General features: G+C 59.4%; 44 protein-coding genes, 2 tRNA genes and 1 pseudogene (2 of these 47 running past the window's edge). 28 read left to right on the forward strand and 19 right to left on the reverse strand.

The window, feature by feature from the left end; all coding sequences use genetic code 11:
* From hflK to F8N96_RS05980, 5 genes are all read left to right on the forward strand, one after another.
* Nucleotides 1-693 carry the 3' portion of an FtsH protease activity modulator HflK gene (hflK, locus tag F8N96_RS05960; RefSeq protein ID WP_150797034.1) on the forward strand. The gene continues 480 nt to the left of window position 1, outside the view, so only the last 693 of its 1,173 coding nucleotides appear in the window; the start codon falls outside the window, past its left edge; it ends in the stop codon at nt 691-693.
* The gene (gene hflC, locus F8N96_RS05965) at nt 693-1,562 is read left to right on the forward strand and encodes a protease modulator HflC (protein ID WP_150763516.1); all 870 of its coding nucleotides are present in this window, start codon (nt 693-695) and stop codon (nt 1,560-1,562) included. Before hflK ends, hflC begins: the two co-directional genes overlap by 1 nt.
* A gap of 315 nt (nt 1,563-1,877) precedes the next feature.
* On the forward strand, nt 1,878-3,065 hold the full coding sequence (locus F8N96_RS05970; protein WP_150797035.1) for an ATP phosphoribosyltransferase regulatory subunit: 1,188 nt from the start codon (nt 1,878-1,880) through the stop codon (nt 3,063-3,065).
* A gap of 54 nt (nt 3,066-3,119) precedes the next feature.
* Nucleotides 3,120-4,409: an adenylosuccinate synthase gene (locus tag F8N96_RS05975; RefSeq protein WP_150763518.1), complete on the forward strand. Its 1,290-nt coding sequence runs from the start codon at nt 3,120-3,122 to the stop codon at nt 4,407-4,409.
* A gap of 149 nt (nt 4,410-4,558) precedes the next feature.
* A complete protein-coding gene (locus F8N96_RS05980; RefSeq protein ID WP_150797036.1) occupies nt 4,559-6,493 on the forward strand; it encodes a methyl-accepting chemotaxis protein in 1,935 nt (644 codons plus the stop codon).
* A 95-nt stretch (nt 6,494-6,588) separates the two neighbouring features.
* Here the strand turns inward: F8N96_RS05980 and F8N96_RS05985 are convergent, their stop codons facing one another.
* The 4 genes from F8N96_RS05985 to F8N96_RS06000 all read right to left on the reverse strand — a co-directional run bounded on the left by F8N96_RS05985 (nt 6,589) and on the right by F8N96_RS06000 (nt 9,789).
* Nucleotides 6,589-8,154, reverse strand: a complete 1,566-nt coding sequence (locus F8N96_RS05985; RefSeq protein ID WP_150797037.1) for an ABC transporter permease — start codon at nt 8,152-8,154, stop codon at nt 6,589-6,591.
* Complete coding sequence (locus tag F8N96_RS05990) at nt 8,154-9,164, reverse strand: extracellular solute-binding protein (protein WP_150797038.1); 1,011 nt, start codon at nt 9,162-9,164, stop codon at nt 8,154-8,156. The genes F8N96_RS05985 and F8N96_RS05990 overlap by 1 nt, the downstream gene beginning before the upstream one ends.
* A gap of 285 nt (nt 9,165-9,449) precedes the next feature.
* Nucleotides 9,450-9,536 (reverse strand) — tRNA-Leu (locus F8N96_RS05995).
* A 166-nt stretch (nt 9,537-9,702) separates the two neighbouring features.
* Nucleotides 9,703-9,789: transfer RNA gene (locus tag F8N96_RS06000), tRNA-Leu, on the reverse strand.
* A gap of 226 nt (nt 9,790-10,015) precedes the next feature.
* Between F8N96_RS06000 and rnr the strand changes: the two genes are divergently transcribed.
* From rnr to dnaB, 7 genes are all read left to right on the forward strand, one after another.
* Nucleotides 10,016-12,649, forward strand: coding sequence for a ribonuclease R (rnr, locus tag F8N96_RS06005; protein ID WP_150797039.1), 2,634 nt, complete (start codon nt 10,016-10,018; stop codon nt 12,647-12,649).
* A complete protein-coding gene (gene rlmB, locus F8N96_RS06010) occupies nt 12,646-13,413 on the forward strand; it encodes a 23S rRNA (guanosine(2251)-2'-O)-methyltransferase RlmB (protein ID WP_150797040.1) in 768 nt (255 codons plus the stop codon). The genes rnr and rlmB overlap by 4 nt, the downstream gene beginning before the upstream one ends.
* 270 nt (nt 13,414-13,683) lie before the next feature.
* Entirely contained in the window at nt 13,684-14,106 is a 423-nt protein-coding gene (rpsF, locus tag F8N96_RS06015) for a 30S ribosomal protein S6 (RefSeq protein WP_054595362.1), read from the forward strand.
* A 28-nt stretch (nt 14,107-14,134) separates the two neighbouring features.
* Nucleotides 14,135-14,365, forward strand: a complete 231-nt coding sequence (rpsR, locus tag F8N96_RS06020) for a 30S ribosomal protein S18 (RefSeq protein ID WP_002551829.1) — start codon at nt 14,135-14,137, stop codon at nt 14,363-14,365.
* Nucleotides 14,366-14,401: 36 nt separating this feature from the next.
* Nucleotides 14,402-15,295 (forward strand): hypothetical protein, encoded by an 894-nt coding sequence (locus tag F8N96_RS06025; protein ID WP_150797041.1) that lies wholly within the window; start codon nt 14,402-14,404, stop codon nt 15,293-15,295.
* A 19-nt stretch (nt 15,296-15,314) separates the two neighbouring features.
* On the forward strand, nt 15,315-15,761 hold the full coding sequence (gene rplI, locus F8N96_RS06030) for a 50S ribosomal protein L9 (protein ID WP_008157007.1): 447 nt from the start codon (nt 15,315-15,317) through the stop codon (nt 15,759-15,761).
* A 133-nt stretch (nt 15,762-15,894) separates the two neighbouring features.
* Nucleotides 15,895-17,289: a replicative DNA helicase gene (gene dnaB / locus F8N96_RS06035; protein WP_064675625.1), complete on the forward strand. Its 1,395-nt coding sequence runs from the start codon at nt 15,895-15,897 to the stop codon at nt 17,287-17,289.
* A gap of 51 nt (nt 17,290-17,340) precedes the next feature.
* Here the strand turns inward: dnaB and F8N96_RS06040 are convergent, their stop codons facing one another.
* Nucleotides 17,341-19,929 (reverse strand): NEL-type E3 ubiquitin ligase domain-containing protein, encoded by a 2,589-nt coding sequence (locus tag F8N96_RS06040; protein ID WP_224794081.1) that lies wholly within the window; start codon nt 19,927-19,929, stop codon nt 17,341-17,343.
* A gap of 483 nt (nt 19,930-20,412) precedes the next feature.
* Complete coding sequence (locus tag F8N96_RS06045; RefSeq protein WP_150797042.1) at nt 20,413-23,037, reverse strand: hypothetical protein; 2,625 nt, start codon at nt 23,035-23,037, stop codon at nt 20,413-20,415.
* A 203-nt stretch (nt 23,038-23,240) separates the two neighbouring features.
* On the opposite strand from F8N96_RS06045, the gene F8N96_RS06050 reads away from it, so the two are divergent.
* From F8N96_RS06050 to F8N96_RS06065, 4 genes are all read left to right on the forward strand, one after another.
* Nucleotides 23,241-25,544, forward strand: coding sequence for a YgiQ family radical SAM protein (locus F8N96_RS06050; RefSeq protein ID WP_150797043.1), 2,304 nt, complete (start codon nt 23,241-23,243; stop codon nt 25,542-25,544).
* 325 nt (nt 25,545-25,869) lie between these two features.
* A complete protein-coding gene (locus F8N96_RS06055) occupies nt 25,870-29,145 on the forward strand; it encodes a DUF2126 domain-containing protein (protein WP_150797044.1) in 3,276 nt (1,091 codons plus the stop codon).
* An 88-nt stretch (nt 29,146-29,233) separates the two neighbouring features.
* Nucleotides 29,234-31,720 (forward strand): circularly permuted type 2 ATP-grasp protein, encoded by a 2,487-nt coding sequence (locus F8N96_RS06060; protein ID WP_150797045.1) that lies wholly within the window; start codon nt 29,234-29,236, stop codon nt 31,718-31,720.
* Nucleotides 31,720-32,607, forward strand: a complete 888-nt coding sequence (locus tag F8N96_RS06065; protein WP_150797046.1) for a transglutaminase family protein — start codon at nt 31,720-31,722, stop codon at nt 32,605-32,607. The genes F8N96_RS06060 and F8N96_RS06065 overlap by 1 nt, the downstream gene beginning before the upstream one ends.
* A 169-nt stretch (nt 32,608-32,776) precedes the next feature.
* Here the strand turns inward: F8N96_RS06065 and F8N96_RS06070 are convergent, their stop codons facing one another.
* Both F8N96_RS06070 and F8N96_RS06075 read right to left on the reverse strand, forming a co-directional pair.
* On the reverse strand, nt 32,777-32,971 hold the full coding sequence (locus F8N96_RS06070; protein WP_150797047.1) for a hypothetical protein: 195 nt from the start codon (nt 32,969-32,971) through the stop codon (nt 32,777-32,779).
* 68 nt (nt 32,972-33,039) lie between these two features.
* On the reverse strand, nt 33,040-33,627 hold the full coding sequence (locus F8N96_RS06075; protein WP_150797048.1) for a TIGR00730 family Rossman fold protein: 588 nt from the start codon (nt 33,625-33,627) through the stop codon (nt 33,040-33,042).
* 343 nt (nt 33,628-33,970) lie between these two features.
* On the opposite strand from F8N96_RS06075, the gene azu reads away from it, so the two are divergent.
* A complete protein-coding gene (azu, locus tag F8N96_RS06080) occupies nt 33,971-34,417 on the forward strand; it encodes an azurin (RefSeq protein WP_150797049.1) in 447 nt (148 codons plus the stop codon).
* A gap of 108 nt (nt 34,418-34,525) precedes the next feature.
* On the opposite strand, the gene nadE is transcribed toward azu, so the two are convergent.
* From nadE to F8N96_RS06100, 3 genes and pseudogenes are all read right to left on the reverse strand, one after another.
* Nucleotides 34,526-35,353: an ammonia-dependent NAD(+) synthetase gene (gene nadE / locus F8N96_RS06085; RefSeq protein WP_150797050.1), complete on the reverse strand. Its 828-nt coding sequence runs from the start codon at nt 35,351-35,353 to the stop codon at nt 34,526-34,528.
* Between the two features lie 4 nt (nt 35,354-35,357).
* Complete coding sequence (gene pncB / locus F8N96_RS06090) at nt 35,358-36,593, reverse strand: nicotinate phosphoribosyltransferase (RefSeq protein ID WP_150797051.1); 1,236 nt, start codon at nt 36,591-36,593, stop codon at nt 35,358-35,360.
* A 225-nt stretch (nt 36,594-36,818) separates the two neighbouring features.
* Nucleotides 36,819-37,731: pseudogene (locus F8N96_RS06100) on the reverse strand (LysR family transcriptional regulator).
* Nucleotides 37,732-37,905: 174 nt separating this feature from the next.
* On the opposite strand from F8N96_RS06100, the gene F8N96_RS06105 reads away from it, so the two are divergent.
* The 8 genes from F8N96_RS06105 to F8N96_RS06145 all read left to right on the forward strand — a co-directional run bounded on the left by F8N96_RS06105 (nt 37,906) and on the right by F8N96_RS06145 (nt 47,852).
* A complete protein-coding gene (locus F8N96_RS06105; protein ID WP_150797052.1) occupies nt 37,906-39,396 on the forward strand; it encodes an aldehyde dehydrogenase family protein in 1,491 nt (496 codons plus the stop codon).
* Between the two features lie 153 nt (nt 39,397-39,549).
* Complete coding sequence (locus F8N96_RS06110; protein WP_150797053.1) at nt 39,550-40,833, forward strand: NAD(P)/FAD-dependent oxidoreductase; 1,284 nt, start codon at nt 39,550-39,552, stop codon at nt 40,831-40,833.
* 363 nt (nt 40,834-41,196) lie between these two features.
* Nucleotides 41,197-42,330, forward strand: coding sequence for a branched-chain amino acid ABC transporter substrate-binding protein (locus F8N96_RS06115; RefSeq protein WP_150743944.1), 1,134 nt, complete (start codon nt 41,197-41,199; stop codon nt 42,328-42,330).
* Nucleotides 42,331-42,500: 170 nt separating this feature from the next.
* Nucleotides 42,501-43,415: an ABC transporter permease subunit gene (locus F8N96_RS06120; protein WP_150763612.1), complete on the forward strand. Its 915-nt coding sequence runs from the start codon at nt 42,501-42,503 to the stop codon at nt 43,413-43,415.
* A gap of 3 nt (nt 43,416-43,418) precedes the next feature.
* Nucleotides 43,419-44,726, forward strand: coding sequence for a high-affinity branched-chain amino acid ABC transporter permease LivM (gene livM, locus F8N96_RS06125; RefSeq protein ID WP_150797054.1), 1,308 nt, complete (start codon nt 43,419-43,421; stop codon nt 44,724-44,726).
* Nucleotides 44,719-45,591: an ABC transporter ATP-binding protein gene (locus tag F8N96_RS06130; protein ID WP_150797055.1), complete on the forward strand. Its 873-nt coding sequence runs from the start codon at nt 44,719-44,721 to the stop codon at nt 45,589-45,591. Before livM ends, F8N96_RS06130 begins: the two co-directional genes overlap by 8 nt.
* Nucleotides 45,588-46,304, forward strand: a complete 717-nt coding sequence (locus tag F8N96_RS06135) for an ABC transporter ATP-binding protein (protein ID WP_064675644.1) — start codon at nt 45,588-45,590, stop codon at nt 46,302-46,304. Before F8N96_RS06130 ends, F8N96_RS06135 begins: the two co-directional genes overlap by 4 nt.
* A gap of 777 nt (nt 46,305-47,081) precedes the next feature.
* Nucleotides 47,082-47,852 (forward strand): SDR family oxidoreductase, encoded by a 771-nt coding sequence (locus F8N96_RS06145; RefSeq protein WP_150797056.1) that lies wholly within the window; start codon nt 47,082-47,084, stop codon nt 47,850-47,852.
* A gap of 102 nt (nt 47,853-47,954) precedes the next feature.
* On the opposite strand, the gene F8N96_RS06150 is transcribed toward F8N96_RS06145, so the two are convergent.
* From F8N96_RS06150 to F8N96_RS06185, 7 genes are all read right to left on the reverse strand, one after another.
* Nucleotides 47,955-49,082, reverse strand: coding sequence for an AGE family epimerase/isomerase (locus F8N96_RS06150; protein ID WP_150797057.1), 1,128 nt, complete (start codon nt 49,080-49,082; stop codon nt 47,955-47,957).
* Nucleotides 49,083-49,284: 202 nt separating this feature from the next.
* Nucleotides 49,285-49,857 carry a HupE/UreJ family protein gene (locus tag F8N96_RS06160; protein WP_150797059.1) on the reverse strand — a complete coding sequence of 191 codons (573 nt, stop codon included), beginning with the start codon at nt 49,855-49,857 and terminating at the stop codon, nt 49,285-49,287.
* A gap of 35 nt (nt 49,858-49,892) precedes the next feature.
* Complete coding sequence (ureG, locus tag F8N96_RS06165; RefSeq protein ID WP_150797060.1) at nt 49,893-50,507, reverse strand: urease accessory protein UreG; 615 nt, start codon at nt 50,505-50,507, stop codon at nt 49,893-49,895.
* Nucleotides 50,508-50,530: 23 nt separating this feature from the next.
* Complete coding sequence (locus F8N96_RS06170) at nt 50,531-51,205, reverse strand: urease accessory protein UreF (protein WP_150797061.1); 675 nt, start codon at nt 51,203-51,205, stop codon at nt 50,531-50,533.
* Entirely contained in the window at nt 51,202-51,702 is a 501-nt protein-coding gene (gene ureE, locus F8N96_RS06175) for an urease accessory protein UreE (protein WP_150797062.1), read from the reverse strand. The genes F8N96_RS06170 and ureE overlap by 4 nt, the downstream gene beginning before the upstream one ends.
* Nucleotides 51,703-51,896: 194 nt before the next feature.
* Entirely contained in the window at nt 51,897-52,529 is a 633-nt protein-coding gene (locus F8N96_RS06180; RefSeq protein ID WP_150763621.1) for a TetR family transcriptional regulator, read from the reverse strand.
* A gap of 173 nt (nt 52,530-52,702) precedes the next feature.
* Nucleotides 52,703-53,215, reverse strand: coding sequence for a hypothetical protein (locus F8N96_RS06185; protein WP_150743955.1), 513 nt, complete (start codon nt 53,213-53,215; stop codon nt 52,703-52,705).
* 385 nt (nt 53,216-53,600) lie between these two features.
* On the opposite strand from F8N96_RS06185, the gene F8N96_RS06190 reads away from it, so the two are divergent.
* From F8N96_RS06190 to F8N96_RS06200, 3 genes are all read left to right on the forward strand, one after another.
* On the forward strand, nt 53,601-55,670 hold the full coding sequence (locus F8N96_RS06190) for an AsmA family protein (RefSeq protein WP_150797063.1): 2,070 nt from the start codon (nt 53,601-53,603) through the stop codon (nt 55,668-55,670).
* 280 nt (nt 55,671-55,950) lie between these two features.
* Nucleotides 55,951-56,733 (forward strand): hypothetical protein, encoded by a 783-nt coding sequence (locus F8N96_RS06195; protein ID WP_150797064.1) that lies wholly within the window; start codon nt 55,951-55,953, stop codon nt 56,731-56,733.
* A 63-nt stretch (nt 56,734-56,796) separates the two neighbouring features.
* Nucleotides 56,797-57,480 (forward strand): hypothetical protein, encoded by a 684-nt coding sequence (locus F8N96_RS06200; RefSeq protein ID WP_150797065.1) that lies wholly within the window; start codon nt 56,797-56,799, stop codon nt 57,478-57,480.
* Between the two features lie 88 nt (nt 57,481-57,568).
* Here F8N96_RS06200 and F8N96_RS06205 read toward each other — a convergent pair whose 3' ends face one another.
* A protein-coding gene (locus F8N96_RS06205) for a ferritin-like domain-containing protein (protein ID WP_150763626.1) crosses the window boundary here: on the reverse strand, nt 57,569-57,671 show its 3' portion. 428 nt of this gene lie beyond the right edge of the window; only the last 103 of its 531 coding nucleotides appear in the window; its start codon lies off the right edge, out of view; the stop codon is at nt 57,569-57,571.

Consider the following 57,671-nt stretch of genomic DNA (forward strand, 5'->3'; position numbering starts at 1 on the left):
GACTTCGTGCTGAGCGTCGATCAGCCGGAAATCAGCCTGCAGCACGCGACCGAAAGCGCCTTGCGCCATGTGGTGGGTTCCACCGCGATGGATCAGGTGCTGACCGAAGGTCGTGAATTGATGGCCAGCGAAATCAAGGAGCGCCTGCAACGCTTCATGGATACCTATCGCACCGGTATCACCGTCACTCAGGTCAACGTACAGAGCGCAGCGGCACCGCGTGAAGTCCAGGAAGCCTTCGATGACGTGATCCGCGCCCGTGAAGACGAGCAGCGTTCGCGCAACCAGGCGGAAACCTATGCCAACGGCGTCGTGCCGGAAGCCCGTGGTCAGGCCCAGCGCATCATCGAAGATGCCAATGGTTACCGTGACGAAACCGTCTCGCGCGCCAAGGGTGAGGCCGATCGCTTCACCAAGCTGGTCAGCGAGTACCGCAAGGCACCTGAAGTCACCCGCGAGCGTCTGTACCTGGACACCATGCAGGAAGTCTTCAGCAACACCAGCAAGGTTCTTGTAACCGGCAACAAGAATGGCCAGAGCAATCTGCTCTACCTGCCGTTGGACAAAATGGTCGAAAGTGGTCGCAACACCAGCACTTCGGTGACCGGCGCCGCAGCCACCAGCAATGAAGCGAATGCACGTGCCGCAGCCGATCTGCAGCAACAGCAGACACGTACCAGGGAGAGTCGCTGATGAGCAATAAATCGCTGATCGCCCTAATTGTCGTGGTCGTCGTGGCGATCGCCGCCTGGAACTGCTTCTACATCGTGTCTCAAACCGAGCGTGCGGTGTTGCTGCAGTTCGGACGTGTGGTCCAGGCCGACGTTCAGCCAGGCTTGCACGTGAAAGTGCCCTACGTGAACAAGGTGCGTAAATTCGACGCACGCCTGATGACGCTGGATGCACCGACACAACGCTTCCTGACGCTGGAAAAGAAAGCCGTCATGGTCGATGCCTACGCCAAGTGGCGCGTGAAAGATGCCGAGCGCTTCTACACCGCGACTTCCGGCCTCAAGCAGATTGCCGACGAGCGTCTTTCCCGTCGTCTGGAATCGGGCCTGCGTGACCAGTTCGGTAAGCGCACGCTGCACGAAGTGGTTTCCGGTGAGCGCGATGCGCTGATGACCGATATCACGGCTTCGCTGAACAAGATGGCGGAAAAAGAGCTGGGCATCGAAGTGGTCGATGTTCGGGTCAAGGCCATCGACCTGCCGAAAGAAGTGAACCGCAGTGTGTTCGAGCGCATGAGCTCCGAGCGTGAGCGTGAAGCTCGCGAGCACCGCGCCAAGGGTAACGAGCTGGCGGAAGGCATTCGTGCCGATGCCGATCGTCAACGCCGCGTGTTGCTGGCTGAAGCCTATCGTGAATCCGAAGAGGTTCGCGGTGACGGTGATGCCCAGGCGGCTGCAATCTACTCCAAGGCCTACGGCCAGGATCAGGAGTTCTACGGTTTCTACCGTAGTCTGCGCGCCTACCGTGAAAGCTTCGCTAACAAATCCGACGTCATGGTCCTGGACCCAAGCAGCGACTTCTTCCGTTACCTGGAAAAAGCCAAGCCTTGATACCTCGTTGACCTGAATCATCCCCCGCTTGGCGGCTACAGCCTCGGGCGGGGTGATCCTTTGGGAAAACGAGTGTATGATGCGGCAGCCGGGAAATTCCCGGCTTTTTTGCGTCTGCACGTTTGAATGCTGGACTTGTGCAGTCGCCCGAGTTGAATGACTCGACAGGTTTTTCGAGGAAAGTGGTTGGCGAAGCCGATTTCAGGCTTTTCGCCCCGTTGTTCATGCGCGTGGTTTGCACATGGGCCGATCATTTTCTGCTTCACTCAAGGCTCGCCCAACGGCTTGCCGCCCGGACCATAGGGGAATGGCGTAATGGCAACGGTAGACCGCTGGCTGCTGCCAGATGGCATCGAAGAAGTACTGCCACCAGAAGCGGCGCGCATTGAAGTAGCGCGCCGCCAGGTGTTGGATCTGTTCCAGAGCTGGGGTTACGAGTTTGTCGTGACTCCCCATATCGAGTACCTCGAATCCCTGCTGACCGGCGCGGGCTCGGACCTCGATCTGCGTACCTTCAAGGTCATCGACCCGCAATCGGGCCGGCAGATGGGCTTCCGTGCCGACATCACGCCGCAAGTGGCGCGCATCGATGCGCACACCCTGCGTCGCGAAGGCCCGAGTCGTCTGTGTTATGCCGGTAGCGTGCTGCATGCTCAACCGCGCGCACTGTCGTCCTCGCGTAGCCCGATTCAGTTGGGCGCCGAGTTGTACGGCGATGCGAGCCCGAGCAGCGATGTGGAAGTCATCAGCCTGATGCTGGCCATGCTGCAATTGGCCGACGTGCCGGATGTGCACATGGACCTCGGGCATGTCGGTATCTACCGTGGCCTGGCCCGCGCCGCCGGTTTGTCCGGTGAAGTCGAGCAACAGTTGTTCGATGCATTGCAACGCAAGGCCATCGACGAGGTCATTACCTTGACCGAAGGCTTGCCTGCCGATCTGTCGGGCATGCTGCGAGCGCTGGTCGACCTGTGTGGTGGTCGTGAAGTATTGAGCGCTGCTCGCGAGCGTCTGGCGAATGCGCCGGCGCCAGTTTTGGCGGCCCTGGACGATTTGCTGGCAATTGCCGAGCGTCTGTCCACGCGTTTCCCTGAATTACCGCTGTATTTCGACCTGGGCGAGTTGCGCGGCTACCACTACCACACCGGTGTAGTGTTCGCGGTGTTCGTACCGGGCGTTGGCCAGTCCATTGCCCAGGGCGGTCGTTACGACGACATCGGCGCCGACTTCGGTCGCGCCCGTCCGGCAACTGGCTTCTCCACCGATTTGAAAACCCTGGTGACCCTGGGGCGTGCTGATATCGAGTTACCGTCTGGCGGTATCTGGATGCCGGACAGTACGGATGCGGCACTCTGGCAGCAGGTTTGCCAGTTGCGCAGTGAGGGTCAGCGTGTCGTTCAGGCGTTGCCTGGGCAACCATTGGCCGCCGCCCGTGAAGCGGACTGCGACCGGCAATTGATTCAGCAGAACGGGCTTTGGCAAGTATCGCCACTGGCTTCTTGAGTTTCCCTGCCGGCTGCCGCCGGCACCAAGTTTGCGCGAATGAGGACAAGTGTTATGGGTAAGAATGTCGTAGTCCTGGGCACCCAATGGGGTGATGAGGGCAAAGGCAAGATCGTTGATCTGCTGACCGAACATGCTGCCGCCGTAGTGCGCTACCAGGGTGGCCACAACGCGGGTCACACCCTGGTGATCGACGGCGAAAAAACCGTCCTGCACCTGATCCCGTCGGGCGTGCTGCGCGAAGGCGTGCAGTGCCTGATCGGCAACGGCGTGGTGGTTGCACCCGACGCCCTGCTGCGGGAAATCATCAAGCTGGAAGAGAAAGGCGTACCGGTGCGCGAGCGCCTGCGTATCAGCCCGTCCTGCCCGCTGATCCTGTCCTTCCACGTAGCGCTGGACCAGGCTCGTGAAAAGGCCCGTGGCGAGCTGAAGATCGGCACCACCGGTCGCGGCATCGGCCCGGCGTACGAAGACAAGGTTGCACGTCGCGGCCTGCGTGTGGGCGACCTGCTCAACATGCCGCGCTTTGAAGACAAGCTGCGTGAACTGGTGGATTACCACAACTTCATGCTGGTGGGTTACTACAAAGAGCCAGCCATCGAATTCGACAAGACCCTGGCCGAATGCAAGGAATACGCTGAGCTGCTCAAGCCGCTGATGCTGGACGTGACGGCTGAGCTGCACGACCTGCGTCGCGCTGGCAAAGACATCATGTTCGAAGGCGCCCAGGGTTCGTTGCTGGACATCGACCACGGTACCTACCCGTACGTGACAAGCTCCAACACCACCGCTGGCGGCGTAGCTACCGGTTCGGGTGTTGGCCCCATGTTCCTGGACTACATCCTGGGCATCACCAAGGCTTACACCACGCGTGTAGGTTCGGGTCCATTCCCGACTGAGCTGTTCGACGAGGTCGGTGCGCACCTGGCCAAACAAGGTCATGAGTTTGGCGCGACTACCGGCCGTGCTCGTCGTTGTGGCTGGTTCGACGCTGTTATCCTGCGTCGCGCAATCGATGTGAACAGCATCTCGGGCATCTGCCTGACCAAGCTGGACGTGCTCGACGGTCTGGAAACCATCAACATCTGCGTCGGCTACAAAGATGCAGAAGGTCAAGACGTTGCCCCGACTGACGCTGACAGCTACGTGGGCCTGCAGCCTGTGTACGAAGAAGTGCCGGGCTGGACCGAATCGACCGTGGGTGCCAAAACCCTGGAAGAGCTGCCAGCCAACGCCCGTGCTTACATCAAGCGTGTTGAAGCGCTGATCGGTGCGCCGATCGACATTATTTCGACGGGCCCGGACCGCAACGAAACCATCGTTCTGCGTCATCCGTTCGCTTAACAAGTCGTTGATGTAAAACACAAAGGGTCCTTCATGGACCCTTTGTCGTTTGTGCCTGTCCGACGGCATGACCTTTGCTGCGATCTCCATTAAGTGCATCTTTTCTGGTGTGCCATCAATTTAATGGCGTCAAAGCAGAAGGATTTCCTGTGTCGGCCGTTCTCTCTCTGTTACAAAGCCGTTTATTGCGGCCCGTGTTCGTTACCTTGGGTATCGCTCTCCTGGTGCAAGTGCTGGTGGCTGTCGCGTTGACGCGGAGCACGGTGACGGCGCTGGAGGCCGATCTGGCCTTGCGCCTGGGTGCCGACAGTCAAAAGCTCTCCAGCGAACTGGAGCAGGCGGGGCGTGAAGTCACTTCGAGCCTTGATAGCCTTTCCACCAACACGCGTCAGCGCCTGACGGCCGGTTTGTCCTCGCGATTGAAGGACGAGCAGGCGCAGCTGCGCGCGACGCTGGAGAAGGATCTGAAGGACTCCGCCAACGATATGGCGCAGCTCCTGGCCTCCGTCGCGCCCCGCGCCATGTGGGACAGCGATGTTCCAACCCTGTCCGAGTTCGCCCGCCGGGCCCAGCGTAATCCCAATGTGTTGTTCGTGGTCTACGACGACGCTACGGGCCAGCACCTGACGCGCTACCTCAACAGGGAAAACCCGATCAACAAAGCCTTGCTGGAAAAAGGCCAGGGCGAGCGGGCGCTGGACAAGGTACTGGACGCGGCGAAGAACGATCCGTCGGTCTACTACCTGGAAGCCTCGATCAACCCCAATGGTGTGGAAATCGGCAAAGTCCTGATGGGTGTCTCGACCGCCTCGGTAGAAGCCGATGTGGCGGCGCTGGACAAGCGTTTCCTCGCTTTGATCGCCAGCAGCGATGAGCTGGTGGGCGACAGCCTCAAAGGCGCGGCGGCTGATAGCGCCACGGCGATGCGTGCGCGGCTGCAGTCGGCGCAGTCCACCGCGTCCGAGATGAAGTCCAACACCACTGACACGGTGCAGGAGGCGGCGACAACGTTGCGCTGGCGCATTGGCATGGGCTTGGCGGTCGTAGGTTTCGCGGTGCTGTTGCTGCTCGCGGTGGTGCTGGGTCGTCGAGTGGTCAATCGCTTGAAAATGCTCATCGCCGCCATGGATGACCTGGCCGCGGGTGAGGGCGACCTGACCAAGCGCGTGCAGATCAACAGCAAGGACGAAATCGGCGACATGGCCTCGGCGGTCAATCGTTTCGTGGACAAGTTGCAGCCAATCGTGCGTGAGGCGGGTGATGTGGCCCAGCGCACCGGTGTGGAAATCGGCGCCATGACCTTGCGCAACGCCGGCGCCGATGCGGCGGCCGGCCTGCAGCGTGATGAAGTGGCGGAGAGCTTGCGTGCATTGTCGCAGATGGCGGATGACGCTCAATCTGAAAGCCATGCCATGCAGGCGGCCCTGCAGCAGGTGGTGGACATTCGCTCGGCTACCGATGAAAACACCCGCACCTCGGCCAAGGTCGGCAGCCTGATCGAGGCGTTGGCCGGGCAGGTCGATACCGGCGCGAAAGTCATCGAGCGGCTGGCGCAGCAGAGTGAAAAGATTGAAGTGGTCCTGACGGTGATTCACGGGATCGCCGAGCAGACCAACCTGCTGGCGCTGAATGCGGCCATCGAAGCGGCGCGAGCCGGCGAGACCGGTCGCGGGTTTGCGGTGGTGGCTGACGAAGTGCGGGCGTTGGCGAGCAAGACCCAGAGTTCCACGGGTGACATCCAGGCGCATATCGTCGCGCTGCAAGAGGGCGCGCGTGAGGCGGTGGCGGCAATCGGTCAGGCCGGGCGCCAGGCCAGTGAAGGCTTGCTGGTGTTGCGTGACAGTGCGCGGTTGCAGCAGTCGGTACAGGCGTCGGTCGAGCAGGTGCATGCGGCGATAGGTTTGGCGACTCAGGCGGCGGCCCATCAGGCGCGAGGTGCGCAAGCGGTACGTGGACGGGTCGAGACCATCCATACGCAGGCCGAGAAGGCAGCCCAGGCGGTGGTGGAGACTACGGCCAGCGGCAAGGTGCTGGATGGGTTGGCGGCGCAGTTGAAGGCGAGCCTGGGGCAGTTCAGGGCTTAAGGTTTGTATTGGCAGGTCTGGCGCCTTCGCGGGCAAGCCTCGCTCCTACAGAGTCACGCGATCCCTGTAGGAGCGAGGCTTGCCCGCGAAGCTTTTCAGCGGCTCAGATACATCCGCGTCGTAAGCAGGTAAACCGGCAACCCCGACACCAGTATCAACAACGCCGCATAAGGCGCCGCCGCCGCAAACTCCACATTCGCCGTATGCGCCCAGACTTCTGTCGCCAATGTGTTGAGCCCGGTCGGGCTCAGCAGCAACGTCGCCGTCAGCTCCTTCATCGCATCCAGGAACACCAGCGCAAAGGCTGCTCCCAGCGCCGGAAAGATGATCGGCAGGGTCACCCGGCAAAACGCACTGAAGGACGAGGCCCCCAGCGTGCGTGCGGCCTCTTCCAGCTGCGGTGCGGCCTTGTTCAAGGCTGTACGGATCGGCGCTTGCGCCAGCGGCAGAAACAGCAGCGCATAAGCGATCAGCAACAATGCCGAGGTCTGGTACAGCACCGGCACATAGTGCAGCGCGAAGTACACCAGCGTCAGGGCTATCACCAGTCCTGGCAATGCGTGCAGCAGATACGGCAGGCGCTCGGCCCAGATCGCCAGTCGACCCTTATGGCGCACCACCAGCAATCCCACCGGGACGGCCAGTACCAGGCACAGCGCTGCACCGCCGAGGGACAGTGCCAGAGACGAGAGCAAGGCCTCGCTGATCGCGGCTACCGGGAACGCCGCTGACGAACCCACCGCCAACCAGTACGCCAGCATTCCCAGCGGGATGCCGCTGCCGATGATTGCCAGCGCCAAGCAATAGAGTTGTCCGACAGTTGCCCAGGGGCCGAGGCGAACCTGTTCTGCCCGGCGTGCCGCGCCTTGCCCGGTGCGCACGTGTCGGCCTTTGCCGCGCACCCGCAACTCCAGCCACAGCAGTGCCAGGCACAGTCCCAGCAGCACCGCCGAAAGCATCGCCGCGTTGGCGTTACTGAATTCCAGCTCAAACTGTTGGTAGATGGCTGTAGTGAAAGTCTGCAGGCCGATAATCGACAGCGCGCCGAACTCCACCAGCATGTGCAGCGCTATCAGTAGAGACCCGGCCAGCAGTGATGGCCAGAGCAGAGGCAGGGTGATCTTGAAGAAGACGCCCAGGCGATTCTGCCCCAGCGTGCGCGCGGACTCTTCCAGCGACGGGTCAAGATTGCGCAGCGTCGCCGCCACCGGCAGGAATATCAGCGGATACTTGGACAGGGTCATCACCAGAATCGCCCCGCCCAGGCCTTCGAAGTGAGCGCTCAGGGAGACCCAGGTGAAACTGCTGACGAACGCCGGCACGGCGAACGGCAGGCACAGGATCACGCCCCACAGTCGGCGTCCCGGCAGATTGCTGCGCTCCAGCAGCCAAGCCAGTGACAGGCCGATCACACCGCAGGCCAGGGTCACACCGATCATCAGTGCCAGGGTGTTGCGCAGCAAGCCGAACACATAAGGCCGCCACAGCAGGTGCAGCGCTTCGGCCCAGCCCGCTTGCCAGGTCTTGAGCCCGACATAAGCCAGCGGCAGCAGGCTGAGCACGACCAGCAGCAGCACCGGTAACAGCAACCAGATCGAAGGCCGTTTGCGCCGTGGTACATAACCCCCGCGCGAGGCGAGGGCGGATGACGATGGGTTCATCAGTTCAAGCCAACGTCACGTTCCAGATCCAGGGCTTCTTCGGCATTGCCGAGGTCCGCTGGCGTGACTTTTGGCGCTTGCAGTTCGCTGAACGGCTTCAGGCCGCGATCCGATTGCATGCCTTTGTGCAGCGGGTATTCGGCGGTGGTCTGGGTAATCACCCGCTGACCTTCCTCACTGGCCATATAGGCGAGGAACTCCTGGGCTTCTTTTGGATGCCGGCTGGATTTCAGCACGGCGGCGCTGGAAACCGTGATCAGCCCGCCGACGTCGCCGCCGGTGAAATAATGCAGTTTCGAATCGAGCTGGCCTTTTTCACGCTGCAAGGCGAACCAGTAGTAATTGTTCACCAGCACGGTGGCGACTTCGCCATTTTCCACGGCCTTCAATGCAACCATGTTGTTGCTGTAGGTTTTGCCGAATGCGCGCAGGCCGGTCAGCCATTCTTCAGCCGCATCCATGCCGTGCACCTTGATGATCGCCACCGCCTGTTCCTGGAACGCGCCGCTGGTAGGCACGAAGCCGACCTTGCCTTGCCACTTCGGATCGGAAAACTCCATCACCGACTTGGGCAGGTCTTTTTCGTCGATCAGTTTCGGGTTAAAGGCGACGACGCGGACTCGCGCGGTGATGCCGATCCAGGTGCCATTGCCGGCAACGTAGTCTTTCGGCAGAACGGCGAGGGTGGCGGCATCGGTCTGCGCCAGCAGGCCCTGTTCGCCGAGCTTGTTCAGTGGTGGCGACTCTTCGGTGTAGATCACGTCGGCGGGGGAGCGATCGCCTTCCTCGACGACCTGGCTGGCGAGCTGGTTGCTGCTGCCCTTGCGCACATTGACGTGAATTCCGGTCTTGGCTTCAAAGGCTTTGGCGATAGCATCGCCGACTTCCTTGTGCTGTCCGTTATAGAGCGTCAGGGAAACTTGATCGGCGGCCTGGGTGAGGGGAGTGGCCAATGCCAGGCCAAGCAGGGTAATGGTCAGGCCGCGGCGCAGGGTATTTCGAAACATCATTCGCAGGGTTCCTCACTGTCGCATTGTAAAATCTTGCAACAATGATAAACGATATTGTTTCTCAAGTGCGCTTGCGGGATGGACATTACTTCTGTAGGAGCAAGCTTGCTCGCGATGGACGTGAACGATAACGCTGTAAACCTGACACCCCGCGGCGCTCTAAGGTTTATCGCGTGCAAGCTCGCTCCTGCAGGGGGGCGTGTTGATATTTTTGCAAGCCAGAAACGCAAAAACCCGCTTTCGCGGGTTTCTGTGAAATTCAAGGTCGTAACCTTGAATTTGAATTGGTGCCCAGAAGAAGACTCGAACTTCCACGACCTTGCGGTCACCAGCACCTGAAGCTGGCGTGTCTACCAATTTCACCATCTGGGCATAATCTTCAGCGTTGCCGCTGTTGATGTGGCGCACTATACGGAGAGCTTTTAGATCTGTAAACCCCTGATTTGATTTTAATAAATCAGAAGCCTCAAATGCAAAAAACCCGCTTTCGCGGGTTTTTGTGCGAGCCTTGAAATTGATCTAATCTCAAGCTCGGAATTGGTGCCCAGAAGAAGACTCGAACTTCCACGACCTTGCGGTCACCAGCACCTGAAGCTGGCGTGTCTACCAATTTCACCATCTGGGCAGTATCGGCAACGCTAGTGCGTCGTCGATGGCGCGCACTATACGGAGCGTCTTTTTAACTGTAAACCCCTGGCATCAAAAAAACCTGGAATTTTTTACCAGTGGCATTGAAATCAGCTTTGCGGTGTCGATTAAGGGCTTTAGATGGGCTGTCATAGCCTGAAATTTCCCGTTTCATTACGCCTATGCCAAACTAACCCGCATATAGACAAGGTGAAAACTCTCTAATGGCCGATTGGCAGTCCCTCGATCCCGAGGCCGCTCGTGAAGCGGAAAAATATGAAAACCCTATTCCTAGCCGCGAACTGATCCTTCAGCACCTTGCTGATCGGGGTTCGCCTGCTAACCGCGAGCAGCTGGTCGAAGAGTTTGGTCTGACCACAGAAGACCAGATCGAAGCCCTGCGCCGCCGCCTGCGCGCCATGGAGCGCGACGCTCAACTCATCTATACCCGTCGCGGCACCTATGCGCCGGTGGACAAGCTTGACCTGATCCTGGGCCGCATCAGCGGTCACCGTGACGGCTTCGGCTTCCTGGTCCCGGACGACGGCAGTGACGACCTGTTCATGAGCCCGGCGCAAATGCGCCTGGTGTTCGACGGCGACCGTGCCCTGGCCCGTGTTTCCGGCCTGGATCGTCGCGGTCGCCGCGAAGGCATGATCGTCGAAGTGGTCTCCCGCGCCCACGAAACCATCGTTGGTCGCTACTTCGAAGAGGGCGGTATCGGTTTCGTGGTGGCGGACAATCCGAAGATCCAGCAGGAAGTGCTGGTGACACCGGGCCGCAATGCCAACGCCAAGATCGGTCAGTTCGTCGAAGTGAAGATCACCCATTGGCCAACGCCGCGCTTCCAGCCGCAAGGCGACGTGGTTGAAGTCGTGGGTAACTACATGGCGCCGGGCATGGAGATCGATGTCGCCCTGCGCACATACGATATTCCTCATGTCTGGCCGGAAGCCGTGCTCAAAGAAGCCGCCAAGCTCAAGCCGGAAGTCGAAGAGAAGGACAAAGAGAAGCGCATCGACCTGCGTCATCTGCCGTTCGTCACCATCGACGGTGAAGATGCCCGCGACTTCGACGATGCGGTCTACTGCGAAGCCAAGCCGGGCAAGCTGCGCCTGTTCTCCGGTGGCTGGAAGTTGTACGTGGCGATTGCCGACGTTTCCAGCTACGTGAAAATCGGTTCGGCCCTGGATAACGAGTCCCAGGTTCGCGGCAACTCGGTGTACTTCCCCGAGCGCGTGATTCCGATGCTGCCGGAGCAGCTGTCCAACGGCCTGTGCTCGCTGAATCCGCACGTCGATCGCCTGGCCATGGTGTGCGAGATGACCATCTCCAAATCTGGTGAAATGACCGACTACTGCTTCTACGAGGCAGTGATTCACTCCCATGCCCGCCTGACCTACAACAAGGTCAGCGCCATGCTGGAAACGCCGAAACTCACCGAGGCGCGTCAACTTCGGGGCGAGTACAACGACGTTCTGCCGCACCTCAAGCAGCTTTACGCGCTGTACAAAGTGCTGCTGGCCGCTCGTCACGTGCGTGGCGCGATCGATTTCGAAACCCAGGAAACCCGGATCATCTTCGGCACCGAGCGCAAGATTGCCGAAATCCGTCCGACCGTTCGTAACGATGCACACAAGCTGATCGAGGAATGCATGCTGGCGGCCAACGTGGCCACCGCCGAATTCCTGAAAAAGCACGAAATTCCTGCGCTGTACCGGGTCCACGATGGTCCGCCGCCGGAGCGCCTGGAAAAATTGCGCGCCTTCCTTGGCGAGCTCGGCCTGTCCCTGCACAAAGGCAAGGACGGCCCGTCGCCGAAGGATTACCAGGCATTGCTGGCCGGCATCAAGGACCGTCCGGATTTCCACCTGATCCAGACCGTGATGCTGCGTTCGTTGAGCCAGGCGGTGTACAGCGCCGATAACCAGGGCCACTTCGGCCTGAATTACGAAGCCTATACGCACTTCACCTCGCCGATCCGTCGCTACCCGGACCTGCTCACGCACCGGGCGATCCGCAGTGTCATCCATTCGAAAATGAATACCCCGCACGTTCGCCGTGCCGGTGCGATGACCATTCCGAAAGCGCGCATCTATCCGTATGACGAAGCGATCCTGGAGCAGCTCGGCGAGCAGTGCTCGATGAGCGAGCGCCGTGCCGACGAAGCCACCCGTGACGTGGTGAACTGGCTCAAGTGCGAGTTCATGAAAGATCGCGTGGGCGAGTCGTTCCCGGGTGTGATCACCGCCGTGACCGGTTTCGGCCTGTTCGTCGAGCTGACCGATATCTACGTCGAAGGCCTGGTGCACGTCACCGCGCTGCCGGGCGATTACTACCACTTCGATCCCGTGCATCACCGCCTCGCCGGTGAGCGTACCGGTCGCAGCTTCCGCCTGGGCGACACCGTTGAAGTCCGGGTCATGCGCGTCGACCTCGACGAGCGCAAGATCGATTTCGAGATGGCTGAAAAAACCATCAGCGCGCCGATCGGTCGCAAGAAACGCGGAACTGAAAAAGCTGCGCCTGCCGCCAAGACGGCTGCAGAGCCGGCGCCGGCGAAAACCGCTGGTCGTCGCCCTGCCAAGGAAAAGGCTGTCGAAGCCTATCGCCCAAGCGATGCGGCGGCGAAAAATGCCGAGCTGCGTAAAAGCCGCGAAATGAAGCAGGCGCTACTGTCTGAAGCAAAAAGCGGCGGTAAAGCGGCGTCTGGGGGAAAGACCGGACGGTCGGCGCCTGACAAGGCTTCCGGCGGCAAGCCAGCCAAACCGAGCAAACACCGTAAAGGCCCGCCCAAGGCGGGTTCCGCTCCAGCTGCCAAAAGCGGCGGGGTACGTAAACCTAAGGCCAAGCCATGAGTCAGTTGGAAAAAATCTACGGCGTGCATGCTGTGGAAGCGTTGCTGCGTCATCACCCGAAACGCGTCAAGCAGATCTGGCTGGCTGAAGGCCGCAGTGATCCGCGGGTGCAGACGCTGATCGAGCTCGCTGCCGAAAATCGCGTAGCGGTCGGCAACGCCGAGCGCCGTGAGCTGGACGCCTGGGTCGAAGGCGTGCACCAGGGCGTGGTGGCGGAAGTGAGTCCGAGCCAGGTCTGGGGCGAGGCGATGCTCGACGAACTGCTCGACCGCACCGAAGGCGCACCGCTGTTGCTGGTGCTCGACGGCGTGACCGACCCGCACAACCTTGGCGCTTGCCTGCGTTCGGCCGATGCGGCCGGTGCGCTGGCAGTGATCGTGCCCAAGGACAAGTCGGCGACCCTGACCCCGACGGTACGTAAGGTGGCTTGCGGTGCGGCGGAAGTGATTCCGTTGGTGGCCGTGACCAACCTCGCGCGCACCCTGGAAAAACTCAAGCAGCGTGGCCTGTGGGTCGTCGGTACCGCGGGCGAGGCCGAGCAGAGTCTGTATCAGCAGGACATGACCGGCCCGACCATCCTGATCATGGGCGCGGAAGGCAGCGGCATGCGTCGCCTGACCCGTGATCTTTGCGACTACCTGGTGCACTTGCCGATGGCGGGCAGCGTCAGCAGTCTCAACGTGTCTGTGGCGACTGGAGTGTGCCTGTTCGAGGCTCGGCGCCAGCGCAGCGTCAAAGCCGCCGGAACCGCCAAGAAGTCCTGATTGAAACACCCACCTGTAGGAGCTGGCTTGCCAGCGAAGGCGTCCTCAAGTACGCCATCGCCAGCAAGCCGGCTCCTACAGGTACGAGGTCAATGGTGATTGTTCAAATATTCACCAATTGCCTTGCACCTCTCCCGTCCCTTCTCTACAATTGCGCCCCTTGCTGTGACGGCAGGCACGCATGTGTCTATCGCAAGCAAGTCCATAAGTGTCATTCACTCCTTGTCTGACCGCTTTTGAGCGGCAGGCTACAACCCGTAAGGAGCATTCATGCGTCATTACGAAATCATCTTTTTGGTCCACCCGGATCAAAGCGAGCAAGTCGGCGGCATGGTTGAGCGTTACACCAAGCTGATCGAAGAAGACGGCGGCAAAATCCACCGTCTGGAAGATTGGGGCCGTCGTCAACTGGCCTACGCAATCAACAATGTTCACAAGGCTCACTACGTGATGCTGAACGTTGAGTGCACTGGCAAGGCCCTGGCCGAGCTGGAAGACAACTTCCGCTACAACGATGCAGTGATCCGTAACCTGGTCATCCGTCGCGAAGAAGCCGTTACCGGCCAATCCGAGATGCTCAAGGCTGAAGAAAACCGCAGTGAGCGCCGTGAGCGTCGCGACCGTCCTGAGCACGAAGGCGCTGAAAGCGTTGACAGTGATGACAGCGACAACAGCGATAACGCTGACGAGTAATCCACGGACCTTTTGAGGAGCCTATTACATGGCACGTTTCTTCCGTCGTCGTAAATTCTGCCGCTTCACCGCTGAAGACGTGAAAGAGATCGATTACAAAGATCTCAACACCCTGAAAGCTTATGTATCCGAGACCGGCAAAATCGTTCCAAGCCGTATCACCGGTACCAAAGCACGTTATCAGCGTCAGCTGGCCACCGCTATCAAGCGCGCCCGCTTCCTGGCCCTGCTGGCCTACACCGACAGCCACGGCCGCTGAGACCGGGCAGTCGACACGTAGCAAAGGATTGAAAGCATGCGTGCCATAGCTGAGTTCATCATGCGCGGCCGTATGCAGGCCACTCTGGTAGTGGCCGGATGCGCGGCATTGCCGTTGTTGTATTGGTTGGGTGCTGCCGCTGGATGCTTCGTGCTCCTGCGGCGCGGATGGAAGGACGCCTCGAGCGTTCTTGCTCTGGGATTGCTGCCGGCATTGATCTGGTGGCTTTACGCCGATGACCCACGCTCACTTCTGGTGCTGCTGGGGTCTTGGAGCCTTGCGTTGGTTTTGCGCGCAAGTGAGTCCTGGAACCGCGTGCTGCTGGTCAGCATAGCGATGGGAGTGGTGTTTTCAGTGGTGCTGGGGACTGCTTTTGGTCCCCAGATCGAGATGCTGGCGCAGGCGTTGATAAAAGTCATGCCGTCGCTACTCGGCGATGTCTACCAGAAGTTGTCGGTAGACGAGCAAGCGCATTTTGCGTCCCTGATTGCACCGGTCCTGACCGGCCTGATTGCGGCTTTGTTGCAAATCGTCAGTGTGCTGAGCCTGATTGTTGGGCGCTACTGGCAGGCGTTGTTGTACAACCCGGGTGGTTTTGGTCGCGAGTTTCGCTCCATCCGGTTCCCGCTTGGGCTGGCGATGTTGCTGCTGGCGTTCATGCTTCTGGGGCCGAACCTCGGTCCGCAGATGGCCATGTTGACGCCGTTGTGCAGTGTACCGCTGGTGTTCGCCGGGCTGGCCCTGATTCATGGGCTGGTGGCGCAAAAGCGATTGGCCAGGTTCTGGCTGGTGGGGTTGTACGTCACGCTGTTGCTGTTCATGCAGCTGATCTATCCGTTGCTGGTGGTCTTGGCCATCGTCGACAGCCTGATTGATTTTCGCGGTCGTTCGACGCCGAAAGACGTCGATAGCGCGAACGGTGAAGGTTAAAAGTTAAGAGGATTTTCACATGCAACTGATCCTTCTGGAAAAAGTCACCAACCTGGGCAACCTGGGTGACAAAGTGAACGTTAAGGCTGGTTACGGTCGTAACTACCTGCTGCCTTACGGCAAAGCTACCGCTGCGACCGCTGCCAACCTGGCTGCGTTCGAAGAGCGTCGCGCTGAGCTGGAAAAAGCCGCAGCAGACCGCAAAACTTCGGCTGAAAACCGCGCCGCCCAACTGGCTGAGCTGGAAGTGACTATCACTGCCACCGCCGGTGACGAAGGCAAGCTGTTCGGTTCGATCGGCACCCACGACATCGCTGATGCACTGACCGCCTCTGGCGTTGAAGTTGCAAAAAGCGAAGTTCGTCTGCCGAACGGCACCATCCGCAACGTAGGCGAATTCGACGTAGCCGTGCACCTGCACGCCGAAGTTGAAGCCACCGTACGCGTTGTCGTGGTAGCAGCTTAAGCAGCACTTGTCGGTTGGCACCCTCGGGTGCTTGCCGGTAACATCGGGCACGATCCTGTTTACAGGTCGTGCCCTTTGTCTTTCTGCAGTTCCTGTTTTTCACACCCTGCTTTTCTAATATAACCAAGTGGCCATGAACGATATCTCCGCTCCCGAGCAATATGACCTGCAAACCGCTTCCCTGAAGGTGCCTCCGCATTCCATCGAGGCCGAACAGGCCGTGCTCGGTGGCCTGATGCTGGACAACAACGCCTGGGAACGCGTGCTCGATCAAGTCTCGGACGGCGATTTCTATCGGCATGACCACCGTTTGATCTTCCGTGCGATTGCCAAACTGGCCGACCGGAACTCGCCGATCGACGTCGTGACCCTTGCCGAGCAATTGGACAAGGAAGGTCAGACCTCGCAAGTCGGTGGTCTTGGTTACCTCGGCGAACTGGCGAAAAACACACCGTCCGTCGCCAACATCAAGGCCTATGCGCAGATCGTTCGCGCGCGGGCGACCCTGCGACAACTGATCGGCATCGCTACCGAGATCGCCGACAGCGCCTTCAACCCGGAAGGCCGCACCGCGGAAGAGATTCTCGACGAAGCCGAGCGGCAGATCTTCCAGATCGCCGAGGCCCGGCCAAAAACCGGCGGCCCGGTGAGCGTGAATGACCTGCTGACCAAGGCCATCGACCGCATCGACACCTTGTTCAACACCGACAACGCCATCACCGGATTGTCCACCGGCTACACCGACCTCGACGGGATGACCAGTGGCCTGCAACCGTCCGACCTGATCATTGTCGCCGGCCGTCCGTCCATGGGTAAAACCACCTTTGCGATGAACTTGGTGGAAAACGCCGTACTGCGCAGTGACAAGGCCGTGCTGGTCTACTCGCTGGAGATGCCAGGCGAATCGCTGATCATGCGTATGTTGTCGTCCCTCGGCCGGATCGACCAGACCAAGGTCCGGGCCGGTCGCCTGGACGACGACGATTGGCCGCGCCTGACCTCGGCGGTCAACCTGCTCAACGACCGCAAGCTGTTCATCGACGATACGGCCGGTATCAGCCCGTCGGAAATGCGCGCGCGGACCCGACGCCTGGTGCGTGAGCATGGCGACATCGCCCTGATCATGATCGACTACCTGCAATTGATGCAGATCCCGGGTTCCGGTGGTGATAACCGGACCAACGAGATTTCCGAAATCTCCCGTTCCTTGAAAGCCCTGGCCAAGGAATTCAACTGTCCGGTCGTGGCGTTGTCTCAGCTCAACCGCTCCCTGGAGCAGCGGCCGAACAAACGCCCGATCAACTCCGACTTGCGGGAATCCGGAGCGATCGAGCAGGATGCCGACGTCATCATGTTTGTGTACCGCGATGAGGTCTATCACCCGGAAACCGAGCACAAGGGCATCGCCGAAATCATCATCGGCAAGCAGCGGAACGGCCCGATCGGCACGTCGCGCCTGGCATTCATCGGCAAATACACCCGTTTCGAAAACCTCGCGCCAGGCAGTTACAACTTCGACGACGAATGACAGCTGGCGGAAACGACTCGGCCAGCTGTACTGGTGCATGCGTCAGGTTTTTCAGTCCGCTCCAAGTGTAGCCTCATTCCCGGACGTGTCACTCGCAGGACGCCCCTCGATGGTTGGATCAGGTTGAAGTTCTTGCCGGGTCAGCGTTTGAATCAGCGTCGCTTCTGCAATCGCATGCTGTGCCTGCAAATCATCGGTTTGAGCCTTGTATCCAGACTCTGCCAGCTTCCCTTGGGATTTCTGCTCGTCCAGAATCGCCTGCCGATCCTGAAACGGCTGACGGCTGTCCTCGAATTGCGACTGGTACTTGTGGGTGATGTAGTCCTGCCAGAAATCCATCGACACCAGTGCCTCAAACACTTCAGGCGAACCGTCCAGCGCAACGACTTTTGTATAAGCCGCATCCAGCATTGTCGGGGTTACCTTGGCCATTTCGGTGTAACTGAGAGTTTCCGGCTGGAATGGCAATTGCAGCCTGTCCTTGAGGCCAAAGCGATAGGCCATCGTCATTTCATGGGGATCATGTATTCGATTGCGATGGTGATTTCTCTGCGCCGCGGATGCCGTCGGGTCGTTGGCAATTGCCCTGCTGGACTCGAGGTCAGCCGCCGCGATGTCGTCGACCTGTTTCAATCGAAACAGTCCTTTGGATAAATCCACCAGTTGCGCACCGTTCAATTCAAGTTTGGCCTGGATACGCGCCTTGTGACTGATTGCCAGGATTTGCAGATCGGTGAAGGTGGCAGCGGCAAGATCAGTGCATCCCGCTTCGCACGCGCGAGCGAACAGTTCCCTGCGCAAGGCTAGCGACTTCGGATTGTTTTCGGTAATGACATCGATCACCTCCCAGACCTGTCGTCGAAAGTCAGGATGGCCGGTGCGGCTTTTTATGATGTTGAAGAAGCCATCCCAGCCATGCTGTTCACGCAACATGTTCAATTGCGCTGTTCTGGTTGAGACTTGGTCGGCGGTCAATCCTGTGAGCCATGCCGGGGGCAGTATTCCCGGTGTCGCCACAGGCCTGGGCCGTCTCGTATTGGGAACAGACGATGTGAGCAGGTTGAATGCGCCGGTAAGCGGTGTCCCGGCATCGTCCAGTCGCTCACGGTAGGCTCCCAACTGCACACGAGTGGCGTCAGACAGCGGGTTGTTGAACACCCGGGTGTAGCTGTTGACCTGTACCGAGTGCGCCAGACGATCGGCGGCGGGTGCGATAACGAAGTCAGGAAGCGTTGTGATCTGATTGCCGCTCAGATCGATGTCGGACAGGAGGGGCTGATCAAACAGGCCGGTCGGCCAGGAATCGATACCTGTATTTTTCAGGTTGACCGTGCGTATATCCGGAATCAGGCTGAAGTCGGGGGGGACACCCAGTCGGGGGTTGTCATTTATCCACAACCCTCTGAGTGTTGTTCGCCCAGAGAGGATCTGCGCAGTCTCGGCGGTTAGCTCCAGTTGGTTGTTGTACAGGGATAGCTTCGTCATTCCATGCATTTGTCCCACGGCCGGGGGTAAGTCCGTGAGCCGGTTATTCGACATGTCCAGCCAGCGTACATGACGAAAGCGGGTCAGAAATCCTTCCGGGGAAGTCGTCAGCTTCATGTTGCTCAATTTGAGTGATCCAACGTGGCTGAAGTCGACGCTCAGATCCGGCAGGGTCGGCAGTTCCAGCCCGCTAAGGTCCAGTTCCAGGCCGATCGGAGTCCCGTCGTTCGCCAGTTTTTGAGCCGTTTCCCGCCGCCAGCAACTGATGATTCGATCCCGCGCCGTGTTTCGGTGATCGCGGGCCGGGATATTGCGCCCTACCTGATGGGTACGAATGTAACCTAGGCGATTGCCTCCACCCGAGTACACCCAGTCGTCAAGCTGGCTTTTCAACAGGCTGAACTCTTGCTCCAATCCGTTCAGTTTGGGTGAAAAAGTCCCTTTCTCATGGCTCCATATGTATTCCCTGCACTCCTTGATACTTTTGCGCGGATACAGTGTGCGGTAACGCTGTGCCCAAGAGTTATCGGTATCGAATGCTTTGGCATAGGCAGGGCTCATCAGTTCCGGATGAGCCTCGTTCAGACGTCGCCAGTAGCTGTCGAATTTTCTCCAGTATTGGGAAGGGAATGCGTTGTTCTCGAGCAATGTGACCGCATTGATCCGGGCAACCGCTTGCAGTTGTTCAGGTGCAGGGTTGAGGTTGGCCTCTGGCACTTCGCGTAATCGATTGTTGCTCAAATCAACGCCTTTCAGTGCGGTCTTGTCCAGTAACCCTGTCGGCCACTGACTGATCTGCGTGTCATGCAGATTCACCGCGTTCAACCTGGACATGGCACTAAAGTCGGGCGCTATCTGTAGCGGGTTTTTGGAAAGATCGACTATCGAAAGTTGACTCAGGGCGCTGAGTGTCGAAGCGCTTTGCGCATCCAGTGTCAGGTTGTTCGAGGTCAGGCTCAGGTGATACAGGTTTTTCATTTCGCCAATACTGGGGGGGAGCTTCTCGACTTGAGAGTGGGTAATGCTCAACGATTCCAGGTTGGGGAAATTGGACAGGAAGGTATCTGTAGCGTCCGACAAGTTAACTGAGTCCATACTGAGGATTTTGACGTGACTGAAAACCGCCGTCGACGTCGTCTCCCAGCGATCGGACAAGTGCTTTGATCTGGTCCGTGTCGAGGGAGGGGTACAAGTCTTCGGCACGAGACTCCGGGCTGCGCAGTCGGTCGAAAGCCGATAACAGCCTGTCTTTCAGACCTTGGCGAGCAGGGCGATCAGGTTCGCTACGCATCATCCCGCCCGCGCCGGGCACCTTGGTTCCCACCCAACCGTCCAGTACATCGTAAACCACGGGCTCCGACCTTCCCGGGCGCGTCGCGACATATCGACGGTGACGGTGCCTTTGACTGGCGTTTTTGGTGACATGGTTACTTCATCCTTGAAGGGTTGCCGCATCAGAAGCCACAAGCGGGATGCTGAAGGGGCATTCGGCGTCATTGCCGGGTTTTTGGGGGGTTACGGTTTCGTGGACCGTCTAGGTTCGCCATTTTTTTAGCAGGAAAAATGGGGCAAAAAGCGGTACATATATACATTTGCCATCGATCGGCCGGCGCCCCCTGCCGGTCAATTGCAATGGCCTTACGTGGCGAGGTCAAAGATCCGCTGCGCCGTCCGGCGATCAATCGCGGGGCGCCAGATGGCATTGTGCGGTCGGCCGGCTTGTTCATCCCGGCGCTGGGATGAAATACCTTTTCCGCTCTGCTCGAGGGTTTTGAGATGCCCGCCATCGTCTTTGAAGTGCACCGCAAGCGTGTCCTTGCGCTCATAGTGGAAATGGGCGTGCCACAACGGCTCCCCGGTATGGCGGTCGTTGAGTGAGTAAATGTCGAGAAAGTGTTTTTCCTTACCTTTGCCGCGTAGTTCTCGGTTGAGGGTTTTCACTGCGCTGATGTGCTCCTGGCTGATCAAATACGCCAGTCGGTCCCCACCCAGAAAGGCTTTGTCCTTGTAGAGCCGGATGCGGATGTTCTCGCCTTCAGTGCGCAATAGATGACTGTGATCTCTCAGGCGCTGGACAAGGGGGGCAATGTTGTTCCCGGTCGGATTCGGAGCGTGTTCGAGCTGTCGGGCCAAGTCGTCAAACGTTTCGGCCTTGCCGCCAAGAAATTCGACGATATTGGTGGCATTGCGTTTTGCCCGTTCATCCCGTCTGGCTTCGCTCAGGTGCGAGTGGAATTGCTCCAGCCGCTGGGTGGCTTGTGCCATCAGCTCGGGCAACGCGGTGTTTTGCACGGGGCGCACCCGACGCCATTCTCCCTCCCGGCGTTCGTAGGTTCGCAAAACCTGCGCCGAGTTGCTGGGATCGATCACATCGATCAGTTCTTCGCCGGTCGCGGTGCGACGCGGTTGTCCGACACTGACCTTGTAGACACCGTGGTGTTTGGCGCGAAACATTCGTCTGGGCATCGGTTTCGGCCCGCTTCTGACTTGCGCGGGGACAAAGTCGAAATCAATGGGCTGATCCTGTGCTGGTAGCGCCGAGGTGTTTTCCCTGTCTCGGTGATAACGCGCCATTTGATTTTCGAGGGTGTTTTCGAAGGCCTGGATGGCCTCTGTAATTTCTCGCCGAGAGTTGGCCTGCGGGGAGTCTGGCGGCAGGTCGAGATGCTCATACGAATCCCTGGTTGCCGCACTTTGGTCGAGCAGACCGGTCAGCGCCGCGATGCGGGCAATAGCGGGAATACGCTCGATTCCACGGAATGCGGTTGCGACCTCGATAAAAGAGTGCGCCAGTTGCACCGCTTCGAAGTCACTGTTATCCGGGTCGTCCGTCAGCAGTCGGCTTCGGGCTTCTACCCAGCCGGCGGTTACTTCATGAATCTCCTTCGCGTCGTAACCTAGTTCAGTCAGCTCGAGCTCCGAGGAGCGCGAGACTTTCTGAATCTCATGTGCAACTTGCTGGCACTTTTCCAGGATGTTGCGTTTATTCATCAAGTGTTCGGCGATAGCCCGATAGGCAGTCGTCGGGTCATTGATTGGCCGAATCTCCAGGGATTTGCGCACATCGATGGCTACAATGAGTCGGTTGTAAGCCGCAAGGTTAAATTCCCGAAGTTCATGCAGTTCGTTTCTATAGACGCCGTTTGCTTTAACAAGAATCAGCCAATCGCGTTCGTCGACGTACTTGGTGACCAGATTTTCCAGCAGCGCGAGTTCTCGGCGAATTTGTACTTCCAAAAGTACCAGAGCTGTTCTTTCACCTTCCGTGCCGACTGTTCTTTCCCAGCTAGACGTCAGTTGAAGTCTCTTCTGTCTGGTCGTCTCAAGCACGGCGGACTCTGTACGCAATTGTTCTATCCGCTGGGAGAATTTATTTTGCAAGGTGTTATCTCTCCCCGCCCGCATCCCACCCGCACCGGCCACCTCGGTTCCCACCCAGCCGTCCAGTGCATCGAAAACCACAGGCTCCGACCTTCCCGGGCGCGTCGCGACATACACGTTGTTGTAGTCCAGCGCGACGGGATCCTCTGGCCGGACTATGCGCATCACCGGAGCCTGCGGCGAGGACGCCTCAAGATCATGCAGGGCCTGATAAGCCTGGTTCTCAATGACCACGTAGAGTTTGCCATCGTGCCGATACAACCCGTCGCTGCCCGGTTCGACCCCGGTGAAGTCCAGGTTCCTGCGAAACGCCTCCAGGCGGGTCGCGGTCAATGGGTAGGTGGTTGACTCAACCTCACCCACGGGATGCCAAAGCGTGCTCGCGGGCTCACGCACGAGCACCGGGCCTGAAGCTTGCAGTTCGCTCCGCAGCTTGGCCCGGTACAGGCCGGTGTCCGGATCCGCCTCGATATGCACGACGCCACCACCCGGCACATCGACGTACTGGCGTCCTTTGAACGTCCTGAAGCCCTGGGCGTCGGGAGCGGGAAGCTGCGCCGCCGAGGCGATCCAGTAATGCTCCAGCGGACGCTGCGCCGCAGTGGGTGCAGGCACCGGGACAGAAGGCAGCTCGCTGGCCGTTACGATCGGTGCTGGCGTGATAGCGTCGAGATCGCCATCCCCCGGTGTCCCGGTCGTCCTGGAAGGATTTCGCGGATTCGTCGTGACTGGCGAGCCGAAATCGACCCGCGGCAAGGTGTCGGGCAGTGGAGTGTATCCGTCCGAGGGTGGTCTGGGGCGGTTGTGGATATCGACGGTGACGGTGCCTTTGGCTGGCGTTTTTGGTGACATGGTTTTTTCATCCTTGAAGGGTTGCCGCATCGGCATCCATGAACGGGATGATGATGGGGGCAGTTGGCGTCATTGCCTTTTTTGCGCCTCACGTACCTGTAAAGCGCGTATCGTTCGGGTCAGTTGTGCGGGAGCGCTGGATCGAAGAGAAACCGACCACCGTTGTCGGAATTGGTCAAATTTTGTGCTATATTCCGCGCCCGCGATTTTTCATCTCAACACCGGTCATCGACATGCAAGCAGCCAAGCCGTTATTTGACTATCCAAAATATTGGGCCGAATGTTTCGGGCCAGCGCCATTCCTGCCGATGAGCAGGGAGGAGATGGATCAGCTCGGCTGGGATTCATGCGACATCATCATCGTCACCGGTGATGCCTACGTCGACCACCCCTCGTTCGGCATGGCGATCATCGGCCGGCTGCTGGAGTCCCAGGGCTTCCGCGTCGGGATCATTGCCCAGCCAGACTGGCAGTCCAAAGACGACTTCATGAAGCTCGGCGAGCCGAACCTGTTCTTCGGTGTCGCGGCCGGCAACATGGACTCGATGATCAACCGCTACACCGCCGACAAGAAAATCCGCTCCGATGACGCCTACACCCCGGGTGGCATGGCGGGCAAACGTCCGGACCGCGCGAGCCTGGTCTACAGCCAGCGTTGCAAGGAAGCCTACAAGCACGTGCCGATCGTGCTCGGTGGCATCGAAGCGTCACTGCGCCGTATCGCTCACTACGATTACTGGCAGGACCGGGTCCGCAACTCGATCCTGATCGACGCCTGCGCCGACATCCTGCTCTACGGCAACGCCGAGCGCGCGATCGTCGAAGTCGCCCAGCGTCTGTCCTATGGCCACAAGATCGAAGACATCACCGACGTGCGCGGCACCGCGTTCATCCGTCGCGACACGCCGAAAGACTGGTTCGAAGTCGACTCCACGCGCATCGACCGTCCGGGCAAGATCGACAAGATCATCAACCCGTACGTGAACACCCAGGACACTCAAGCCTGCGCCATCGAGCAGGAAAAGGGGCCGGCTGAAGACCCGAGCGAAGCCAAGGTCGTGCAGATCCTGGCCAGCCCGAAAATGACCCGCGACAAGACCGTGATCCGTCTGCCGTCGGTTGAAAAGGTCCGTGGCGACTCGGTGCTCTACGCCCACGCCAACCGCGTACTTCACCTGGAAACCAACCCGGGCAACGCCCGTGCGCTGGTGCAGAAGCATGGCGAAGTCGACGTCTGGTTCAACCCGCCGCCGATTCCGATGACCACCGAAGAAATGGACTACGTGTTCGGCATGCCCTATGCCCGCGTTCCGCACCCGGCGTACGGCAAGGAAAAGATCCCGGCCTACGACATGATCCGCTTCTCGGTGAACATCATGCGTGGCTGCTTCGGCGGCTGTACCTTCTGCTCGATCACCGAGCACGAAGGCCGCATCATCCAGAACCGTTCCGAAGAGTCGATCATTCGCGAAATCGAAGAGATCCGCGACAAGGTCCCAGGCTTCACCGGCGTCATTTCCGACCTCGGCGGCCCGACCGCGAACATGTACCGCATCGCCTGCAAGACCCCGGAAATCGAATCGGCGTGCCGCAAGCCGTCGTGCGTGTTCCCGGGTATTTGCCCGAACCTGAACACCGATCACTCGTCGCTGATCCAGCTCTATCGCAGCGCCCGTGCATTGCCGGGTGTGAAGAAGATCCTTATCGCGTCCGGCTTGCGCTATGACCTCGCGGTCGAGTCGCCGGAATACGTCAAGGAGCTGGTGACCCACCACGTCGGTGGTTATTTGAAGATCGCCCCGGAACACACCGAGGAAGGTCCGCTCAACCAGATGATGAAACCGGGCATCGGCAGCTATGACAAGTTCAAGCGCATGTTCGAGAAGTACACCAAGGAAGCCGGTAAAGAGCAGTACCTGATTCCGTACTTCATCGCGGCCCACCCGGGTACCACCGACGAAGACATGATGAACCTGGCGCTGTGGCTGAAGGGCAACGGCTTCCGCGCCGATCAGGTGCAGGCGTTCTATCCGTCGCCGATGGCCACCGCCACCGCGATGTATCACTCGGGCAAGAACCCGTTGCGCAAGGTCACTTACAAGAGCGACGCCGTGACCATCGTCAAGAGCGAAGAGCAGCGTCGTCTGCACAAGGCGTTCTTGCGTTATCACGACCCGAAAGGCTGGCCGATGCTGCGTGAAGCGCTGACCCGCATGGGCCGCGCCGACCTGATCGGGCCAGGCAAGAACCAGTTGATCCCGCTGCATCAGCCGGCGACCGACAGCTACCAGAGCGCCCGTCGCAAAAACTCGACGCCGGCCGGCAGCCACAAGGTCGCGGGTGAGAAGACCACCAAAATCCTGACCCAGCACACCGGTCTGCCACCCCGTGCCAGCGATGGTGGTAACCCGTGGGACAAGCGTGAACAGGCCAAGGCTGCGGCGTTCGCCCGCAACCAGCAGGCGGCCAAGGAGCGCAAGGACGCGGCTAAAGGCAAAGGGCCAAAGCCTGCGCGCAAGCCGGTTGTGCCGCGCTAAGCCTCGTTTGAACTGAACAGAACGCCAACCTTCGGGTTGGCGTTTTTTATTGTCTGCTGATCGTTCCCACGCTCTGCGTGGTAATGCCTCAAGGGACGCTCCGCGTCCAGTGACGCGGAGCGTCACGGGCTGCATTCCCACGCAGAGCGTGGGAACGATCGTATGTATCTCGCCACATTTACGTGCAATTCCTTCAACCCAATTTCTCGCATCGCCCGATTTTGGTGCTGTACTGCCTCAAGCAAACGGAGAAAGCGCCAGCGTCGCGTGATGGCATAAGTCTTGCGCCGCTTTCGATAATGTCCAGGCTCGCAGGAGGCACGCCGTGTCGATTCATGTCGCATTGCACCATGTCACACATTACCGCTACGACCGCGCCGTCGAGCTCGGTCCGCAGATCGTTCGCCTGCGCCCGGCCGCCCACAGTCGCACGCGAATCCTGTCCTACGCGCTGAAGGTCTCGCCTGGGCAGCACTTCATCAACTGGCAGCAGGACCCCCAGGGCAATTACCTGGCGCGGTTGGTGTTCCCGGAAAAAACAGATGAGCTGCGGATCGAAGTCGATCTGCTGGCCGAGATGGCGGTCTTCAATCCGTTCGACTTTTTCCTCGAACCCTACGCGGAAAAGATCCCGTTCAGCTACGCGGCGGACGAGCGCAAGGAGTTGGCGCCGTACCTGGAAACCTTGCCCCTGACCCCGAAATTCCAGGCTTATCTGCAGGGCATCGACCGCACACCCCTGCCCAGCGTGGATTTCCTTGTTGCACTCAATCAGCGTTTGAGCGAAGACATCGGCTACCTGATTCGCATGGAACCGGGCGTGCAGACCCCGGAACACACCCTCGAACAGGCCTCCGGCTCCTGCCGCGACTCAGCGTGGCTGCTGGTGCAGTTGCTGCGCAATCTTGGCCTGGCGGCGCGTTTCGTCTCCGGCTACCTGATCCAGCTCACCGCTGACGTCAAAAGTCTCGACGGCCCGTCGGGCACTGACGTGGATTTCACCGACCTGCATGCCTGGTGCGAAGTCTATCTGCCCGGTGCCGGCTGGATCGGCCTGGACGCGACCTCCGGGCTGTTCGCCGGCGAAGGACACATCCCGTTGGCCTGTAGTCCCGATCCGGGCTCTGCGGCACCGATCAGTGGCCTGGTGGAACCGTGCGAGTGCGAATTCACCCACGAAATGTCCGTGGAGCGGATTTGGGAAGCGCCTCGGGTGACAAAGCCTTACACCGAAGATCAATGGCTGGCGATCCAGGCGCTGGGGCGGCAGATCGATGCCGACCTGCTAGAAGGCGACGTCCGCCTGACCATGGGCGGTGAGCCGACCTTTGTCTCCATCGATGACCCCGACGGCGCCGAGTGGAACACCGCCGCGCTAGGGCCGGACAAGCGTCGCCTGTCCGCCGAACTGTTCCAGCGCATGCGCAAGCACTATGCACCTGAAGGCCTGGTGCATTTCGGTCAGGGCAAGTGGTATCCCGGCGAACAACTGCCACGCTGGTCGCTGAACTGCTACTGGCGACGTGACGGCGTGCCGATCTGGCATGACAGCGCGTTGATTGCCGATGAGCAGAAGGACTACGGTGCCAATGGTGAATTGGCCGGGCGTTTTCTGGCGAGTGTCGCCGAGCGCCTGAAAATTCCGACACGCTTTGTGTTTCCGGCCTACGAAGACAATTTCTATTACCTCTGGCGCGAGGGGGCTTTGCCGCAGAACGTCAGTGCCGAAGACTCACGCCTGGAAGAACCCCTGGAGCGTGCACGGCTGCGCAAAGTTTTCAGCCAGGGGCTGGACAAGGTAATCGGTCAGGTCCTGCCACTGGCGCGCACGGCCAAGGGCGATCAATGGCAGAGCGGGCGCTGGTATCTGCGCGACGAACACTGCCGGCTGGTGCCGGGGGACTCGCCCCTGGGTTATCGCTTGCCCCTCGGGTCGCAGCCTTGGGTGAAGGCCGCGGAATATCCGTTCATCCATCCCAACGATCCGAACCAGGCTTTCCCGCCATTGCCTGAAACCGCGCAGTTGCAGAGCCATGGCGACCCCGCCGTGCATGACGAGCGCACGCCCGGGATCGACGAGTCCGCAGACTGGCTGACCCGTACGGCGTTTTGTGCCGAGGCGAGGGAAGGCCGGCTGTATTTGTTCATGCCGCCACTGGAGCGGGTCGAGGATTACCTGGAACTGGTCAGCGCCATCGAGGCCACGGCTGAAGAACTGCATTGCCCGGTGTTGCTGGAAGGCTATGAGCCTCCGAGCGATCCGCGCCTGAGCAACTTCCGGATTACACCGGACCCAGGCGTGATCGAGGTCAACGTGCAGCCATCCGCCACCTGGGACGAGCTGGTGGAACGCACCGAATTTCTTTACGAGCAAGCGCGCCAGACGCGACTGACCACCGAGAAATTCATGATCGACGGCCGGCACACCGGCACCGGTGGCGGTAACCATTTCGTACTGGGTGGCGCGACACCGGCCGACTCACCGTTTTTGCGCCGTCCCGATCTGCTGCGCAGCCTGATCAGCTACTGGCATAACCATCCGTCCTTGTCCTACCTGTTTTCCGGACTGTTCATCGGCCCGACGTCCCAGGCGCCACGTGTTGACGAGGCGCGCAACGATGCGTTGTACGAACTGGAAATCGCTTTTGCACAAATGCCCGAGCCCGGCGAGGCGTGTGCGCCGTGGCTGGTGGATCGGCTGTTGCGCAACCTGCTGATCGATGTCACCGGCAACACGCATCGCGCCGAGTTCTGTGTCGACAAGCTTTACTCACCGGACGGTGCTACCGGTCGCCTTGGACTGCTTGAGCTGCGAGCATTCGAGATGCCACCCCATGCGCGCATGAGCCTGGCGCAGCAGTTGCTGCTGCGGGCGCTGGTCGCTCGATTCTGGCGCGAACCTTATGCGCCGCCGAAACTGGCGCGCTGGGGTACCGAGTTGCACGACCGGTTTTTGTTGCCGCACTTCATCGAGCAGGATTTCGCCGACGTCATCGTCGATCTCAATGCCGCCGGTTATCCCGTACGAGCCGAGTGGTTTGCGGCTCATCTGGAGTTCCGTTTTCCTAAGGTCGGCGATTACGCGGTCAGTGGCATCGAGCTGCAAGTGCGCCAGGCACTGGAACCCTGGCATGTGCTGGGCGAGGAGGGCGCGGTCGGTGGTACGGTGCGTTATGTGGATTCGTCCCTGGAGCGTTTGCAGGTCAAGCTCACGGGCTTGCCGCCCCAACGTTATCTGTTGACCTGTAATGGCATTCCAGTGCCATTGCAGCCTACCGGGCGGGTCGGCGAGTTCGTCGCCGGTGTACGTTTCCGCGCCTGGCAACCGGCGAACTGCCTGCAACCAACGATTGCTGTGCATGCGCCGCTGGTGTTCGACCTGCTCGACACCTGGATGCAACGCTCGCTGGGCGGCTGTCAGTACCACGTCGCCCATCCGGGCGGGCGCAGCTACGACAGCCTGCCGGTGAACGCCAATGAGGCCGAGAGCCGCCGGATGGCGCGCTTCTTTCGCATCGGACATACGCCTGGGAAACTGCCTGTACCGGCTGTGGAAATTAACGAGGAGCTACCTATGACGCTCGATTTACGACGTTTCTAAACCGTACGCGACGCTCGGATAGTTCATCTGTCCGGGCGTCATGTGCCTGCGTTAGTCTGACCGTTCCCTGCTGTCTGCCGAGCTTTCCATGCCTGATCTGCTTGACCGCTACCCGCTGACGGCGGGCACCTATCACGAACTGCTTGACGGCAGTGGGGCCGTGCGCCCGCACTGGCAGCGGCTGTTCGACCAATTGCAACGCAGCACGCCAGCGCAATTGGTGCAGCGTCAGGCGCTGCTGACCCGGCAGATCCAGGAAAACGGCGTGACCTACAACGTCTACGCCGACCCCAAGGGGGCTGACCGGCCGTGGGAGCTGGACCTGCTGCCCAATGTCATTGCGGCTGATGAATGGGAACAGTTGTCGGCGGGCATCGCCCAACGGGCTCGATTGCTCAATGCCGTGCTGGCGGACCTGTACGGTCCGCAGCGACTGATCGCCGAGGGCCTGTTGCCCGCCGAACTGGTATTCGGCCATAACAACTTCCTCTGGCCTTGCCAGGGCATTACGCCACCCGACGGGGCCTTTCTACATCTGTACGCAGTGGATCTGGCGCGCACGCCCGATGGTCGTTGGTGGGTGACGGCGGATCGGACCCAGGCGCCGTCCGGGGCCGGTTATGCCCTGGAAAACCGCACTATCGTGTCCCGGGCCTTTCCCGAGTTGTACCGTGACTTGAAGGTGCAGCATCTGGCCGGTTTCTTCCGCACGCTTCAGGAAACCCTGGCCCGTCAGGCGCCGAGCGACGATGAACCGCCATTGGTGGTGTTGCTGACGCCGGGACGGTTCAACGAAAGCTATTTCGAGCATCTGTATCTGGCGCGCCAGCTGGGTTATCCACTGGTGGAGGGCGGCGACCTCACGGTGCGCGATGCCACCGTCTACCTGAAAACCTTGAACGGCCTGCGCCGGGTCCACGCGATCATGCGGCGACTCGACGATGACTTCTGCGATCCGCTGGAATTGCGTACCGACTCGGCGCTTGGCGTGCCGGGCCTGCTCGAGGCCGTGCGGCAAGGGCGAGTGCTGGTGGCCAATGCGCTCGGCAGTGGTGTGCTGGAGTCGCCGGGGTTGCTGGGCTTTCTGCCGAGGATCAATCAATTCCTGTTCGGCGAAGCACTGATTCTGCCCTCCATTGCGACGTGGTGGTGCGGTGAAGCGCCGGTGCTGGCGCAGGCGCTGGAAAAACTCCCGGAGTTACTGATAAAACCGGCCTTTCCTTCGCAAAGCTTTGCTCCGGTGTTTGGCCGGGATTTGAGTGAAAAACAGCGCCAGGCATTGGCCGAGCGTATGCAGGCGCGGCCTTATGCTTATGTCGCGCAAGAATTGGCGCAATTGTCCCAGGCACCGATCTGGCAGGCCGAGAATGGTCAGCTGCAACCGCGCGCCATCGGCATGCGGGTGTATGCGGTGGCCAGCCGCAATGGGTATCGGGTGCTGCCCGGTGGCCTGACCCGGGTGGCCGCCGATGCCGACGCCGAAGTGGTATCGATGCAACGCGGCGGTGCGAGCAAGGACACTTGGGTGTTGGGGGAGCGTCCACCGAGCGGCGAACAGTGGAAAACCCAGCGCACGATCGGCGTGCAAGACCTGGTGCGGCGCGATCCCTATCTGCCGTCGCGGGTGGTGGAGAACCTCTTCTGGTTCGGCCGCTATTGCGAGCGCTGCGACGACAGTGCGCGACTGCTGCGGATCATGCTTGCGCGTTATGTTGATGGTGATGACCCACAAGCGCTGGAGGCCGCGGTCGATCTGGGGGAGCGCCTGAATCTGTTGCCGGATGAAGGCGAATTGCCGGAGCGCTTGTTGAGCGCGCTGCTCGGCGATGACTGGTCGTTCAGCCTGCGCTCCAACCTGCAGCGTTTACAGTGGGCGGCCTCCCAGGTGCGGGGCAAGCTGTCGCGGGAGAATTGGCAGGCGCTGGTAGAGTTGCAGCGCGAAGCCATGGAACTGGAAACCGATGAAGCGGATTTTGGCGAACTGCTGGATTTTCTCAACCGTCTGGTGATGTCCCTGGCGGCGTTGTCCGGTTTCGCCCTGGACGACATGACCCGGGACGAAGGCTGGCGCTTCCTGATGATCGGCCGACGAATCGAGCGATTGCAGTTTCTCAGCAGCAGCCTCGCCGCATTTCTGCGCGGTGCCGGCGCCTTCGACCAGGCCGGGCTGGAGTGGCTGCTGGAGCTGGGGAACAGCAGCATCACCTACCGTTCGCGGTATCTGGCGGTGGCGCAATTGGTACCGGTGCTGGACCTGTTGCTGCTGGATGAACAGAACCCTCATGCGGTGCTGTTCCAGTTGAAGCTGGTGACCCGCACGCTCAAACGCTTGAGCGACGACTTTGGCGTGCCGCGCGAAGCAGGCCTGCCGTTGTTGGTGGCTCGACTGGCGCGTTTCGATCTTGGCTGCCTGGAAAGCCCGCTGTTCGGCGAGACCAGTATTCGCGCCGCGGTCGAGGGGCTGGCCAATCTGCTGCAAGAGATCGCCGATGCCAGCGCAGAAGTGTCGGATCGCCTGGCCTTGCGCCATTTCGCCCATGTCGATGATGTCAGCCAGCGCACGGTGTCCGTCTGATGAACGCCCATTACCAGATTCTCCACGACACCCATTACCACTACGACAGCCCGGTGTCCCTGGCCCAGCAACTGGCACACCTGTGGCCGCGGGCCTGTGCCTGGCAGCGCTGCACCGAGCAGCAATTGCAGATCAGCCCGGACCCGACTACTCGCCGGGACGAACTGGACGTATTCGGCAATCCCCTGACCCGGCTGGCGTTCGAGCGGCCCCATGATGAATTGCTGGTCAATGCCCGGCTCACCGTCGAAGTGCTCGCCCGGCCTGCACTGGACTTCAAGCAATCCCCTGCCTGGGAAGAAACCCGCAACGCGCTGACCTACAGCAGTCAGCCGTTGTCCCCTGAATTGCTGGACGCCTGCCGCTACCGGTTTGAATCGCCCTATGTGCATTTGAAGCGCAACTTCGTCGAGTTTTCGCACAGTTGCTTTCCCCAAGGGCGACCCCTGTTGCTCGGCGTGCAGGCATTGATGGAAAAAATCTTCAGCGAATTCACCTTCGATGCGGAGGCGACCCAGGTGGCGACGCCGCTGGTGGAAGTGCTGGAGCGGCGGCGCGGTGTGTGCCAGGACTTCGCGCACCTGATGCTCGCCTGCGTTCGCTCCCGTGGATTGGCGGCGCGGTACATCAGCGGCTACCTGCTGACCCAGCCACCGCCGGGCCAGCCGCGATTGATCGGCGCCGATGCATCCCATGCCTGGGTCTCGGTGTTTTGCCCGGTGCTGGGCTGGGTAGATTTCGATCCGACCAACAACGTGCAACCGGCGCTGGAGCACATCACCCTGGCCTGGGGCCGGGATTTCTCCGATGTCTCGCCGTTGCGCGGGGTGATTCTGGGGGGCGGCAACCATGACCCTGAGGTTCGCGTCACCGTGATGCCACTGTAGGAGCGAGCTTGCTCGCGATGAACCTGAGAGCGCTGGTGGGTATCAGGCTTGCAGCGTTATCGTTAACGACCATCGCGAGCAAGCTCGCTCCTACAGGGGTCAGCAGCCGCGCTGCCAACCCTGGACACAGATCCGGTGGGCCTGATCAGATCATCGGGCCCTGAGGGTCTCAGGCGTCGGGCGCCTGATCTTTCGGTGCTTCAGTTTCGTCTGTCGCCACTTCGCCTTCGCCTTCGGCATCCGGGTTCAGTGCTGCTGCTTCTTCTTCAGCGGTAGCTTTCTTGCGCTGAAGCTTTTCCTCTTTCTTCTGCTCCTTGGCCAAGTCTCTCTGACGTTTGGCGAACGAATAATTGGGTTTAGCCATGGGCGATCCTCTGGGGTCGAAGGTGAGGTTGAGCGGCGCGTATTCTGCCTTGTATCGGTGCCCAGCCGTTAGCTGGGTTTTTGCTCGATCCACTTAGGCACCACTGTCGGCTGCCAGGCATCCAGGGCGTCGAGCAGCGTTTGCGGCGATTCGCTCACCTGCAGCATGTCACGGTGCGCCTCGCGAACGAAGCCTTCGCCGACGATATGATCAAGAAAACCGGTCAATTTGCTGTAGAAACCGTTCACTTCCAGCAGCCCCAGCGGTTTGCCGTGGTAACCGAGCTGGCCCCAGGTCCAGACTTCGAACAGTTCTTCCAAGGTGCCCAGGCCGCCAGGCAGGGCGATGAAGGCATCGCTGAGCTCGGCCATCCGCGCCTTGCGCGCATGCATGCCGTCGACCACTTCCAGGCGGGTCAGGCCGCTGTGGCCGATTTCCTTGTCCTTCAGGCTTTGCGGGATGATCCCGATCACTTCACCACCGGCCGCCAGCGCAGCATCGGCGACGATGCCCATCAGCCCGACGGCGCCACCGCCATAGACCAGGGTCAGCTTGCGCTCTGCCAATGCTCGCCCGAGGGCGACAGCCGCTACACGATAAGCCGGGTTGGTGCCGGTACTGGCGCCGCAAAATACACAAACAGACGCTAAAGACATGCCTTGCTCCATGATCAGGATGTTTACAGAGTAAAGGCACGCGAGCGGCGCTCCAAGGTCTAAACTTCGCGTTCAGGTGTTTCAAAGGTGCCGCTGGCGCCACAGGCATAAGCGGCGAGCAAACTGCGCAACAGGCTGTTAAGGGACATGACAGGTGCTCCAGATGAGGGATGACGGCCTGATGATAGGGCCGGACCAGACGTCCGGGTGGTAGATTGTCTCGATAGGTGTCATAGCCCGAAAGTTGTATACAATTTTTGCTTCAGGTCATAGGAACTTGCGAAGTTTTCAGGCAGTCTTCTGTCCATTCGCACTTTTGTTAACCCTGCCTTGGAGATTCACCATGTTTGCCAAACTTGTTGCGGTATCCCTGCTGACACTGGCCAGCAGCCAATTGATGGCTGCCGATTGCAAGGTCACTGTCGACTCCACTGATCAGATGTCCTTCGATACCAAGGAAATCAGCATCGACAAGAGCTGCAAGACGTTCACCGTGGAGCTGAAACACTCCGGCAACCTGCCGAAAAACGTCATGGGTCATAACTGGGTGCTGAGTAAAGAGGCTGATATGCAGCCGATCGCCACCGCGGGCCTGGCCGCAGGCATCGAAAAGAACTACCTGCCGGAAGGTGACGCGCGCATCATCGCTCACACCAAAATCATCGGCGCCAAGGAAACCGACTCGGTGACCTTCGATGTGTCCAAGCTTGCTGCTGGCGAGAAGTACGGGTTCTTCTGCTCGTTCCCGGGCCATATTTCGATGATGAAAGGCACTGTTACCCTGAAGTAATCGACTCGGGTCATAAAAAAAGCGTCCGCTCGGGACGCTTTTTTTTACCTGACGATAGACCGAGCCATCGTTCTTCGGCGCCGGAACAGACGCCAACTTATTTACGGCTTAAGGCGCGAAAGGCATCACTCGCTTGTGATGGGTCTTTTTATACGTATCGCAGATGATCTTGAACGCTTCCTCACGCACCGGCTCACCCTGCAGGAACGCATCGATCTCGGCATAAGTCACGCCATGGGACGCTTCGTCCGGTTTGCCCGGCGCCAAGTCCTCAAGGTCGGCCGTCGGGATTTTTTCCACCAGGGACTCTGGCGCGCCGAAGCTGCGGGCGATGTCCCGAACCTGGTTTTTCACCAGGCCACTCAACGGCGCCAGGTCACACGCGCCATCACCGAACTTGGTGAAAAAGCCCATCACCGCTTCCGCCGCGTGATCGGTGCCGATCACCAGCCCATGCGCTGCGCCGGCAATGGTGTATTGGGCGACCATACGCATCCGCGCCTTGGTATTGCCGAGCACGAAATCCACCGATACCGCCTGCTTGCCTTCAAATGCTGCGACTTCACTGGCCAGTGATTTGACCGCCGGACCGATGTTGACCGTGTGGCGTTCGTCCGGGGCAATGAAATCCACCGAGGCCTGGGCGTCGTGCTCATCGAACTGGGTCTCGTACGGCAGGCGCACGGCGATGAACCTGTAGCTGTCGTCACCGGTGCGTGTGCGCAGCTCGCGCATGGCGCGTTGGGCCAGCAGGCCGGCGGTCAGGGAGTCGACACCGCCGCTGATGCCGAGCACCAACGTCTTGAGCCCGGAATTGACCAGGCAATCCTGGATGAAGGTAATCCGCCGGGCGACTTCGGCCTCGAGGGCGGCCTGGTCGGCGAACGGCGGTTGAACCTTGAGCTGCTCAGCAATCTCACGCTGTACGGCTTGCATGAATTCACTCCTTGCTTGAAATGCCTGATGGACTGGAAAGGGCGGCAGGTACTTGGAAAACGTGTCGCAAATAGGCGACGAAATTCGGGTCTTTGCAATGTGTCTTGCCCGGCTCGTCGGAGATCTTTGCCACCGGCTGGCCGTTGCAGGCGGTCATTTTAAGCACGATGCTCATCGGTTCGACACCCGGAATATCGCATGTCAGGTTGGTGCCGATGCCGAAACTGACATTGATCCGACCGCGCAGCGCCCGAAAAATCTCCAGGGACTTGGGCAGCGTCAGGCTGTCGGAGAACACCAGCGTCTTGCTCATCGGGTCGATGCCCAGCTGGTGATAGCGGGCGATGGCTTTTTCCGCCCAGAGCACCGGATCACCGGAATCGTGGCGCAAGCCGTCGAAGAGTTTGGCGAAATACAGGTCGAAATCACTGAGGAAGGCATCGGTGGTGATGCAGTCGGTCAGGGCGATCCCGAGCAAGCCGCGATACTCGCGGACCCAGCAATCGAGGGCGGCGATCTGGCTGTCGATCAGGCGCGGGCCGAGTTGCTGATGGGCCATGATCCACTCGTGGGCCATGGTGCCCAGCGGCTTCATGTCCAGCTCACGCGACAGGTGCACGTTACTGGTGCCGACGAAGCGCCCGGGAAAATCTTGCTTGAGCACGTTGACCACTTCTTCCTGCACGCGGAACGAGAAGCGCCGGCGAGTACCGAAGTCGGCGACCTGCAATTCGGACAATTCATCGCTGCCGGCATTGGCGGTCAGCCAGTCGAACTTGCGATAGAGTTGTTCGCGCGCCTGCTCCAGGACGATTTCCCTGTAGCGATAGCGGTTGCGCACTTCGCTGACAATCGCCAGCAGCGGCACTTCGAACAGAATCACATGCAACCATGGCCCACGCAGGCGAATGAACAGCTCGCCGTTTTCGATCCCGGTGTGAACGTAGCGCAAGTTGAAGCGAAACAAACCGAGAAAACGCAGGAAATCCGGTTTCATGAAGCTGATGCGCTCCATGAAACTCAACTGGTCGGCACTCAGGCTCAACTCGGCCAGACGCTCGATCTGGAAGCGGATCTCCGCCAGGTACGGGCGTAGATCCTCACTGTTTCGGCAACGGAACTCCCATTCGACTTCCACGTTCGGGTAGTTGTGCAGCACCGCCTGCATCATCGTCAGTTTGTAGAAGTCGGTGTCGAGCAGGTTCTGCACGATGCGATCGGCAAACACACTCTCGCTCATAACGGGGATCTCCAGGCTGGCCGCGGCCTGTGGCAGCGACGTTGCAGCTGTTTCAATGAATGGGGCTAGTGGCGCATATCGGTGGTGAGGATTGCCAGTAATTTTTTCAGACAGGTCTCTGTAGGAGCCGGCTTGCCGGCGAAGGCGGCGTGTCAGGCGACATTGATGTTGGAGGTGATGGCCTCTTCGCCGGCAAGCCAGCTCCTACAGGGATTGCGTGAGGCTTCAAATATGCGATGCGTCCGGGCTATCCAATCTGCTCCAGCATCCACTTCACAAAATCCCGCACTTTCGGCACTTCCGCCGCATGCTCCGGGTACGCCAGGTAATAGGCATCGGTGCTGGGCATCGCGTGTTGCCAGGGTATGACCAGTTTGCCGTCGGCCAATTCCTCTTCCACCAGAAACTTCGGCAACAGCGCCACGCCGCAGCCGACCTGGGCGGCGCGGATGCACATGTAGAAGGTTTCGAACCGCGGGCCGTGGTAACTGTGCTCGGTGTGGTAGCCCTGGCTGTCGAACCAGTCATGCCAGGCCTGGGGCCGGGAGGCGTTTTGCAAAAGGACCAGGTCTGTGAGTTGTGTCGGGTCGGTGAAGGGGGCATCCGGCAGGCTGCCCGGTGCGCAAACCGGCACCAGCTCTTCGCTGAACAGCTTCAGGCATTCGGTGCCGGGGCGCGAACCCTGTCCAAAATAGAACGCCAGGTCGCTGCGACCCTGCAACAGGTCGTCGGCTTCCTGTTCGCTGCACAGGTCCAGGTGGATCGACGGGTGACGCAGGCGCCAGCCTTTCAAGCGTGGCACCAGCCAGCGGGCGCCGAAGGTCGGAGGCGTGGAGACGCGCAAGACTTCGGTCTCACCGCCGTAGGAGCGCAGGTAATGGGTCGACATCTCGACCTGGGTGAGAATTTTTCGCACCTCTACCAGGTACAAATCTCCGGCGGGGGTCATTTGCAGGCGTCGGCGCACCCGACGGAACAGCAGGTGCTGCAACAACTCTTCGAGTTGTGCGACTTGTTTGCTCACCGCGCTCTGGGTCAGGTTCAGCTCTTCGGCGGCCCGGGTGAAACTCAAATGTCGGGTCACAGCCTCGAAACACTGCAGTGCGGTGATCGACGGCAGATAGCGTTTGTTCAGCATGGGTGGTCCTTTCTTCTTGTCTCTTTATTGCCAGCAATGCACAGCATGAATAAACGGAATGATATCTCTCTTAAAGGTCGTTTGTTGAGTAACCTCCGGGGCGCTAAAACTACAGGTCTGATCAGTCGTGATTTTCCGGCTGCCCACTTTCTGTTTTTGCTTGAGGAATGACCCATGGTTGCCGCATTGCTTGATCGTCTTGGTGTGAACCCGGCCCTGTATCAAAACGGCAAAGTGCCGGTGCATTCGCCCATCGATGGCAGCCGGATCGCCGCCGTGAACTGGGAAGGCGCCGCCGAAGTCGAGCAGCACATCAGTCGCGCAGATCATGCGTTCGAACTGTGGCGCAAAGTCCCGGCGCCGCGCCGTGGCGAACTGGTGCGTCAGCTGGGCGATATCCTGCGTGAATACAAGGCCGACCTCGGCGAGCTGGTGTCCTGGGAAGCCGGCAAGATCACCCAGGAAGGCCTGGGTGAAGTTCAGGAAATGATCGACATTTGCGACTTCGCCGTGGGGCTGTCCCGTCAGCTGTATGGCTTGACCATCGCCTCCGAGCGCCCTGGCCACCATATGCGCGAAACCTGGCACCCGCTGGGCGTTGTCGGCGTGATCAGCGCGTTCAACTTCCCTGTCGCGGTCTGGGCCTGGAACACCACGCTGGCGCTGGTCTGTGGTAACCCGGTGATCTGGAAACCGTCGGAAAAAACCCCACTGACCGCCTTGGCCTGCCAGGCGCTGTTCGATCGTGTACTGAAAAACTTCAGCGATGCGCCACCGCACCTGAGCCAAGTGATCATTGGCGGCCGCGATGCCGGTGAAGCCCTGGTCGATGACCCGCGTGTTGCGCTGGTCAGCGCCACCGGCAGCACCCGCATGGGCCGCGAAGTGGCACCGAAGATCGCCGCACGTTTCGCTCGCAGCATTCTCGAACTGGGCGGCAACAACGCGATGATCCTCGGCCCAAGCGCCGACCTGGACATGGCCGTGCGTGCGATCCTGTTCAGCTCCGTTGGCACTGCGGGCCAGCGTTGCACCACGCTGCGTCGCCTGATTGCCCATGAGTCGGTGAAAGAGGAAATCGTCACCCGCCTCAAAGCCGCTTATTCCAAGGTGCGCATCGGCCATCCGCTGGAAGGCAACCTGGTCGGTCCACTGATCGACAAGCACAGTTTCGAAAACATGCAGGACGCTCTGGAACAGGCGTTGAGCGAAGGTGGCCGGGTATTCGGTGGCACGCGTCAACTGGAAGACCAATTTCCGAACGCTTACTACGTCTCGCCGGCGATCGTGGAAATGCCGGAGCAGAGCGATGTGGTGTGCAGCGAAACCTTCGCGCCGATCCTGTACGTGATCGGTTACAACGACTTCGAAGAAGCCCTGCGCCTGAACAATGCCGTGCCACAGGGCCTGTCATCGTGCATCTTCACTACTGACGTGCGTGAAGCCGAGCAGTTCATGTCGGCGGTGGGCAGCGACTGCGGCATCGCCAACGTCAATATCGGCCCGAGCGGCGCGGAAATCGGCGGCGCGTTCGGTGGCGAAAAAGAAACCGGCGGTGGTCGTGAATCGGGCTCCGATGCATGGCGCGGGTACATGCGCCGTCAGACCAATACCGTGAACTATTCGCTGGAGTTGCCGTTGGCTCAGGGCATTACGTTCGACTGATCGGTGATCCCCTGTAGGAGCGAGCTCGCTCGCGACGGACGTCAACGATAACGCGTGTTTGCTGCATAAACGCGTTGGCCTGACGTTTTTCGCGAGCAAGCTCGCTCCTACAGTTAAATGGTGTGTTGGTTAGGTTTCTGTTGGAGTCTGGCAATGCCGTTACGCGAAGAATGTTTATGGGAAAAACTGACGCCGCAAAGACCGGACAATTCGGCGCTCAAAGGCGAGCTGAAGGTGGATGTCTGCGTCATTGGCGCCGGTTTCACCGGTCTGTCGGCGGCGGTGCATTTGCTGGAACAAGGTAAAAATGTCTGCGTACTGGAAGCCCATCGTGCCGGTCATGGCGGTTCGGGGCGCAACGTCGGGCTGGTCAACGCCGGGATGTGGATTCCACCGGACGAGATCGAAGAAGGGTTTGGCGAAGCGGTCGGCAGTCAGCTCAATCGCATGCTCGGTGCGGCACCGTCCCTGGTGTTCAGCCTGGTCGACAAATACAACATCGATTGCCAACTGCGGCGCGAAGGCACGTTGCACATGGCGCACAACGCCCGTGGCGAAACGGACCTGCGCAGTCGTGAACAGCAATGGAAGCGTCGCGGAGCGCCGGTGGAACTGTTGACCGGTCAAGCCTGCGAACAAGCGACGGGCACGAAAAAGATTGCCGCCGCGCTGCTTGATCGACGTGCTGGCACGATCAACCCGATGGCTTATACGACAGGGCTGGCCAAAGCGGCTATCGGGCTTGGCGGTCAGCTGTTCGATCATTCTCCGGTGACCCGACTCGAACGTCAGGGCCAGCGCTGGTCGGTGCAAACGGCTCAGGGCTCGGTACTGGCCGAGCAAGTGGTCATCGCCTCCAACGCTTACACCGAGGGCGACTGGACCGAGTTGCGGCGCAATTTCTTCCCCGGTTATTACTATCAGGTAGCTTCGGTCCCGCTGACCGAAGAGGCCGCGCAGCAAATCCTGCCCGGCGGCCAGGGTTCCTGGGATACCCGCCAGGTACTCAGCAGTATTCGTCGGGATAAAGACGGCCGGCTGTTGCTCGGCAGTCTCGGTAATGGCAATAAAAAGCCGACCTGGTTCCTGAAAGCCTGGGCCGACCGGGTTCAGCAGCACTACTTTCCTTACTTGAAACCGGTGGAGTGGGAGTGCACCTGGACCGGTTGCATCGCGTTCACGCCAGACCATCTGATGCGTCTGTTCGAACCCGCGCCCGGATTAGTGGCTGTCACCGGTTACAACGGCCGGGGCGTGACGACCGGTACCGTGGTCGGCAAAGCTTTTGCCGATTATTTGTGTAATGGAAATCCTCAAGCTTTGCCGATTCCCTTCGCCCCCATGCAGCCGCTGGCAGGGGCAGGATTGCGCAGCTGTTTATACGAAGCCGGTTTTTCGCTGTATCACGCAGGCCAGTGCCTGCGGATCGTTATTTGATTGTTGAAATTTGTTGCTGAAAGCGGCGCTTTTACGCGTAGCGACTAGCCTGTAGTGGTGCGGGTTGTAGCAGTCCCGCACCAGCAGTGTGCACTTCGGTGACGCACGTTGTTACAGGCTGGTTGCACGTCGTTTGGCGCCGCGGTTGCAATGATGGCGCATGCGGGTTGCGCCTTTATAAATAAATGGTTTCACCTTCCGCGGTTTAGATGGTTGCACGCCCAATGAAAATGGGCTCGAAACAGTCGATAGAACAATAAGGTAGCGACTTTTCCCAGAATAAAAAACCGATGGCACGGCCCTTGCTCTGAGCATTCAGAGAAGTCGCAGTGCCAACTAAAAAAAACCATGGAGCACCACCTCATGTCCCAGACGTTTTACAAGAAAGGCTTTCTGGCCCTCGCAGTGGCAGCTGCGTTGGGTGTTTCTGCGTTTGCACAGGCTGACGTAAAAATTGGTGTGGCGGGTCCAATGACAGGTGCCAACGCGGCATTTGGCGAGCAGTACATGAAGGGTGCACAAGCGGCGGCCGATGCGGTCAACGCGGCGGGCGGCGTCAATGGGGAAAAAATCGTACTGGTCAAGGGCGATGACGCCTGCGAACCGAAACAGGCTGTGACGGTCGCCAAGGACCTGACCAACCAGAAAGTCGTTGGCGTGGTCGGTCACTTCTGCTCTTCGTCGACCATCCCGGCTTCCGAGATCTACGATGAAGCGGGCATCATCGCGATCACCCCCGGTTCCACCAACCCGGCGGTTACCGAGCGCGGCCTGAGTGCCATGTTCCGTATGTGCGGGCGTGACGACCAGCAAGGCATCGTGGCCGGCGACTACATTGTCGACGTGCTCAAGGGCAAGAAAGTCGTGGTCCTGCACGACAAGGATACCTACGGCCAAGGCCTGGCGGACGCTACCAAGGCCCAGCTGGAAAAACGCGGCGTGAAGCCGGTGCTGTATGAAGGCCTGACCCGCGGCGAGAAAGATTTCAGCACCATCGTCACCAAGATCCGCGGCGCTGGCGCCGACGTCGTCTACTTCGGTGGTCTGCACCCGGAAGCCGGTCCCCTGGTGCGCCAACTGCGTGAGCAAGGGCTCAAGGACGTCAAGTTCATGTCCGACGATGGCATCGTGACCGACGAACTGGTGACCACCGCTGGCGGTCCGCAATTCGTCGACGGCGTGCTGATGACCTTCGGCGCCGACCCGCGCATGCTGCCAGAAAGCAAGACCGTAGTGGATGAGTTCCGCAAGAAAGGCACCGAGCCTGAAGGCTACACCCTGTACGCCTATGCTTCGGTCCAGACCCTGGCCGCCGCCTTCAATGGCGCCAAGTCCAACAAGGGCGAAGAAGCTGCCGCGTGGCTGAAGAAAAACCCGGTCAAAACCGTGATGGGCGAGAAGACCTGGGACGCCAAGGGCGACCTGAAAGTCTCCGACTACGTGGTTTACCAGTGGGACAAGGATGGCAAATACCACCAGCTGGAAAAACAGAAGTGACATGACCTGCTGATTGTCCGGCGCCTTGTGCGCCGGGCAATCAAACAACATGTCCGTGCAGTACCTGTCTTTTCTCGTAGAGCTGCACACAACCCGGTTGCACGGGTGGCTGAACCCCAGCCCGTCGCACCTGGCTTCTGTGCAGTCTCTCAAATGCGTGAGATTGCGTTATGGATGGTATTTTCCTGCAGCAACTGGTCAATGGCCTGACCCTCGGGTCGGTCTATGGCCTGATCGCCATCGGCTACACAATGGTCTATGGCATCATCGGCATGATCAACTTCGCCCACGGCGAGGTTTACATGATTTCCGCTTACCTCGCGGCAATCAGTCTGGCTCTGCTGGCATACTTCGGTATTGAATCCTTCCCCCTGCTGATGCTCGGCACACTGATCTTCACCATCATCGTCACGGCGGTGTATGGCTGGGTCATCGAGCGCGTCGCCTACAAACCGTTGCGCAACTCCACCCGACTGGCCCCGCTGATCAGCGCCATCGGTATTTCCCTGATCCTGCAGAACTATGCACAGATCGCCCAGGGCGCCCGTCAACAAGGCGTGCCGACACTGCTCACCGGTGCATGGCGAGTTGAAGTCGGGACCGGCTTCGTCCAGCTCACCTACACCAAGATCTTCATTCTGGTCGCGGCGTTTGCCGGGATGGCCGTGCTGACCTACGTCATCAAGTACACCAAGCTCGGCCGCATGTGCCGCGCCACCCAGCAAGACCGCAAGATGGCCTCGATCCTGGGGATCAACACCGATCGCGTGATTTCCTACGTGTTCATCATCGGTGCCGCGATGGCAGCCCTGGCCGGCGTGCTGATCACCATGAACTACGGCACATTCGACTTCTACGCGGGCTTCATCATCGGCATCAAGGCGTTCACCGCCGCGGTGCTCGGCGGGATCGGTTCGCTGCCTGGGGCAATGCTCGGCGGGATCATTCTCGGGATTTCCGAGTCGCTGTTCTCCGGATTGGTCAACTCGGACTACAAAGACGTCTTCAGCTTCTCGCTGCTCGTTCTCGTTCTGGTCTTTCGGCCCCAAGGCCTGCTCGGCCGTCCTCTTGTGTCGAAGGTGTAAGCGATGTCTTCAACCACTAAAAAAACCATTGATCTCAAAAGAAGCCTGGTTGACGCGATTCTTGCCGGCCTTGTCGCCCTGATTGTGTTCGGCCCGATTGTCGGCGTGGTCCTCGACGGCTACGGCTTCAATCTGGAAACGACACGGGTGGCATGGATTGTCGCCATCGTCATGGCGGGCCGCTTTGCCCTGAGCCTGTTCCTGCAAACCCCCAAGGGCCTGAGAATTCTCGAAGGCTTTGAAAGCACCGGCTCCGGGGTGCATGTACTGCCGCCGGACTACAAATCCCGGTTGCGCTGGATCATTCCGGTGTTGATCGTCGTCGCCGTGGTGTTCCCGTTCTTCTCCAACTCCTACCTGCTGGGCGTGGTCATCCTCGGGCTGATCTACGTGCTGCTGGGCCTGGGGCTGAACATCGTGGTCGGCCTGGCCGGCCTGCTCGACCTGGGTTATGTGGCGTTCTACGCCATCGGTGCCTATGGACTGGCGCTCGGTTATCAATACCTGGGGCTGGGTTTCTGGACGGTGCTGCCGCTGGCGGCGATCACGGCTGGCCTGGCCGGTTGCATCCTCGGTTTCCCGGTGCTGCGCCTGCACGGTGACTACCTGGCGATCGTGACCCTGGGCTTTGGTGAAATCATCCGCTTGATCCTCAATAACTGGCTGTCCCTGACTGGCGGCCCGAACGGCATGGCGGCGCCGTTGCCAACCTTCTTCGGCCTTGAGTTCGGTAAACGAGCGAAGGAAGGGGGAGTTCCGTTCCATGAGTTTTTCGGCATCGCCTATAACCCGGACGTGAAGTACTACTTCATTTATGCGGTGTTGTTCCTGGTGGTACTGGCCGTGCTATACGTCAAGCATCGCTTGACCCGCATGCCGGTCGGCCGCGCCTGGGAAGCCTTGCGCGAAGACGAAATCGCTTGCCGCTCCATGGGCCTGAACCACGTACTGGTCAAGCTTTCGGCGTTCACCATCGGCGCTTCGACGGCTGGCCTGGCCGGCGTGTTCTTCGCCACTTATCAAGGCTTCGTCAACCCGACCTCGTTCACCTTCTTCGAATCGGCACTGATCCTCGCCATCGTGGTGCTCGGCGGCATGGGCTCGACCATCGGCGTGGTGATTGCGGCATTCGTGCTGACCGTGGCCCCGGAACTGCTGCGTGGTTTCGCCGAATACCGCGTGTTGCTGTTCGGCATCCTGATGGTGTTGATGATGATCTGGCGACCGCGCGGCCTGATTCGGATCAGCCGTACCGGTGTGGCCCCGCGTAAAGGTGCCATAGCGTATGAAAGAGGGCAGCGCCATGAGTGAAGTCGTACTCCAAGTAGAGAAGCTGATGATGCACTTCGGCGGCATCAAGGCATTGAGCGATGTCAGCCTGAAGGTGCACCGCAACTCGATCTTCGCCCTGATCGGCCCCAACGGTGCCGGCAAGACCACCGTGTTCAACTGCCTGACCGGGTTCTACAAGGCCTCCGGCGGCAAGATCGAACTCAATACCCGTGGCGAGCGAACCAACGTGATCCAGCTGCTGGGCGAATCGTTCCAGTCCACCGATTTCGTTTCGCCGAAAAGCTTTATCACCCGGCTGCGCTACAAGATGTTCGGCGGTACCCACCTGGTCAACCGGGCAGGCCTGGCGCGTACGTTCCAGAACATTCGCCTGTTCAAGGAAATGTCGGTGCTGGAAAACCTGCTGGTCGCCCAGCACATGTGGGTCAACCGCAACCTGCTGGCCGGTATCCTCAACACCAAGGGCTACCGCAAGGCCGAAAGCGATGCGCTGGACCATGCGTTCTACTGGCTGGAAGTGGTGGACCTGGTGGACTGCGCCAACCGTCTGGCCGGCGAGCTGTCCTACGGCCAACAACGCCGCCTGGAAATCGCCCGGGCCATGTGCACCCGGCCGCAGATCATCTGCCTCGACGAACCGGCCGCCGGCCTCAACCCTCAGGAAACCGAAGCGCTGAGCGCGATGATCCGGCTGCTGCGCGACGAGCACGATCTGACCGTGGTGCTGATCGAACACGATATGGGCATGGTCATGAGCATTTCCGATCACATAGTGGTACTGGACCACGGCATCGTCATCGCCGAAGGCGGGCCTGAGGCCATTCGCAACGATCCAAAGGTGATTGCCGCCTACCTGGGCGCCGATGAAGAGGAGGTGGTATGACCCAACCCATCCTCGAGCTCAAGGAACTGGACGTGTTTTACGGGCCGATCCAGGCCCTGAAGAAAGTCTCGCTGCACATCAACGAAGGGGAAACCGTCAGCCTGATCGGCTCCAACGGCGCCGGCAAATCAACGCTGCTGATGTCGATCTTCGGTCAGCCACGGGCGGCAGGCGGGGCGATCGTCTATCAAGGGGTGGACATCACCCACAAGTCGTCCCACTACATCGCCTCCCATGGCATTGCCCAGTCGCCGGAAGGTCGGCGGGTATTCCCCGACATGACCGTCGAGGAAAACCTGCTGATGGGTACCATCCCGATCGGTGACAAATACGCCACCGAAGACATGCAGCGTATGTTCGAGCTGTTTCCACGGCTCAAGGAGCGGCGCACCCAGCGGGCCATGACCATGTCGGGTGGCGAGCAGCAAATGCTGGCCATCGCCCGTGCGTTGATGAGCCGGCCGAAATTGCTGTTGCTCGATGAACCGAGTCTGGGGCTGGCGCCGATCGTGGTGAAGCAGATCTTCGCCACCCTGCGGGAGCTGGCGAAGACCGGCATGACCATCTTCCTGGTCGAGCAGAACGCCAACCACGCCCTCAAGCTCTCGGACCGGGCCTATGTGATGGTCAACGGCGAAATCCGCATCACGGGCACCGGCAAGGAGCTGCTGGTTAACGAGGAGGTGCGTAACGCTTATCTCGGCGGGCACTAAACCCTTGGCTAAACCAAAAACGCCCTGACGAACTCAGGGCGTTTTTTTATGCATTTTCGACGGCCCGGTAAATTTGCAGGGCTTGTTGATGCTACACAAATCAAGGAAGTCACAGGGTAAAACGAAATTGTGGAAAACAATATTCACGACCTCTCAAAGCGCGACATAAAGCCGCTGCAAATAGTTGTTTCGTCACGGTTTTGACTTGTCCCCGTTTGCTGTGGAGCTGGCTGTGAATAACGTGGGAGTAGCTGGCTGAAAGCCTTTAAGCACGCGGGCTGTAGCGAAGTGGTTGTTTTTTGATCACGGTGTTTTGCCGGGCCGGAGGCCGGCTTTGTCAACCTTTTTGTTAGTGGCAAAAACGAGTTGAAATGCGCGCGGGCAGCCTGTGGATAAGTCTGTGGTTAAACTCTGGAAAGACCTCGCTGTAGGCCGTAGTTACTGGCTTGGCGCCATCGTCGGTTTCACCCCGGATCGTGCAAACTGCCTTAGGGCTGCACGGCAGGACGGCCAGGGTCAAGCAAAAAAATTTCAAAATGGCTCGCCAAGCCTTGTACACAGCGGGTTTCAGCTTTTTCACTTGCCCCCGGAATATGTGGATGGGGCTGTGGATAAGGTGCGCGCACATCGCTGTAACCCACAGCGGGTAAGGCGTTCGTCGTGTTGATCATTTTTTGCACAGAATCGCGAATGGTTGCCGGTGAGAGCCGGGCGGGGCATGCTGCCAGCTGATTTCTATCCCAATGGCTGTCCGTCAGCCGAAGCAAGGAGAACACGATGTCCAACACCCTGTTTATTACCGGCGCGACCTCCGGTTTTGGTGAAGCCTGTGCCCGTCGATTTGCCGATGCCGGCTGGAAACTGGTGCTGACAGGTCGTCGTGAAGAGCGCCTCAACGCCTTGTGCGCGGAGCTGTCGAAGCAGACCGAGGTCCATGGCCTGGTGCTCGACGTTCGCGATCGCAAGGCCATGGAAGACGCGATAGCCAATCTGCCGCCTTCCTTCGCCAAACTGCGCGGGCTGATCAACAACGCCGGCCTGGCCCTGGGCGTCGACCCGGCGCCCAAGTGCGACCTCGACGATTGGGACACCATGGTCGACACCAACATCAAGGGCTTGATGTACAGCACTCGCCTGCTGTTGCCGCGCCTGATCGCCCATGGCCGCGGTGCCAGCATCGTCAACCTCGGCTCCGTCGCCGGCAACTACCCGTACCCGGGCAGCCATGTGTATGGCGCGAGCAAGGCGTTCGTCAAACAGTTCTCCCTGAACCTGCGCTGCGACCTGCAAGGCACCGGCGTGCGCGTCAGCAATATCGAGCCGGGCATGTGCGAGAGCGAGTTTTCACTGGTGCGTTTCGCCGGTGACCAGGAGCGTTACAACGCGACCTACGCCGGTGCCGATCCGATCCAGCCACAAGACATCGCCGATACGATCTTCTGGGTGCTCAACGCTCCGGCGCACATCAATATCAACAGCCTGGAGCTGATGCCGGTGAGCCAGACCTGGAGCGGGTTTGCCATTGAGCGTAATGCCGACAAGGCGTAAGACCGTGTAACGGCCAATCGCGGGCTTGCCCGCTCCCACAGGTTCAGGGTGATCCTTGTGGGAGCGGCGGTGCGGCGTTGCGACTTGCCCGCGATAGCTCAGTCAACGCAGATAATCGACCAGCCCGCGATAACAGGTCGCCAGGTGATAAGGCGTGGTCGAAGGCATGTCCTGACGGCTCACTCCACCGTTCTCATCCCGACACTCATACCAGCCCCCTGCATGCAGATGGCGCTGCTGCAATGCCCGTAACTGCTGTAGCACCGCGTTCTCGCTGTTCGGGCGCAGGGTCAGGGCGCGCAGGTATTCAGCCTGAGCCCAGATGCGTTGGGTGGCGTCCTTGGAAAGACCTTCCAGCGTGAGCATCGCCCGCACTGCGCCCGTCTGTTGGTCGACGCCCAGGTGTTCGGTGAACGCGAAGGCGCGCTCCAATGACGTGTGCAATGTCGAACCACGCAGTAATGGCGAAGACTCCAGCAGAAAATACCATTCGAACTGATGCCCTGGTTCAAACCAGTTATCCACAGCCCCCAGCGGCTTCTCCATCAACACATCATGATGCGGATCGATAAAACGCTCGTGCATGGCAGTGCATAAATCGACGAGCGCGTCTTGCACGGCGTGGTCTTCGCGCACCGACAACATGGCGAGGAAGGCTTCGGCCAGGTGCATGAGAGGATTCTGCAGCGGTCCGGTGTCCAGCGATGACCAGTCACGATCAAGGCTGGCCTCGTACAGGCCGTCACCCGTGGCGAAACGTTGTGCAATCACCTGCAGTGCCGCGTTGAGCACCGACTCGACCTGCGGTTCGCGAACTTTGTCCCAGTAATGGGCGCAGGCGAAGAGGATGAAGGCGTGGGTGTAGAGGTCTTTGCGTTGATCCAGCGGCGTCCCCTGCGGGTCGATGCTGTAAAACCAGCCACCGTGTTCGGCATCGTGAAAATGCTGCTGCAAGGCCCGAAACAACGCTGCGGCGCGGTCTTCGGCGGCCGGCACCTGGCCGATCAGGCTGGAAAACAGATACAACTGCCGCGCGCAAGCCATTGCCCGATAGCGCTGGGGTGGCAGGGGTTGATGCCCGGCATCCAGCGCCTCATAGGGCAATCCCAACCCGGCATTCCAGCCGGGGCCTTGCCAGAGTGGCACGATCACGTCCAGAAAGTGCTGTTGCACCAGGGCGAACAGTGCGGTCAATTCAGGCTGGGAGGCGGAGCGGGAAACAGGTGGCATTGGCTGGCGTCGTCACGGCAGGTGGATTGCGCGACATGTTAGCAGAGAGGCCGGCCCGAGCGATGCGGTGTCTGTCAGGCCGCCTTCGCGGGCAAGCCCGCTCCCACACTGGATCTGCGGTGAACACAAGATTTGTGAACAGCAGATATCAAATGTGGGAGCGGGCTTGCTCGCGAAGGGGCCATCACAGCCGATACAAAAATCAGCCTGCCAGCAACCATACTCCGGTCGCCGCCGAAGCCGCACCCGCCAGTCGAACCAAGGGCGCAGCTGCTTGAGGCAACACTCTCACCACCGCGTAACCCGCCGCATGCAATGCCGCCGTTGCCGCGACAAACCCCGCCGCATACGCCCAAGGACTCGACATGTCCGGCAACTCCAACCCATGCGCCACGCCATGGAACAGCGCGAACAACGCCGTCGCAGCCACCGCCAGACTCAACGGCGGACGCACCGCCAACGCCACCGCCAGTCCGAGCGCCAGCACCGATGCGGCAATTCCACTTTCCAGCGCCGGCAGGTTCAGCCCTTCAAAGCCCAGCAACCCACCCAGCAGCATGGTGCCGACGAAAGTGCACGGCAACGCCCACCGCGCGGCGCCTGTCTGCTGCGCAGCCCACAGCCCGACTGCAACCATTGCCAGCAAATGATCGAGGCCTCCGACCGGATGGCTGATGCCAGCGATCAAACCGTTATCGCCATGACCCGGGTGGGCGAGGGCGACGGCCGGAGTCAGCAGCAGGGCCATGGCGCCCAGAATGCGTTTAAGTGTCATGGATAAGCTTCCTTGTGGATAACAGTTGAGCGAGGTCAGGCCGCGGTCAGCAGGCCCTGGCGTTCGATGAAGGCGATGATTGCCTCCAGTCCCAAGCCGGTTTTCTGGTTGCTGAATACAAACGGCTTGCCGTTGCGCATGCGTTTGGTGTCGCTGTCCATCATCTCCAGCGACGCCCCCACCAGCGGCGCGAGGTCGATTTTATTGATCACCAGCAGATCGGATTTGCAGATCCCCGGGCCGCCCTTGCGCGGTAGCTTGTCGCCCGCCGACACGTCGATCACGTAAATGGTCAGGTCGGACAGTTCCGGGCTGAATGTCGCCGATAGATTGTCGCCACCGGACTCAACCAGAATCAGGTCCAGCCCCGGAAAGCGGCGGTTGAGTTGATCCACGGCCTCAAGGTTGATCGAAGCGTCTTCGCGGATCGCCGTATGCGGGCAGCCGCCGGTTTCCACACCGATGATCCGTTCCGGCGCCAGGGCCTCGTTGCGCACCAGAAAGTCGGCGTCTTCGCGGGTGTAGATGTCATTGGTCACCACCGCCAGGTTGTAGCGGTCGCGCAGGGCCAGGCACAGGGCCAGGGTCAGCGCGGTTTTGCCGGAACCGACCGGGCCGCCGATGCCGATACGCAGAGGTTGTGTGTTCATGTGATTCTCCAAATTAAAAGGCCCTAGGAACGGAACAGACGGCTGTACTGGCGCTCATGGGCCATGCACGCCAGCGACAGGCCGAAAGCGGCGCTGCCACAGTGTTCGGGGTGGATTCGGGTGGCGTTTTGCTGGGCCTGTTGCAGCAGTGGCAGCAGTTCGCTGGTCAGGCGTTGCGCGGCTTGCTGGCCCAGGGGCAGGGTTTTCATCAGCACGGCCAATTGGTTTTCCAGCCAGCTCCAGAGCCATGCCGCCAGCGCATCTTGCGCACTGATGTGCCAGGCGCGAGCGGCCAGTGCCCAACCGAGGGCCAGGTGCGGTTCCGGGTGTTGTTCGAGGAAGGCGCGGGCCGAGCCATCCAGTTCCGGCAAACCATTGAGCAGTTGCTGCAGGGAATAGCCCATTTGCCGGCTTTCCTGGTGCAGCTCGCGGGTTTCCCGGCTCGCGCGATGCTCCTCGCAACGCTGTAGCAGTTCGGCCCAGTTTTCCTCGGCCGCAGCCGTGCAATGGGCGAGCAGCAGCGGTGCTTCGAAGCGCGCCAGGTTCAGCAGCAGTTGATCGCTGATCCAGCGTCGCGCGCTGTCGCAATTATTGACATGGCCGTTATCCACGGCCATTTCCAGGCCTTGGGAATAGCTGTAGCCACCAATCGGCAATTGCGGACTGGCCAGACGCAGCAGCGCCCAGGCTGGATTCATGAACGCACGCCGAACTGGTGCAGTTTCGGCGGGTAGTTGAAAGCTTCGTCGCCATGGCGTGAGTGGTGATGGCCACCGCCATAGGCGCCGTGTTCCGGCTGAAACGGCGCTTCGCTGTCCTCGACCCGGGCCCCCAGTTGTTCGAGCATGGCCTTGAGCACATAGTCATCGAGCAGGCGCAGCCAGCCATCCCCGACTTGCAATGCCACGTGGCGGTTTCCCAGGTGATAGGCGGCGCGGGTCAATTCGAAGGCATTGGCACAGGTGACGTGCAGCAATTGTTCGGCTCGGGCCCGGACACGCACGATGCGCCCGTCTTCGGCCTGGAGACATTCGCCGTCATACAGTGGCGGTTGACCGCGCTCCAAAAACAATCCGACGTCTTCACCGTCGGCACTGAAACAGCGCAGACGGCTTTTGCTCCGGGCTTCGAAAGTCAGGTGCAACTCGGCGGCCCAGACGGGTTGAGGGTCGATTCTGCGATGAATCACCAGCATCGGAAGGCTTCCAGCAATGAACAATAGTCAGGCTAGAGCAAGGGGCTTGCCAATGAAGCGATGTGTAGGAAATAGGCGTCGAAGCCTGTAAGACGTTTGGCTGCGAAGCAGAAAACTGAATTAATTTGGTGCGAGGACGAGTGTGATGCACCAATTTACGGCGCACACAAAAACTCGTCCATGCGGGGCCGGAGCTACTCGGTACTTCCGAGCCCCTGCCAATGCTTCAACCCGATAAAGATGAACCGCAGCTGCTGGGTAATCTTCGCCTGCGGCGTCAGGTGTTCGGGCAGCGCCTGCGCCGGCGGATCGATGATGTCGGGCAAGGTCGCAAACACGCTCTTGACGATCAGATCGGCCATCACGCCGAGAGCAGCGATATCAAGGTGTTGCAGTTTCGGCATCAGTGACAGATCAGCCGCCAGGTCCGAGCTGATGTCTTCGCGCAAACGACCGATCGCCAGGCGCACCGGCAGCGAGCCACCGTATTGTTCGCGGGCCAGAAACAGGAATTGCGAACGGTTGGCCGACACCACGTCGAGAAAGATTCGCACGGAAGCGTCAATGATGCCGCCCATGACGAACTCGTTGTGGCGCACCAGGCGGATGGTTTCGCGGAAGGTCTGACCGACTTCGCTGACCAGCACCAGGCCCAGTTCATCCATGTCGGCGAAATGCCGGTAGAAGCCGGTAGGAACAATGCCGGCGGTCCTCGCCACTTCGCGCAGGCTCAGGCTGCCGAATCCTCGGCCGCATTCCATCAGGTGGCGGGCAGCGTCCATCAGGGCGTTGCGGGTCTGTTGTTTCTGTTCGGCGCGGGGCAGCATCGCAAGGGTGTTTTTCTGGAGGAGGACAGCGGCGCACTCTAGCAAATAGGCTTTGCCGGCGTCGAACGTCTATCGGGGGATCTTGCGGGGAAGTACGGCGTGCATAAAGAGAAACGTCATAAAGTCAAAAGCCCAATCCGTGGATTGGGCTTTTCTTCGGGGCCGCCATGGGCTTAGCTCAAAGCGCTGTTGCGTTCGATGACGCGGTCACCACCACCTTCAGCCAGGGTTTGGCCTTGTGGGGTGCGGTCGGAACCGTCAGCAGCCAGGGTTTGGCCCTGTGGGGTGCGATCGGAACCGTCAGCAGCCAGGGTTTGGCCCTGTGGGGTGCGATCGGAACCGTCAGCGGCCAGGGTTTGGCCCTGTGGGGTGCGGTCGGAACCGTCAGCAGCCAGGGTTTGGCCTTGTGGGGTGCGATCGGAACCGTCAGCGGCCAGGGTTTGGCCTTGTGGCGTGCGGTCGGAGCCGTCAGCGGCCAGGGTTTGACCTTGTGGTGTGCGGTCCGAGCCATCTTGAGTGATCAAGCCTTTTTCTTTCAGGCGATCATTGCCACCTTCGGCGACGGTTTGGCTGAATACCGAGTGGCTGGATTTCACTTGCGGAGTGGCCTGGTCAGCAGCCGGCAGGGCAAAAGCAGTGCTGGCCAGCATTGAGAGGGTAAGGCTAAGCAGTAATTGTCGTTTCATGATTGGATGCTCCGTAGGAGGGCGATAAAGTGGGTACGAGGGCAATGTTACTCTCGATAAGTCGATATAAAAGTTCATAAAGGCAATGGTAATAATCAACGGAATTGATTGTTCGCTGAAAAGGCTCTAGAACGGATGTTTCCGAAGGACGATTTCGCACTGGCGTGGGTATTTTCGACTCACTTGCGCCACGCAAAAGTGCGGGTGCGGTAACGCTGAAGCGGGGGAAGCCCTCGACCGAACGGCTATTTGTGTGCAAATCAATCTTTCTATTAAACCTGCGGCCGGTTTTTCAGTCGTAGATTTCATGGCAGGCCGGTTCTGGCCTGACGTTTCACACGTGCGTCGCAGTCAGGGCGCTCAGTCGTATCAGGAGCTCCGTGCAATGACGCGCACTCGTAAAATTGTTCTCTGGACGGTCGCCAGCCTGGTTGTCCTGCTGGCCGTACTGGTTCTGGTCATCGTGTTCTTCGATTGGAACCGGATCAAACCGCCACTCAATGCCAAAGTGTCTGAAGAGCTGCACCGCCCGTTCGCAATCAATGGCAACCTGGCGGTCATCTGGCAGCGCGAACCCGATGAAGGTGGCTGGCGGGCCTGGTTGCCGTGGCCGCATGTAGTGGCCGAGGACTTGAGCCTGGGCAACCCGGACTGGTCGAAGCAGCCGCAGATGGTCACCCTCAAACGCGTCGAACTGCGCATTTCACCCTTGGCCTTGCTGGCTCAACGGGTGGTGATCCCGCGTATCGATCTCACCGAACCCAATGCCCAGCTGCAGCGCCTGGCTGACGGCCGCGCCAACTGGACGTTCAAGTTCGATCCCAAGGATCCGGACGCCGAGCCTTCTAGTTGGGTGGTGGACATTGGCGCGATCGGCTTCGATAAGGGCCACGTTACCCTCGACGACCAGAGCCTGAAGTCACAGCTCGAGCTGATCATCGACCCGCTGGGCAAACCGATTCCATTCAGCGATATCGTCGGCGACAAGGCAGCGAAAACCGCGCAGGAGAAGGGCGCCGCCCCTCAGGATTACGCGTTCGCCTTGAAGGTCAAAGGCCAATACCACAACCAGAAACTGGCAGGAGAGGGCAAGATTGGCGGCCTGCTGGCCCTGCAGGATGCGGCCAGGCCGTTTCCGCTTCAGGCCCAGGTCAAGATCGCCGACACCAGTGTCGAGCTGGCCGGCACCCTGACCGATCCTCTGAACCTGGGGGCTCTGGACTTGCAGCTGAAACTGGCCGGCACCAGTCTCGGCAATCTCTACCCGTTGACCGGCGTGACCCTGCCGGATACGCCACCCTATGCCACCGACGGTCATTTGATCGCCAAGCTGCATGAGCCCGGTGGCGCGGTTTTCCGCTACGAAGAGTTCAACGGCAAGATCGGCGCGAGCGACATCCATGGCAGCCTGGCCTATGTCGCCAGCCAGCCACGGCCGAAACTCAGTGGTTCGCTGGTGTCCAATCAATTGCTGTTTGCCGACCTGGCGCCATTGATCGGCGCCGACTCCAACGCCAAGCAAAAAGCCCGTGGCGGCGAAAGCAAGCAACCGGCGGACAAAGTATTGCCGGTCGAAGAGTTCAAGACCGAGCGCTGGCGCGACATGGATGCCGACGTCGAATTCACCGGTAAACGCATCGTCCACAGCGAAAAACTGCCGTTCAATGATCTTTATACCCATTTGGTGCTGACAGACGGTGTGCTCAGCCTCGAACCACTGCGCTTTGGTGTAGCGGGTGGCAAGCTGGATGCGCAGATTCGCCTGAACGGTCACACCGAGCCATTGGAAGGCCGGGCACAGCTCTCTGCGCGCGGGTTCAAGCTCAAGCAGTTGTTCCCGACGTTCGAACCAATGAAAACCAGTTTCGGTGAGCTCAATGGCGACGCCGACATCACCGGGCGGGGCAACTCGGTGGCCAAATTGTTGGCTACCTCCAATGGCAATCTGAAGATGCTCATCAATGACGGCGCCATCAGTCGTGAGTTGATGGAGCTGGCCGGGCTGAACGTGGGCAACTACGTGGTTGGCAAAATCTTTGGCGACAAGGAAGTGAAGATCAACTGCGCGGCCGCCAGTTTCGACATCAAGACCGGTCTGGCAACCTCGCAGCTGTTTGTGTTCGACACCGAGAACGCGATCGTTTATATCGATGGCACGGCGAACATGGCGACTGAGCAACTGGACCTGACCATCTCCCCGGAATCCAAGGGTTGGCGTTTGATCTCGTTGCGTTCGCCGCTGTACGTGCGGGGCAAGTTCATCAAGCCGGATGCCGGCGTGAAAGCCGTGCCGCTGTTGCTGCGTGGCGCCGGGATGGTTGCGCTGGGTGTGATTGCCGCGCCGGCGGCTGGGTTGCTGGCGTTAATAGCACCGAGTGGGGGAGAGCCGAACCAGTGCGCACCGCTGTTGGAGCAGATGAAGGCGGGCAAGGCGCCGAAAACGGTAAAAGGGTAAAAAAGCTCAAGCAATGATCTGTAGCAAGCTTGAACGCTAGCTATAGATTGTTGCTGAAGTTGCATTTCTATGGTCGCCATCAGCAGATTTTTTTGGATTGTCGAGAACCTCGGGCGGAGGGTTCTAATTAGTGTTTTAAATATTAAATATAGCGGTGCGATGGTAGGAAGACTTGGTAATAATGTGTCACGCATGAAGGGTGGAAAGTATTGCTCTGGATGATAAGTTGTAGCGGTCGGTCATCTGGCTGATCCCGAATAATATTTACATGGAAGTTAATATGACTATTTTAGTACCCAGTATTGAAGAGAGCATGGCTTTTTTTGCCGGCGCACAACTCGCGCCTCTGGTTAACAAACGAAGCCCAATCAGATCCTTTGCCGCGTTAGACGGTGAAACGGTTGCCAAATCGGATCTTCTGATAGGTGATGATACACCGGTAGCGATTGGATTTACCGATAATCTCGACGAAGAAAAAAAGAATGCAGCGGCGGACAGTATTCATTTTGCAGAGCGCTATGCCGATTCATACTCCGACAGGAAAAAGACAGCTGTTGAATGGCACACGAAATACTCTGAGGCATTGAAACATTGTGGCTGGACGCTGACTAATTCAAAATACCAAGAGCAAGAGGTCAAGCAAACGAATGTCACAATGGATGCCATTGTCCTGGATCTGGTCAAGGCAGTTGCTGGCCGGAACGCACCGGCGATGCTGGCAATGTTGGGGCAGGCCTTTGACAAAATGAAATCCGATGACGAGCTTGTAACTTTATTCGATAGTAATAGCAAAAGCGGCAACGATGCAGACTTCAGGCTCGTGCCCTGCCTGCAAACTCCCGGAGGGACAGCAATTGCTGCCTTTGTGGCGGTGGATTGCAATCTTTCAACGTCCCAGGGCGGGGCCTGGTTTTGGAAGTGGAAATTTTCAAATTTGAAAATGAAAAGAGTCGCTACGGTGATGGAACTCAATTTGCGTGTGCATGAGCGTAGGAAGGATCAAATCATGGAGCTCCTTGATATAAGTTCGGACCAATTTTTTAAAAGCATCAAGCTAAATTGATAAAAGCGCTATTGGGCTGCCGGGTCGGCAGCCCGTTTTAAATAGGCGGTTTGGAGAGCTATGATGATCAAGGATGATGTTGTTATAGTAGCGGGTAATATGTTGTCCGTTTCAAGCGATGTTGTTGATCCTTGGAGAAAAGATGTGATTAGCTCGCTGCTGTTCTCTCGGCTGTATGCAAATTCACAAGCTGATAGATTTGCCGAAGCACAGCAATGGTATAAGGATTACAATGATGCTTTGGGGCATTTGAAGTGGGAGTTTCGAGCTGGTAAGAGTAATGATTTTGAACCAGTAGATGGTAGCGTCATCGTGGTGAAAGATCTGATCAGAGAGAAATTGGTTGATGCTCTAAGCTCAACTCAAGCTGAGCAGTTTGAGCGATTGATACGCAGTATTGAGCTCGCCTCTAGCGCGCAGATGCTCGCCGCGCAGGTTGAGGAGCATGCAGTAGTCAAGGTGGTTGTGGATGGAATTCATGAGGTTTCATGTTTTGCCCTACAGCTGAGTCTGGTCGGACAGGGGCCTGTGGTTTGTTCGGTGTTTGTCCGCTTTGACACTACTCAAGAGGTCGGTTTTGAATTTTTCAAGCAAGATTTCACGAGTGAACATATTGTAGGCAAGGTCAGTGTGGACGTTTCGCAGCGAGTACTTAACAAAGTGATTTATGAAAAAAGTCGAATGCGAGAGATGATTGCAAGCAAACTTCCTGAGGCAGGGAACTCACAGATGCCGGAACTCTCCTGATAACTGTTTTTTGTTTCTTTGGTTTTCATGTTGTCATGAAGGGGAGCGGCCTTACTGCATTATTTATGCGCAATAAGGCTGCTTTCCGTTATAAATCTTTCAGAATATCGGCCATGTCATCCGCATGCTCTTCTTCCTGTGCCAGGATGTCTTCAAAGATGCGACGGGTAGTCGGATCCTGTTCGCCGATG

Origin of the sequence: Pseudomonas fluorescens (genome assembly GCF_902497855.1) — a bacterium.
Taxonomy (GTDB): domain Bacteria; phylum Pseudomonadota; class Gammaproteobacteria; order Pseudomonadales; family Pseudomonadaceae; genus Aquipseudomonas; species Aquipseudomonas fluorescens_BI.

What these genes read in the sequence shown, in the direction of transcription:
- hflC (WP_150763516.1), top strand. Translation starts at nt 693, where the DNA reads ATGAGCAATAAATCGCTGATCGCCCTAATTGTCGTGGTCGTCGTGGCG.
- F8N96_RS05970 (WP_150797035.1), top strand. Translation starts at nt 1,878, where the DNA reads ATGGCAACGGTAGACCGCTGGCTGCTGCCAGATGGCATCGAAGAAGTA.
- F8N96_RS05975 (WP_150763518.1), top strand. Translation starts at nt 3,120, where the DNA reads ATGGGTAAGAATGTCGTAGTCCTGGGCACCCAATGGGGTGATGAGGGC.
- F8N96_RS05985 (WP_150797037.1), bottom strand. Translation starts at nt 8,154, where the DNA reads ATGAACCCATCGTCATCCGCCCTCGCCTCGCGCGGGGGTTATGTACCA.
- F8N96_RS05990 (WP_150797038.1), bottom strand. Translation starts at nt 9,164, where the DNA reads ATGATGTTTCGAAATACCCTGCGCCGCGGCCTGACCATTACCCTGCTT.
- rnr (WP_150797039.1), top strand. Translation starts at nt 10,016, where the DNA reads ATGGCCGATTGGCAGTCCCTCGATCCCGAGGCCGCTCGTGAAGCGGAA.
- rlmB (WP_150797040.1), top strand. Translation starts at nt 12,646, where the DNA reads ATGAGTCAGTTGGAAAAAATCTACGGCGTGCATGCTGTGGAAGCGTTG.
- rpsF (WP_054595362.1), top strand. Translation starts at nt 13,684, where the DNA reads ATGCGTCATTACGAAATCATCTTTTTGGTCCACCCGGATCAAAGCGAG.
- rpsR (WP_002551829.1), top strand. Translation starts at nt 14,135, where the DNA reads ATGGCACGTTTCTTCCGTCGTCGTAAATTCTGCCGCTTCACCGCTGAA.
- F8N96_RS06025 (WP_150797041.1), top strand. Translation starts at nt 14,402, where the DNA reads ATGCGTGCCATAGCTGAGTTCATCATGCGCGGCCGTATGCAGGCCACT.
- rplI (WP_008157007.1), top strand. Translation starts at nt 15,315, where the DNA reads ATGCAACTGATCCTTCTGGAAAAAGTCACCAACCTGGGCAACCTGGGT.
- dnaB (WP_064675625.1), top strand. Translation starts at nt 15,895, where the DNA reads ATGAACGATATCTCCGCTCCCGAGCAATATGACCTGCAAACCGCTTCC.
- F8N96_RS06045 (WP_150797042.1), bottom strand. Translation starts at nt 23,037, where the DNA reads ATGCGGCAACCCTTCAAGGATGAAAAAACCATGTCACCAAAAACGCCA.
- F8N96_RS06050 (WP_150797043.1), top strand. Translation starts at nt 23,241, where the DNA reads ATGCAAGCAGCCAAGCCGTTATTTGACTATCCAAAATATTGGGCCGAA.
- F8N96_RS06060 (WP_150797045.1), top strand. Translation starts at nt 29,234, where the DNA reads ATGCCTGATCTGCTTGACCGCTACCCGCTGACGGCGGGCACCTATCAC.
- F8N96_RS06065 (WP_150797046.1), top strand. Translation starts at nt 31,720, where the DNA reads ATGAACGCCCATTACCAGATTCTCCACGACACCCATTACCACTACGAC.
- F8N96_RS06070 (WP_150797047.1), bottom strand. Translation starts at nt 32,971, where the DNA reads ATGGCTAAACCCAATTATTCGTTCGCCAAACGTCAGAGAGACTTGGCC.
- F8N96_RS06075 (WP_150797048.1), bottom strand. Translation starts at nt 33,627, where the DNA reads ATGTCTTTAGCGTCTGTTTGTGTATTTTGCGGCGCCAGTACCGGCACC.
- azu (WP_150797049.1), top strand. Translation starts at nt 33,971, where the DNA reads ATGTTTGCCAAACTTGTTGCGGTATCCCTGCTGACACTGGCCAGCAGC.
- nadE (WP_150797050.1), bottom strand. Translation starts at nt 35,353, where the DNA reads ATGCAAGCCGTACAGCGTGAGATTGCTGAGCAGCTCAAGGTTCAACCG.
- pncB (WP_150797051.1), bottom strand. Translation starts at nt 36,593, where the DNA reads ATGAGCGAGAGTGTGTTTGCCGATCGCATCGTGCAGAACCTGCTCGAC.
- F8N96_RS06105 (WP_150797052.1), top strand. Translation starts at nt 37,906, where the DNA reads ATGGTTGCCGCATTGCTTGATCGTCTTGGTGTGAACCCGGCCCTGTAT.
- F8N96_RS06110 (WP_150797053.1), top strand. Translation starts at nt 39,550, where the DNA reads ATGCCGTTACGCGAAGAATGTTTATGGGAAAAACTGACGCCGCAAAGA.
- F8N96_RS06115 (WP_150743944.1), top strand. Translation starts at nt 41,197, where the DNA reads ATGTCCCAGACGTTTTACAAGAAAGGCTTTCTGGCCCTCGCAGTGGCA.
- F8N96_RS06120 (WP_150763612.1), top strand. Translation starts at nt 42,501, where the DNA reads ATGGATGGTATTTTCCTGCAGCAACTGGTCAATGGCCTGACCCTCGGG.
- livM (WP_150797054.1), top strand. Translation starts at nt 43,419, where the DNA reads ATGTCTTCAACCACTAAAAAAACCATTGATCTCAAAAGAAGCCTGGTT.
- F8N96_RS06130 (WP_150797055.1), top strand. Translation starts at nt 44,719, where the DNA reads ATGAGTGAAGTCGTACTCCAAGTAGAGAAGCTGATGATGCACTTCGGC.
- F8N96_RS06135 (WP_064675644.1), top strand. Translation starts at nt 45,588, where the DNA reads ATGACCCAACCCATCCTCGAGCTCAAGGAACTGGACGTGTTTTACGGG.
- F8N96_RS06145 (WP_150797056.1), top strand. Translation starts at nt 47,082, where the DNA reads ATGTCCAACACCCTGTTTATTACCGGCGCGACCTCCGGTTTTGGTGAA.
- F8N96_RS06150 (WP_150797057.1), bottom strand. Translation starts at nt 49,082, where the DNA reads ATGCCACCTGTTTCCCGCTCCGCCTCCCAGCCTGAATTGACCGCACTG.
- F8N96_RS06160 (WP_150797059.1), bottom strand. Translation starts at nt 49,857, where the DNA reads ATGACACTTAAACGCATTCTGGGCGCCATGGCCCTGCTGCTGACTCCG.
- ureG (WP_150797060.1), bottom strand. Translation starts at nt 50,507, where the DNA reads ATGAACACACAACCTCTGCGTATCGGCATCGGCGGCCCGGTCGGTTCC.
- F8N96_RS06170 (WP_150797061.1), bottom strand. Translation starts at nt 51,205, where the DNA reads ATGAATCCAGCCTGGGCGCTGCTGCGTCTGGCCAGTCCGCAATTGCCG.
- ureE (WP_150797062.1), bottom strand. Translation starts at nt 51,702, where the DNA reads ATGCTGGTGATTCATCGCAGAATCGACCCTCAACCCGTCTGGGCCGCC.
- F8N96_RS06180 (WP_150763621.1), bottom strand. Translation starts at nt 52,529, where the DNA reads ATGCTGCCCCGCGCCGAACAGAAACAACAGACCCGCAACGCCCTGATG.
- F8N96_RS06185 (WP_150743955.1), bottom strand. Translation starts at nt 53,215, where the DNA reads ATGAAACGACAATTACTGCTTAGCCTTACCCTCTCAATGCTGGCCAGC.
- F8N96_RS06190 (WP_150797063.1), top strand. Translation starts at nt 53,601, where the DNA reads ATGACGCGCACTCGTAAAATTGTTCTCTGGACGGTCGCCAGCCTGGTT.
- F8N96_RS06195 (WP_150797064.1), top strand. Translation starts at nt 55,951, where the DNA reads ATGACTATTTTAGTACCCAGTATTGAAGAGAGCATGGCTTTTTTTGCC.
- F8N96_RS06200 (WP_150797065.1), top strand. Translation starts at nt 56,797, where the DNA reads ATGATCAAGGATGATGTTGTTATAGTAGCGGGTAATATGTTGTCCGTT.